General features: G+C 55.5%; 56 protein-coding genes and 3 pseudogenes (1 of these 59 cut by a window edge). 40 read left to right on the forward strand and 19 right to left on the reverse strand.

Annotated elements, in window-relative coordinates; all coding sequences use genetic code 11:
- On the reverse strand, positions 1-312 hold the 5' end (the start) of the coding sequence (locus ACZ1HJ_RS09650; protein ID WP_472722077.1) for a pyridoxal phosphate-dependent aminotransferase. Its footprint begins 891 nt before the window's first position; only the first 312 of its 1,203 coding nucleotides appear in the window; the start codon lies at positions 310-312; its stop codon lies beyond the left edge, outside the window.
- 87 nt (positions 313-399) lie between these two features.
- Between ACZ1HJ_RS09650 and ACZ1HJ_RS09655 the strand changes: the two genes are divergently transcribed.
- The 3 genes from ACZ1HJ_RS09655 (at position 400) to ACZ1HJ_RS09665 (ending at position 1,712) form a co-directional block, all read left to right on the forward strand.
- Positions 400-804: a helix-turn-helix domain-containing protein gene (locus ACZ1HJ_RS09655; protein WP_472722078.1), complete on the forward strand. Its 405-nt coding sequence runs from the start codon at positions 400-402 to the stop codon at positions 802-804.
- Entirely contained in the window at positions 797-1,075 is a 279-nt protein-coding gene (locus ACZ1HJ_RS09660) for a succinate dehydrogenase assembly factor 2 (protein WP_472722079.1), read from the forward strand. Before ACZ1HJ_RS09655 ends, ACZ1HJ_RS09660 begins: the two co-directional genes overlap by 8 nt.
- 136 nt (positions 1,076-1,211) lie before the next feature.
- Positions 1,212-1,712, forward strand: a complete 501-nt coding sequence (locus tag ACZ1HJ_RS09665; protein ID WP_472722080.1) for a MarR family winged helix-turn-helix transcriptional regulator — start codon at positions 1,212-1,214, stop codon at positions 1,710-1,712.
- A 2-nt stretch (positions 1,713-1,714) separates the two neighbouring features.
- On the opposite strand, the gene ACZ1HJ_RS09670 is transcribed toward ACZ1HJ_RS09665, so the two are convergent.
- The 3 genes from ACZ1HJ_RS09670 to ACZ1HJ_RS09680 are packed head-to-tail and all read right to left on the reverse strand — an operon-like array spanning position 1,715 to position 3,593.
- Positions 1,715-2,467, reverse strand: a complete 753-nt coding sequence (locus ACZ1HJ_RS09670) for a DUF1194 domain-containing protein (protein WP_472722081.1) — start codon at positions 2,465-2,467, stop codon at positions 1,715-1,717.
- Complete coding sequence (locus ACZ1HJ_RS09675; RefSeq protein ID WP_472722082.1) at positions 2,464-3,171, reverse strand: DUF1194 domain-containing protein; 708 nt, start codon at positions 3,169-3,171, stop codon at positions 2,464-2,466. The genes ACZ1HJ_RS09670 and ACZ1HJ_RS09675 overlap by 4 nt, the downstream gene beginning before the upstream one ends.
- The gene (locus tag ACZ1HJ_RS09680; protein WP_472722083.1) at positions 3,165-3,593 is read right to left on the reverse strand and encodes a VOC family protein; all 429 of its coding nucleotides are present in this window, start codon (positions 3,591-3,593) and stop codon (positions 3,165-3,167) included. Before ACZ1HJ_RS09680 ends, ACZ1HJ_RS09675 begins: the two co-directional genes overlap by 7 nt.
- Positions 3,594-3,789: 196 nt before the next feature.
- On the opposite strand from ACZ1HJ_RS09680, the gene thyX reads away from it, so the two are divergent.
- The 4 genes from thyX to ACZ1HJ_RS09700 all read left to right on the forward strand — a co-directional run bounded on the left by thyX (position 3,790) and on the right by ACZ1HJ_RS09700 (position 6,566).
- On the forward strand, positions 3,790-4,695 hold the full coding sequence (thyX, locus tag ACZ1HJ_RS09685; RefSeq protein ID WP_472722084.1) for an FAD-dependent thymidylate synthase: 906 nt from the start codon (positions 3,790-3,792) through the stop codon (positions 4,693-4,695).
- A complete protein-coding gene (locus tag ACZ1HJ_RS09690; RefSeq protein WP_472722085.1) occupies positions 4,692-5,357 on the forward strand; it encodes a hypothetical protein in 666 nt (221 codons plus the stop codon). The genes thyX and ACZ1HJ_RS09690 overlap by 4 nt, the downstream gene beginning before the upstream one ends.
- 277 nt (positions 5,358-5,634) lie before the next feature.
- The gene (locus ACZ1HJ_RS09695) at positions 5,635-6,081 is read left to right on the forward strand and encodes a CAP domain-containing protein (protein ID WP_472722086.1); all 447 of its coding nucleotides are present in this window, start codon (positions 5,635-5,637) and stop codon (positions 6,079-6,081) included.
- Between the two features lie 86 nt (positions 6,082-6,167).
- On the forward strand, positions 6,168-6,566 hold the full coding sequence (locus ACZ1HJ_RS09700) for a DUF2177 family protein (RefSeq protein WP_472722087.1): 399 nt from the start codon (positions 6,168-6,170) through the stop codon (positions 6,564-6,566).
- A gap of 49 nt (positions 6,567-6,615) precedes the next feature.
- On the opposite strand, the gene ACZ1HJ_RS09705 is transcribed toward ACZ1HJ_RS09700, so the two are convergent.
- Positions 6,616-6,822, reverse strand: coding sequence for a cold-shock protein (locus tag ACZ1HJ_RS09705; RefSeq protein ID WP_306113661.1), 207 nt, complete (start codon positions 6,820-6,822; stop codon positions 6,616-6,618).
- Between the two features lie 165 nt (positions 6,823-6,987).
- Between ACZ1HJ_RS09705 and ACZ1HJ_RS09710 the strand changes: the two genes are divergently transcribed.
- The gene (locus tag ACZ1HJ_RS09710; protein ID WP_472722088.1) at positions 6,988-7,302 is read left to right on the forward strand and encodes an arsenate reductase family protein; all 315 of its coding nucleotides are present in this window, start codon (positions 6,988-6,990) and stop codon (positions 7,300-7,302) included.
- Positions 7,303-7,346: 44 nt separating this feature from the next.
- Positions 7,347-7,715, forward strand: coding sequence for a hypothetical protein (locus tag ACZ1HJ_RS09715; protein WP_472722089.1), 369 nt, complete (start codon positions 7,347-7,349; stop codon positions 7,713-7,715).
- A gap of 68 nt (positions 7,716-7,783) precedes the next feature.
- Here the strand turns inward: ACZ1HJ_RS09715 and thrS are convergent, their stop codons facing one another.
- Entirely contained in the window at positions 7,784-9,730 is a 1,947-nt protein-coding gene (thrS, locus tag ACZ1HJ_RS09720; RefSeq protein ID WP_472722090.1) for a threonine--tRNA ligase, read from the reverse strand.
- A 360-nt stretch (positions 9,731-10,090) separates the two neighbouring features.
- Between thrS and ACZ1HJ_RS09725 the strand changes: the two genes are divergently transcribed.
- From ACZ1HJ_RS09725 to ACZ1HJ_RS09740, 4 genes are all read left to right on the forward strand, one after another.
- Entirely contained in the window at positions 10,091-10,336 is a 246-nt protein-coding gene (locus tag ACZ1HJ_RS09725) for a hypothetical protein (RefSeq protein ID WP_472722091.1), read from the forward strand.
- Between the two features lie 245 nt (positions 10,337-10,581).
- Entirely contained in the window at positions 10,582-10,776 is a 195-nt protein-coding gene (locus tag ACZ1HJ_RS09730) for a hypothetical protein (RefSeq protein WP_472722092.1), read from the forward strand.
- A 106-nt stretch (positions 10,777-10,882) separates the two neighbouring features.
- Positions 10,883-11,632 carry an alpha/beta fold hydrolase gene (locus ACZ1HJ_RS09735; protein WP_472722093.1) on the forward strand — a complete coding sequence of 250 codons (750 nt, stop codon included), beginning with the start codon at positions 10,883-10,885 and terminating at the stop codon, positions 11,630-11,632.
- 88 nt (positions 11,633-11,720) lie between these two features.
- Entirely contained in the window at positions 11,721-12,446 is a 726-nt protein-coding gene (locus tag ACZ1HJ_RS09740) for an alpha/beta fold hydrolase (protein WP_472722094.1), read from the forward strand.
- Between the two features lie 8 nt (positions 12,447-12,454).
- On the opposite strand, the gene phaZ is transcribed toward ACZ1HJ_RS09740, so the two are convergent.
- Entirely contained in the window at positions 12,455-13,768 is a 1,314-nt protein-coding gene (gene phaZ, locus ACZ1HJ_RS09745) for a polyhydroxyalkanoate depolymerase (protein ID WP_472722095.1), read from the reverse strand.
- Positions 13,769-13,871: 103 nt separating this feature from the next.
- On the opposite strand from phaZ, the gene phaC reads away from it, so the two are divergent.
- The 4 genes from phaC (at position 13,872) to ACZ1HJ_RS09765 (ending at position 17,930) form a co-directional block, all read left to right on the forward strand.
- Positions 13,872-15,677 carry a class I poly(R)-hydroxyalkanoic acid synthase gene (gene phaC / locus ACZ1HJ_RS09750; RefSeq protein ID WP_472722096.1) on the forward strand — a complete coding sequence of 602 codons (1,806 nt, stop codon included), beginning with the start codon at positions 13,872-13,874 and terminating at the stop codon, positions 15,675-15,677.
- A gap of 136 nt (positions 15,678-15,813) precedes the next feature.
- The gene (locus ACZ1HJ_RS09755) at positions 15,814-16,260 is read left to right on the forward strand and encodes a phasin family protein (protein WP_472722097.1); all 447 of its coding nucleotides are present in this window, start codon (positions 15,814-15,816) and stop codon (positions 16,258-16,260) included.
- A gap of 131 nt (positions 16,261-16,391) precedes the next feature.
- Positions 16,392-16,958 (forward strand): polyhydroxyalkanoate synthesis repressor PhaR, encoded by a 567-nt coding sequence (gene phaR / locus ACZ1HJ_RS09760; protein ID WP_472722098.1) that lies wholly within the window; start codon positions 16,392-16,394, stop codon positions 16,956-16,958.
- A gap of 6 nt (positions 16,959-16,964) precedes the next feature.
- A complete protein-coding gene (locus ACZ1HJ_RS09765) occupies positions 16,965-17,930 on the forward strand; it encodes a LysR family transcriptional regulator (protein ID WP_472722099.1) in 966 nt (321 codons plus the stop codon).
- Between the two features lie 3 nt (positions 17,931-17,933).
- Here the strand turns inward: ACZ1HJ_RS09765 and ACZ1HJ_RS09770 are convergent, their stop codons facing one another.
- Positions 17,934-20,135, reverse strand: coding sequence for a primosomal protein N' (locus ACZ1HJ_RS09770; protein ID WP_472722100.1), 2,202 nt, complete (start codon positions 20,133-20,135; stop codon positions 17,934-17,936).
- Between the two features lie 90 nt (positions 20,136-20,225).
- Between ACZ1HJ_RS09770 and fsa the strand changes: the two genes are divergently transcribed.
- The 5 genes from fsa (at position 20,226) to ACZ1HJ_RS09795 (ending at position 24,008) form a co-directional block, all read left to right on the forward strand.
- The gene (gene fsa, locus ACZ1HJ_RS09775) at positions 20,226-20,879 is read left to right on the forward strand and encodes a fructose-6-phosphate aldolase (protein ID WP_472722101.1); all 654 of its coding nucleotides are present in this window, start codon (positions 20,226-20,228) and stop codon (positions 20,877-20,879) included.
- 37 nt (positions 20,880-20,916) lie between these two features.
- Positions 20,917-21,624 (forward strand): DUF484 family protein, encoded by a 708-nt coding sequence (locus tag ACZ1HJ_RS09780; RefSeq protein WP_472722102.1) that lies wholly within the window; start codon positions 20,917-20,919, stop codon positions 21,622-21,624.
- Complete coding sequence (locus tag ACZ1HJ_RS09785; protein WP_472722103.1) at positions 21,621-22,541, forward strand: tyrosine recombinase XerC; 921 nt, start codon at positions 21,621-21,623, stop codon at positions 22,539-22,541. The genes ACZ1HJ_RS09780 and ACZ1HJ_RS09785 overlap by 4 nt, the downstream gene beginning before the upstream one ends.
- Positions 22,542-22,638: 97 nt before the next feature.
- A complete protein-coding gene (locus ACZ1HJ_RS09790; RefSeq protein WP_472722104.1) occupies positions 22,639-23,226 on the forward strand; it encodes a cytochrome P460 family protein in 588 nt (195 codons plus the stop codon).
- Between the two features lie 89 nt (positions 23,227-23,315).
- Positions 23,316-24,008 carry a CDP-alcohol phosphatidyltransferase family protein gene (locus tag ACZ1HJ_RS09795; RefSeq protein ID WP_472722105.1) on the forward strand — a complete coding sequence of 231 codons (693 nt, stop codon included), beginning with the start codon at positions 23,316-23,318 and terminating at the stop codon, positions 24,006-24,008.
- Between the two features lie 14 nt (positions 24,009-24,022).
- On the opposite strand, the gene ACZ1HJ_RS09800 is transcribed toward ACZ1HJ_RS09795, so the two are convergent.
- Positions 24,023-24,478, reverse strand: coding sequence for a methylated-DNA--[protein]-cysteine S-methyltransferase (locus ACZ1HJ_RS09800; protein WP_472722188.1), 456 nt, complete (start codon positions 24,476-24,478; stop codon positions 24,023-24,025).
- 765 nt (positions 24,479-25,243) lie between these two features.
- Positions 25,244-25,519, reverse strand: a complete 276-nt coding sequence (locus tag ACZ1HJ_RS09805) for a hypothetical protein (protein ID WP_472722106.1) — start codon at positions 25,517-25,519, stop codon at positions 25,244-25,246.
- Positions 25,520-25,579: 60 nt separating this feature from the next.
- On the opposite strand from ACZ1HJ_RS09805, the gene ACZ1HJ_RS09810 reads away from it, so the two are divergent.
- From ACZ1HJ_RS09810 to ACZ1HJ_RS09820, 3 genes are read left to right on the forward strand one after another with little or no spacing between them, the layout of a single operon-like run.
- Positions 25,580-25,858 (forward strand): hypothetical protein, encoded by a 279-nt coding sequence (locus tag ACZ1HJ_RS09810; protein WP_472722107.1) that lies wholly within the window; start codon positions 25,580-25,582, stop codon positions 25,856-25,858.
- Positions 25,821-26,990, forward strand: a complete 1,170-nt coding sequence (locus ACZ1HJ_RS09815) for a WD40 repeat domain-containing protein (RefSeq protein ID WP_472722108.1) — start codon at positions 25,821-25,823, stop codon at positions 26,988-26,990. The genes ACZ1HJ_RS09810 and ACZ1HJ_RS09815 overlap by 38 nt, the downstream gene beginning before the upstream one ends.
- A gap of 36 nt (positions 26,991-27,026) precedes the next feature.
- Positions 27,027-27,206 (forward strand): hypothetical protein, encoded by a 180-nt coding sequence (locus ACZ1HJ_RS09820; RefSeq protein WP_472722109.1) that lies wholly within the window; start codon positions 27,027-27,029, stop codon positions 27,204-27,206.
- Between the two features lie 41 nt (positions 27,207-27,247).
- On the opposite strand, the gene ACZ1HJ_RS09825 is transcribed toward ACZ1HJ_RS09820, so the two are convergent.
- Positions 27,248-28,204, reverse strand: coding sequence for a hypothetical protein (locus tag ACZ1HJ_RS09825; protein ID WP_472722110.1), 957 nt, complete (start codon positions 28,202-28,204; stop codon positions 27,248-27,250).
- Between the two features lie 56 nt (positions 28,205-28,260).
- Here ACZ1HJ_RS09825 and rpoN point away from each other — a divergent pair, with 56 nt between their 5' ends.
- From rpoN to ACZ1HJ_RS09875, 10 genes are all read left to right on the forward strand, one after another.
- Positions 28,261-29,688 (forward strand): RNA polymerase factor sigma-54, encoded by a 1,428-nt coding sequence (gene rpoN, locus ACZ1HJ_RS09830; protein WP_472722111.1) that lies wholly within the window; start codon positions 28,261-28,263, stop codon positions 29,686-29,688.
- Between the two features lie 102 nt (positions 29,689-29,790).
- Positions 29,791-30,333, forward strand: coding sequence for a GNAT family N-acetyltransferase (locus tag ACZ1HJ_RS09835; protein WP_472722112.1), 543 nt, complete (start codon positions 29,791-29,793; stop codon positions 30,331-30,333).
- Between the two features lie 538 nt (positions 30,334-30,871).
- Complete coding sequence (locus ACZ1HJ_RS09840; RefSeq protein WP_472722113.1) at positions 30,872-32,536, forward strand: aromatic/alkene/methane monooxygenase hydroxylase/oxygenase subunit alpha; 1,665 nt, start codon at positions 30,872-30,874, stop codon at positions 32,534-32,536.
- A gap of 87 nt (positions 32,537-32,623) precedes the next feature.
- The gene (locus tag ACZ1HJ_RS09845; protein WP_472722114.1) at positions 32,624-33,682 is read left to right on the forward strand and encodes a 2Fe-2S iron-sulfur cluster-binding protein; all 1,059 of its coding nucleotides are present in this window, start codon (positions 32,624-32,626) and stop codon (positions 33,680-33,682) included.
- Between the two features lie 52 nt (positions 33,683-33,734).
- The gene (locus ACZ1HJ_RS09850; RefSeq protein ID WP_472722115.1) at positions 33,735-34,799 is read left to right on the forward strand and encodes an aromatic/alkene monooxygenase hydroxylase subunit beta; all 1,065 of its coding nucleotides are present in this window, start codon (positions 33,735-33,737) and stop codon (positions 34,797-34,799) included.
- A gap of 18 nt (positions 34,800-34,817) precedes the next feature.
- Entirely contained in the window at positions 34,818-35,189 is a 372-nt protein-coding gene (locus tag ACZ1HJ_RS09855; protein WP_472722116.1) for an MmoB/DmpM family protein, read from the forward strand.
- 91 nt (positions 35,190-35,280) lie between these two features.
- Entirely contained in the window at positions 35,281-36,306 is a 1,026-nt protein-coding gene (locus tag ACZ1HJ_RS09860) for an amidohydrolase family protein (protein WP_472722117.1), read from the forward strand.
- Between the two features lie 4 nt (positions 36,307-36,310).
- Positions 36,311-37,126, forward strand: coding sequence for a metal-sulfur cluster assembly factor (locus ACZ1HJ_RS09865; protein WP_472722118.1), 816 nt, complete (start codon positions 36,311-36,313; stop codon positions 37,124-37,126).
- A 74-nt stretch (positions 37,127-37,200) separates the two neighbouring features.
- On the forward strand, positions 37,201-38,838 hold the full coding sequence (gene groEL, locus ACZ1HJ_RS09870) for a chaperonin GroEL (RefSeq protein ID WP_472722119.1): 1,638 nt from the start codon (positions 37,201-37,203) through the stop codon (positions 38,836-38,838).
- 39 nt (positions 38,839-38,877) lie between these two features.
- Complete coding sequence (locus ACZ1HJ_RS09875; RefSeq protein ID WP_472722120.1) at positions 38,878-39,921, forward strand: NAD(P)-dependent alcohol dehydrogenase; 1,044 nt, start codon at positions 38,878-38,880, stop codon at positions 39,919-39,921.
- 154 nt (positions 39,922-40,075) lie between these two features.
- Here ACZ1HJ_RS09875 and ACZ1HJ_RS09880 read toward each other — a convergent pair whose 3' ends face one another.
- From ACZ1HJ_RS09880 to ACZ1HJ_RS09915, 8 genes and pseudogenes are all read right to left on the reverse strand, one after another.
- The gene (locus ACZ1HJ_RS09880) at positions 40,076-41,854 is read right to left on the reverse strand and encodes a sigma-54-dependent Fis family transcriptional regulator (protein WP_472722121.1); all 1,779 of its coding nucleotides are present in this window, start codon (positions 41,852-41,854) and stop codon (positions 40,076-40,078) included.
- Between the two features lie 311 nt (positions 41,855-42,165).
- Complete coding sequence (locus ACZ1HJ_RS09885) at positions 42,166-42,648, reverse strand: hypothetical protein (protein ID WP_472722122.1); 483 nt, start codon at positions 42,646-42,648, stop codon at positions 42,166-42,168.
- A gap of 659 nt (positions 42,649-43,307) precedes the next feature.
- A pseudogene (gene acs, locus ACZ1HJ_RS09890) lies at positions 43,308-45,256 on the reverse strand (acetate--CoA ligase).
- A 101-nt stretch (positions 45,257-45,357) separates the two neighbouring features.
- Positions 45,358-46,113, reverse strand: coding sequence for an ABC transporter ATP-binding protein (locus ACZ1HJ_RS09895; RefSeq protein WP_472722189.1), 756 nt, complete (start codon positions 46,111-46,113; stop codon positions 45,358-45,360).
- A 27-nt stretch (positions 46,114-46,140) separates the two neighbouring features.
- A pseudogene (locus tag ACZ1HJ_RS09900) lies at positions 46,141-46,887 on the reverse strand (ABC transporter ATP-binding protein); the annotation flags it as partial.
- 12 nt (positions 46,888-46,899) lie between these two features.
- Positions 46,900-48,105, reverse strand: coding sequence for a branched-chain amino acid ABC transporter permease (locus tag ACZ1HJ_RS09905; protein ID WP_472722123.1), 1,206 nt, complete (start codon positions 48,103-48,105; stop codon positions 46,900-46,902).
- Positions 48,106-48,108: 3 nt separating this feature from the next.
- A complete protein-coding gene (locus ACZ1HJ_RS09910) occupies positions 48,109-49,140 on the reverse strand; it encodes a branched-chain amino acid ABC transporter permease (protein ID WP_472722124.1) in 1,032 nt (343 codons plus the stop codon).
- Between the two features lie 96 nt (positions 49,141-49,236).
- Positions 49,237-50,589 carry a substrate-binding protein gene (locus ACZ1HJ_RS09915; protein ID WP_472722125.1) on the reverse strand — a complete coding sequence of 451 codons (1,353 nt, stop codon included), beginning with the start codon at positions 50,587-50,589 and terminating at the stop codon, positions 49,237-49,239.
- 219 nt (positions 50,590-50,808) lie between these two features.
- Between ACZ1HJ_RS09915 and ACZ1HJ_RS09920 the strand changes: the two genes are divergently transcribed.
- The 5 genes and pseudogenes from ACZ1HJ_RS09920 to ACZ1HJ_RS09940 all read left to right on the forward strand — a co-directional run bounded on the left by ACZ1HJ_RS09920 (position 50,809) and on the right by ACZ1HJ_RS09940 (position 56,768).
- The gene (locus ACZ1HJ_RS09920; protein WP_472722126.1) at positions 50,809-52,116 is read left to right on the forward strand and encodes a helix-turn-helix domain-containing protein; all 1,308 of its coding nucleotides are present in this window, start codon (positions 50,809-50,811) and stop codon (positions 52,114-52,116) included.
- A gap of 73 nt (positions 52,117-52,189) precedes the next feature.
- Positions 52,190-52,558: a response regulator transcription factor gene (locus ACZ1HJ_RS09925; protein WP_472722127.1), complete on the forward strand. Its 369-nt coding sequence runs from the start codon at positions 52,190-52,192 to the stop codon at positions 52,556-52,558.
- A complete protein-coding gene (locus ACZ1HJ_RS09930; protein ID WP_472722128.1) occupies positions 52,555-52,839 on the forward strand; it encodes a hypothetical protein in 285 nt (94 codons plus the stop codon). Before ACZ1HJ_RS09925 ends, ACZ1HJ_RS09930 begins: the two co-directional genes overlap by 4 nt.
- Positions 52,840-55,522 (forward strand): annotated as a pseudogene (locus ACZ1HJ_RS09935) (ATP-binding protein).
- Between the two features lie 82 nt (positions 55,523-55,604).
- On the forward strand, positions 55,605-56,768 hold the full coding sequence (locus tag ACZ1HJ_RS09940) for a FliM/FliN family flagellar motor switch protein (RefSeq protein ID WP_472722129.1): 1,164 nt from the start codon (positions 55,605-55,607) through the stop codon (positions 56,766-56,768).
- The last annotated feature ends 7 nt before the right edge of the window (positions 56,769-56,775 follow it).

Raw genomic sequence — 56,775 nt, forward strand, 5'->3', positions numbered from 1 at the left:
AAGGATTTGTTTACCACCAGTCCCCACACTGACTTGAGACGGGGTATAATCCAGACCGTTTTCGCGTTTGAACTTGGCACAAATCGCCTTCTTTAGTTCGGGAATGCCATCTGGCGCCGTGTATTTGGTTTTGCCATCGTTGATGGCTTGAATAGCGGCGGCTTTGATGTTGTCGGGCGTGTCGAAATCCGGCTCCCCTGCACCCAAGCCGATAACGTCTTCTCCGGCGGCTTTCATCTCGGCGGCTTTTGTCGAGACGGCGATCGTTGGCGACGGTTTGACGCGTGATAGTGTCGCGGAAAGCAGGTTCATCGGAGACTCCGGTTTGTATTGTGTATGCGCATCTCATAAGTAGTGCGGGAAGTTGGATCAAGCACGTTTGCAGGAAAGGAATTTGTTATGAACGCCGAAACCATCGAACATTGGTTCGACCCAGAGGCCACGACCTTTGGAGACCGTGTGGCAGGCGCCCGCGAGCAGGCGGGCATGACACAGACAGAACTGTCCAAACGCATGGGCATCAAGGTCAAGACGCTGAAGTCCTGGGAAGATGATTTGTCCGAACCGCGCGCCAACAAGCTGTCGATGATGGCAGGATTGCTGAACGTCTCTCTACCCTGGCTTCTGACCGGTGAAGGCGATGGCCCGATGGCACCGGATGACCGGTCACGGTTGTCGCAGGACGCCGCTAGCGTGCTGACTGAGATCAACAATGTGCGCGCGCAATTAACCGCGTCGACCGGGCGTCTGGCCAAACTGGAAGACACTGTGCGCGATATGCTCAAGGCAGAACCGGTTGACTGAACCACGTTCGACGCGGCTGAAGCGCCTCCACATGCGCTCAATAAGGCGCGGCATCAAAGAGATGGATATCATCCTTGGACGCTACGCCGAAACACGCCTGCCGCAGTTGGATGGTGAGCTCTTGGATCAATACGACGCGCTTTTGTGGGAGAACGATCAGGACCTTTATCAATGGGTCACCGGTCAGGTCTCCGCGCCTGAAAATCTTTCTGTGATCGTTGGGGATATCATGGAAAAGGCCCTTTCCCCATCCGGCTCATCCCAAAGCTGAAACAGAGGTTTGTGCGCTAAAGCCACGAAAATGCGCAATTTAGATTGCATTTTATCTGCTATTGTCTCCGTTTAACTGAATATTGGGCATTTGCCGCATATGTCTGTTTCCGAGCAGTATGTCACGGAGACAAATAATGAGTGTGCAAACCCCGATCCCCACGCCAGCTGGCAACAAGGAATTTATGACTTGCTACCTGGATGCACTGGCGCTGGTAGAGCGCCTGCACCGGCTTTTGCTGGATGTCATCAAAGATGAATTTGAACGCGTCGGCGTTCTGGAAATTAACGCGGTGCAGGCCCTGTTGCTTTTCAATATCGGTGACCATGAGGTCACGGCCGGTGAATTGAAAACGCGCGGGTACTACCAAGGCAGCAATGTCAGCTACAACCTTAAGAAACTGGTCGAAATGGGCTACATGCACCACCAGCGTTGCGAAATTGACCGCCGCTCGGTTCGGGTGCGCCTGACCGAAAAAGGGCGTAACATCCGCGATGTGGTGGGTGGTCTTTTTGAACGTCATGCCGATGGTCTGAAAAACAAAGGCGTACTGGGCGAAGACGGGATCGATCAGATCACGACAGCCTTGCGCCGGGTCGAGCGCTACTGGGCGGACCAAATCCGTTACATCTACTGATACTAGGGCAGTGAAGCCTCTTTGGATGTGATGTCCGGAGAGGTCTGGGACACGGTTAGGCCCGCAAGCTCACGCAAGAGCTTGCGGGTCATGGCATTTTGGAAGTCTTCAAAATCTCCTGCCACTTCCACAAACGCTCCTGGCCCTCGGATCACTTGCGCTTCGTAATATTCAAAAAGCGTCTTCACGTTACGCAGGTTTTTCGTCGTGTTGGCGCGCGAATTCGGCACCACAACAAGCCCGTTGATTGTGATGCCGCCAACAGCCGCATCTGGGATCAGACCAGGTGCAGGACCGATATTCGCAGGCCCATCACCTGATATGTCCAAAGTGCGCTGCCAACAGTTTTCGCGCCGCTGCAGGAGGCCCGCGCCAAAAACCATCGCCGATCCAATAGCGGTCGAAGGATCCGTGTAGCTGCCAAAGGTCCCGCGCAACCGGGTCGAAATCAGTTTTAGGACAGTTTCATCCATGACCGGCGTCCAATCGACCAGTAGCCGCTGTTGGTTCAAACCGCTCCACTCATAGATTGCCAATTCGATTGGAGCCCGCGGCATGGCCAGAAAGGCCTCCCTGACACGCGGGTCCAACAGCGCGGCGGCGAGCCCGTCGAGTTGAAGACGATATTCATCCTCATCTACAGACCCGGAGACATCAAGACCCAATGCCAAGGCCTGGCGGCATTGCCTGTCTTGTGCGTGTGCGACGTTGCCTAAAGCGCTAAAAAATATCAGAAATGCCGCGCGCCAAATCATCCGCGAGGGTCCGGCGTAGCCGTCGTTTGCTTTGGTTCGCCCAAAATCAAATCGCTGATTTCGCGGTAGAGTTTCCGCGTCATGGCCGCTTCGAAATCATCAAACCCATTGGCAACTTCGACAAAGGCCGCGGGGCCATGTTTCACCTGACTGTGGTAAAACTCCAGCACGCCATCCGGCCCGCCGGTAATGACCAGCCCGTTAACAGTCACGCCTTCCATTGGAAAATGACGATATGCTGTGCGCGGCCCATACCCGTGGTTGTTGCGGCCGTCGCCGGAAACGTCGATCACGCGACGTATGCAATCCGGCGCCCGTTTCAAAAGCAGCGCGCCATAGGCCACGCCATGCCCGAGCGCAGTGGGAAATTCGTCATGGCTACGCGTCATTCCCGCCAGTGTCACAACGGCGCGATCGATATCCGCGCTGCTTCGCAAAGCCAGCCAATCCAAATGTAGCTTTTGCTGGGTGCGCCCGCTCCACTCATAAACCGCAAGTGCGACGTCACCCGAAGCACCGCGCAATATGGCGTGACGAACATCCGGTGAATCCAACGCAGCCGCCAGACCACGCCGCTGCAAGTCATATTCAGCGTCGTCGACCGATGATGATACATCCAATGCCAAGGCCAATGCCAAACGACATTGCGCCTGAACGCTGCCGGCGATCATAACAGCGAAAAATATGACCGCGGCTCTTACCAATGCCCGGTGCTCTCCATGCTGACCCAGGGCTCGGCCGGGGGAAGTGCGTCGCCTTCCTGCAGCAATTCGACAGAGATATTGTCAGGGCTGCGCACAAACGCCATTCGGCCATCCCGCGGGGGTCGATTAATGATCACGCCATTGTCCTGCAGATGCTGACACATCTCGTAAATGTTGCCGACGCTGTAGGCCAGATGACCGAAATGCCGGCTGTCACTGGGCAATGCATCATCTCCATCCCAGTTATACGTCAACTCAACCGGGCATTCTTCTTGCCCATCAGGTGCCAGAAAAACCAGCGTGAATCGCCCGGCTTCGTTGTCCCATCGCCGTGTTTCCTTGAGCCCCAACAGCTCAAAGAATTTAACCGACGCCTCAAGATCTTTGACCCGAACCATCGTGTGCAAATACCTGACTTTCATCACAGCGCTCCTTCGCGTTTACCGATCAAAGGATAGCCGCCTCAGCCCTCATGTCGACCCCAGACACCCATAGCTCGCGCAGAATTAACCAAACAATGGTTGCTCTGACCAAATCCCTTGATATTGTCTGTACCCTCAGCATCGCCCACCAGATATAGTGGTACCCGAGTCGCTCGCCAGAAAAAGGAAACTGCCCATGCCGCTTAGCCCCGAACAGCAGGCCGAAATCGACGACCTGCGCAGCGCACCCACACAGACACTTCGCGCCACCGCGCCCGGCATGGAACAGCACCTTTACACCGCATACCCCGTGCTGGATCACGGCTTTGTCCGGGTCATTGACTACATGGGCGACGACAACGCCATCACCCAGGCCGCGCGCGTGAGCTACGGCAAGGGCACAAAATCGGTGCAGAATGACGAAGGGCTCATTCGTTACCTGATGCGCCACTGGCATTCGACCCCTTTCGAGATGTGCGAAATCAAGCTGCACGTCAAACTGCCGGTATTCGTCGCCCGCCAGTGGATCCGCCACCGCACCGCCAACGTCAACGAATACTCCGCCCGCTATTCAATCCTGGACCGCGAGTTTTATATCCCCGCGCCGGACGCGCTGAACGCGCAATCAGTGATCAACAATCAGGGCCGGGGCGAGGCGTTGAGCGGGGCCGAGGCCGAACGCGTGTTGAAATACCTGACCGAAGACGCGATGCGCTGCTACGACCACTACGAGGAAATGATCTCGGATGACGGCCAGCAGGGCCTAGCCCGGGAACTCGCGCGCATGAACCTGCCTGCCAACGTCTATACGCAATGGTACTGGAAGGTGGACCTGCACAACCTCCTGCACTTCCTGCGCCTGCGCGCCGACGCCCATGCCCAATATGAAATCCGCGTCTATGCCGACGCCATCTGCAAGATCACAGCGGACTGGGTGCCATTTGCCTACAAGGCGTTCGAGGATTACCGCATGGGTGGGGCAACGCTCTCCTCCACCGCCCTCGACTGTGTCCGCCGGATGCTGAAAGGCGAAGCCGTCACACAGGAAAACTCCGGCATGAGCAAAGGCGAATGGCGGGAGTTTGAAGGGGTTATTGGGTGAAGGTCAGCGCCAACGATCTGATAAGTCGACAGACACAGTTTTCCGCGCGAACGTTAACCATAGTTTCGGCAGTTGTCGTTTTTATCGATAGTTATGACCTAAGGCCAATCAAGTGGCCTTTGTTACAAGGTGACTTGTCTCTAGAGGCCTATAGAGTAGCGGCTATAATAGTTGTCGGCTTTAGCATTGTTTCGTTGGCCGTAAGTTGGTGGGGAGACTACATTGCCTACACCAAGTGGTTTAAGTCCAATGAGGTAAGCCAAGGCACTCTTGGAGCTATGAGCGCTCCAAAATCTACAGAACCGACTATTGCCGGTTTAGAGCGTCGATTAAACAGATTGTTGGCTGAAAACACCCGATTAGAAGAAGTTGCGGAAAAGATTGGAGAAATAGAAGGGCAGCAAGTTCGCGAAAAAGATGTGGAGATGAGAAACCAGCTTTTACTAGAGCGTGTCAGAACTGCGCTGGATCGAGAACACAATGCATTGGAGTCGCTAAGAAGTGAAATGAGTGGGCTTACGCAAATCTTAGAAGAGATACCACAAAATTTCACAGAAACCGATCGTATGGCAAAGTTCACTATTTTCATCTGGTTTTTGGCAATACCGCTGCTGATTGGCTTTGCTGCGTTAGTTTTGCAAATGGTTTCTGAGAGAGTTTAGTTTCCACGAAAGAAAGCGATCAGGCTTTTCTCTTTCCCGGCCGGCATCGCCGGGCCGCGCCCGACCCGCCCCATGGGCGGGCGCGATTGCACCGTTAGCCTCCCAAACCGACATTGCTCTGAAACGCACTGACCCTGCCACAATATCCCATCCACGCGCCAGCCTCGGGTCGGGCGCGGCCCTCTGTTGCGTCAATGTGGTCTGGCACTCGCGCGGCTGTGTGTTGAACTGAACCCACAAATGCGAGAGGGTTCGTCAAACACTCCGGAGCCGCAAGATGCGTTTCATTCTTTGCTTGTCTCTCGCCCTGTTTCTTGCCCACCCCGCTTTGGCAAAAAAGGCGGTGGACAACGTCAGCGCGCCCGCCACCGCGGCCGTTAATGCCATCCGGGCCGAGCATGGCGTCCAAGCCATCAAACCGGATCGCAAATTGACCCGCGCGGCGGAGACCCATGCCAAGGACATGATCCGCAAGGGATTTTTCAGCCATACCGGTTCTGACGGATCAACCATCGGCACACGCGCCCGCGCACAGAATTACCGGTTTTGCGTGATCAGCGAGAATATCGCCCAGGGGCATCTTGATGTGCAGCAGGTGCTGGCGGCATGGATGGCATCCACCGGCCACCGCGCCAACTTGCTGAATGCCGAGGTCACGGAATTCGCGCTGGTACGGGGGCGGGGTGATATCTGGGTGATGATGCTGGGCCGCTCGGGCTGCTGAACCGCGCCGCGTCGGCCGCAATGATTGATCGGTATTCCACGCGCCAACGTATCAACTTCAGTGTTTTTGAATAAGGTCACTCACCCATGCAAATCCTGACGCTATACCTTACCACAGCTGTGGTTTTCCTGGGCCTTGACGCGATCATGTTGAAAAATGTGATCAAACCAGTCTTTGAACGGCACATATCGGACATGCTGGCCGACAGCCTCAATCTCCCAGCCGCTATCGTGTTTTACCTCTTCTATATCGGCGGTGTGGTCTGGTTTGCGTCGCTTCCGGCTCTGCGGGAGGGCGCGCCAGTCAACGCGTTGATTTCAGGGGCACTTCTGGGGGCGATGGCGTATGGCACCTACGAATTCACCAATCTGGCCACGCTCAAGGGCTGGAGCTGGCAGATGGTGCTTGTAGACCTGACCTGGGGGACTGTTCTGACGGGGGTGGCTGCCTGGGCGGGCGTTATGGTGGCCCGCGCCATAGGGTAAGTCCCTTGGCGAAGGCCTTGATTTTCAAAGCTAAAATAACCTTTCAGGCTTACAGCAACTTGAGGTCCCCTGCCATCTGGCGCCCGTCGCGTCCATCCTGCAGTTCAAAAGAGACCTTTTGATTGTCTGCCAGACCCGTCAGGCCTGAGCGTTCAACCGCTGAGATGTGCACAAACACATCCTTGCCGCCATCTTCCGGCTCAATAAACCCGAAGCCTTTTGTGGTATTGAACCATTTCACGGTGCCATTTGGCATGCCGCTTCTCCTTCTTCACTTTCAAGTCCCCGGGGAATATGCCGGGCCATGTAGCGCGCGTCGCCACACCCTTGATGATTGCACGGCGCTTGCAAAAAGCAAGGGAAACCCCGTGACGTTTACGTGTATGAACGGTAAAGAAACGGGAAAAGTTGGGGGGAATCCGTGGTTCTATATGGCCTGAAAAATTGTGATACGTGTCGTAAGGCATTGAAATTGCTTCCAGATGCGCAGCTCTGTGATGTCCGTGCCGATGGCGTTCCCGAACACGTGCTGAAATCCGCCTATGCTCAATTTGGCGACGCATTGGTTAATACGAGATCTACAACCTGGCGGGGATTGGACGAGACAGAGCGCACCCGCGACGCGCTTGACCTGTTGACAGACCACCCGACGCTCATGAAGCGGCCTTTGATTGCCAAAGGAGATGCGCTTTTTCTGGGATGGACAAAGGAAGTTCAGGCAGCATTAGTTGGATAAGTGCGTAAACATGGTTAACTGGGTTGGGTGAATCGGAGGGTTAGATGCGTAACGCGGCGTTGGTTTTGGGTATCATTGGGGGCGTTCTCGCCATCATTTTGGGGTTCTTCGGCTATGGCTACACGGAAGTCGTGGAACGCTATGGCGAAATCGAAGGTATTGCTGAACAAGTCGACAATGTCGGTTTGATCCGAACGGCCAGTTTCCTGTCACCGCTCCTGGCGATTGCAGGAGGGTCAATGGCCACATCGCGGGCGCTTTGGGGCGGTATCTTGATGCTGATCTCAGCCGGGCTGATGTACTATTCCTTCAGCTTCAACGTCTTCACGATGTTCCCAATCGGCTGCACGGTTCTCGGTGGCGTTCTCGCCATTGCTGCGGGCAAACCAGACGAGCCGAAGTCGCATTTCTAACGGACGCTGAACGTGTTTGCAGCCCGCACAAGGGCAGGCTGCAGATCCAGTTCGCAACGCAGATCGGGCTAAACGCGGTCCGGTGGCGTAGCTTCTTGCGCCAAGGTTGCGGTGAAGGCATCAAGCGGCTGCACGCTGGTTTGTTTTTCACCCAAGCGGCGTACCGAAACGGTGCATTCTTCAACCTCTTTCATGCCACAGGCCAGGATGACGGGCACTTTTCCAACCGAATGCTCGCGCACTTTGTAATTGATCTTTTCATTGCGCAAATCCGCCTCGGCGCGGATACCCACGGCACGTAGCGTTGCCACAACCTGATCCACGTATTCATTGGCGTCAGATATGATAGAGGCCACAACCACCTGGCGCGGCGCCAGCCAAAAGGGCAGTTTGCCTGCATGCTCTTCGATCAGGATACCGATGAACCGTTCGAAAGAACCAAGCGTTGCGCGGTGCAACATGACCGGGCGGTGCTTGGCCCCATCCTCGCCGATATAGCTTGCATCCAGCCGGTCGGGCACCACGAAATCAACCTGGTGCGTACCACATTGCCAATCGCGGCCAATTGCATCGGTCAGCACGAATTCCAGTTTCGGACCGTAAAACGCACCTTCGCCGGGGTTCAATTCCGGCTCGATTCCCGCTGCGCGTGTTGCAGACAAAAGCGCCTCTTCAGCCTTGTCCCAAACCTCATCCGATCCGGCACGAACGTCCGGGCGATCAGAGAATTTGACGCTGAAACTCTCAAACCCAAGATCCTTGTAAACCTGACTCAGAAAACGGATGAACTCGGCGGTTTCGCTCTCGATCTGGTCTTCGCGGCAGAAAATATGCCCATCGTCCTGCGTGAATCCCCGCACCCGCATGATGCCATGCAAGGCGCCTGAGGGCTCATACCGCGCGCAAGAGCCGAACTCCGCCATGCGAAGCGGCAGGTCACGATACGATTTGAGGCCCTGTTTGAAGATTTCCACATGGCAGGGGCAATTCATCGGCTTGAGCGCGTTGATCGCCTTTTCGCGGGCGTGTTCCTCGTCAACTTCGACGATAAACATGTTTTCCTGATATTTTTCCCAATGCCCGGAGGCTTCCCAGAGTTTCCGGTCCACAACCTGCGGCGTGTTGACCTCGACATATCCGCCAAGGTTTTGCATGCGCCGCATGTAGTCCTGCAACGTGGTATAGATACGCCAGCCATTCGGGTGCCAGAAAATCTGCCCCGGTGCCTCTTCCTGCATGTGAAAGAGGTCCATCTCACGTCCCAGCTTTCGGTGGTCGCGCTTGGCGGCTTCCTCAAGCATATGCAGGTGCTTTTTCAGCAAATCCTTATTGGTAAAGGCCACGCCGTAGATGCGTTGCAGCATCTGGCGATTGCTGTCCCCGCGCCAATAGGCACCGGCGACGCTCATCAGTTTGAAGGCATCTGCGGGCACCTGACCTGTATGTTGCAGATGGGGGCCACGGCACAGGTCCTGCCAGTCCCCGTGCCAATACATCCGCAGGGGTTCGTCACCGGGAATCGCTTCGATCAGCTCGACCTTGAACGGCTCTCCGTTGTCTTCGTAGTGTTTGACCGCACGGGCCCGTTCCCAAATTTCGGTTTTGACAGGATCGCGAAGATTGATGATCTCCTTCATCTTCTTTTCGATCAGACCCAGGTCTTCGGGTGTGAACGGCTCAGACCGGTCAAAATCATAGTACCAGCCGTTTTCGATGACCGGCCCAATTGTGACCTTCACATCAGGCCAAATATCCTGCACGGCGCGTGCCATGATATGTGCCAGATCGTGACGGATCAGCTCATTGGCTTGTGCCTCGTCCTTCATCGTATGAAGCGCGATGTTTGCATCTTGCGTGATCGGCCATTGCAAATCCCAGTGCTGTCCATCAACGGTCGCTGAGATCGCTTTCTTTGCCAGCGAATTCGAAATATCGGCGGCAACCTCGGCCGGTGTGACACCAGCGTCATAGGAACGGGCATTGCCATCGGGAAGGGTAAGGGAAATCTGGGTCATCGGTGTGACTCTCCTCGTCAGTTTGGCGCCCACGGAACGCCCGATTGCGGGTATTTTCGGTGTGGCGTGTGTGGCGCGACTGCGAAAACAAGTCAAGCAGGCCCGATTACAACGCGCGGAACTGTGACGCCTGAGGCATTCCGGCACTACCACCTAAATCCGCCAAGAGGCTGATATAACATGAGGACTCCCGTTGGGTGTGCAATGGCATCCAAACTCGGTGTGCAATTGTACACGGTATGAAGCGTAACATATTGACGCACAACGATAAAATTGGTGGACATCTGTCGGATCGTGCCTATCTTACTTGCATATCAGCGCCAAAGATGAGGCCATTCGAAAAGCAGTAGGGAGCTTGAAATGACCGCTTATAATGTGAATTTTGAATTGTCAGTTGAAGATATGGAATTGATCGAAGATGCTTTGCGCTCTTCAAAAAAAGAGCTGTCCAGCCAACTGATTTCAAGCGCAGCAAATGACAACAATGCCGTTCACTGTGAGCAGGACATGGATGAAACAGTGCGGCAAATCCACGAGTTGCTTGGCCGCCTGCACAACCAAAAGGTCTTCTACCGCCCCCGTGCTGGCGCATATATCGGCGGATAAAAACTAAAAAGTTTTGACGAGGGTCGGATTTTTTCCGGCCCTTTTTTGTTGCGGAAAGGGATTTACCCAAATGCAATCTGGCTTTGATGACATGGTATGCCTTTGTGCGCATAAGTATGCGATTGTTCACTGTAACATCCTGAAAGAAAAAGATATTTCCAAATAAAATTTTTGTGGTTAACGTGATTTACAGCGCGGCATAAAGAGGCGCGGGTGAAGCGTTATGAGGCATCAGGAGCCACAAAATGGGTAGCATGGTCCAATTTGGTGAACCGGCAAAAGGCGAGCAGGTAAGCCAGGGCGAAAGCGATGATAGTTCTTCCCGTCAGATAACCTGGCAGGAAACCAGCATGACAGAGCGTCCTTACTGGGCGGGCGTCACCAAAGGACGCGATGGATTGCTTGGGCGTATCGAATCCACGCTTGGGTCGATCAGTTAAAGACTTTCCCGACATTTGATCGTTTTTTGCCACTATGACGGCTTGAAACTCCACGTGTGATGCGGCCAACTCGCTGGAACACAATCCAGCAAGAAGGGCGCTCTACATGACCCGGACAGAATTTCTAACGACGCCGCAAGGGCGGGAAATCGCCTACCACAAAACACCGGGGCAAAACCCGGGTGTGGTGTTCTTGGGCGGGTTCAAGTCTGACATGCAGGGCACGAAGGCACTGCACCTGCAAGAATGGTCAGCCCGCAACAACCGCGCCTTCCTGCGGTTCGATTATTCAGGCCACGGTCAGTCATCCGGCGCATTTACCGATGGGGCGATCGGCGATTGGGCCGAAGATGCGGTAAGTGCAATCGAGGCGTTGACCGAAGGTCGGCAAATTCTTGTTGGCTCCTCTATGGGTGGGTGGATTTCGTTGCTCTGTGCACGCCGGATACCTGAACGTGTGGCGGGTCTCGTCACCATTGCCGCCGCCCCGGATTTCACTGAAGATTCAATGTGGTCGGGCTTCAATGCGGACCAAAGGAAAGCGTTGGAGGCCGAGGGGCAGGTGGCCCTACCAAGTGACTATGGTGAGCCTTACATCATCACCAAGCGTTTGATCGAAGAAGGGCGGAGGAAACTGGTTCTGCGCGATCCGCTTGCTTTGCCTTTCCCGACACGTTTCTTGCAGGGCACTGCGGATGCGGATGTAGATATGTCGGTGGCATTGCGCCTGTTGGATCATGCCGAGGGTCCTGATATGCGCCTGACGCTTGTGGATGGCGCGGACCACCGGTTTTCGGATGCAGACTGCCTTGCGCTTATTGAACGGTCTGTCGAAGACGTTTTGGCGCGCACCTAAAACACCGAGTGTTGACCTCTGTCGCGTCTGTGGCAAGTTGGCGTGAGGCAAATCAGGCGCTACGCCAAAAAATTGAGGACGCTAGAAGATGGAAAACCCAGTGGTGTTCTTGCCGGGCATGATGTGCGATCTGCGCCTTTTTGCAATGCAACTGCTGGAGTTTGGCCGCAGCCGCACGGTCACCGTGGCGCCGATTACCATGGGAGAGCGTATCGAGGAAATTGCGTCAAATATTCTGGATCGTGTCCCGCCGAAATTTGCCTTGGTGGGCGCGTCGATGGGCGGCATCGTGGCAATGGAAATGCTGCGCCGCGCACCGGACCGGATCACTCGGATTGCATTGATCAATGCAAATTCGCTGGCTGAAACACCGCAAAGCGCGGCCGAATACGAACCAATGATCATCAAATTGCGCGCCGGTCGCCTGGAAGAGGCGGTCAACGCCTTGCTGCCGCCAGAACGGATCGGGGCAGGGCCGGGACGCAGTCAGGTCCTCTCGGAAGTATTGGATATGGCGCGCGACATGGGTCCTGAAGCGATCATTCGCCAGATACGGGCGCTGCAGCGTCGCCGCGATTACCAATCCGTTTTACGACGTTGCAAGGCGCCAGCGCTGGTCATGTGCGGTGATCAGGATGCCACAACACCGGTAAAGCGCCACAGTTTGATGGCTGAACTGGTGCCCTATGCCGAGCTGTCGGTCATCGAAGGCGCCGGCCATATGCCAACGCTTGAACATCCCCGTGGCACAAACGATGCACTGCACAGCTGGCTGAAGCAGCCTTTTGTCCTGCACACGCGCGCAGACACGTAGATCTGCGATTAGGCCGCGTTTTTATTGGCTGCTTTTGACGTCTTGGTCTTGTTCTTCTTGCGCGGCGATGTGCGGTTACGCGGTTCCGGCGCGTCGCTGTTGGCATCGATGAAGTCGAGCACCAACGGCCGGATATTGTTGCGCCAGCTGCGGCCCGCAAAGATGCCATAGTGACCTGCGTCAGGCTCAACATAGCTGGCCTTTTTGTTGTCAGGCAGGCTTGTGCACAGATCAAGTGCTGCAATGCACTGGCCGGGCGCGGAAATGTCATCCTTGCCGCCTTCGACGGTTTTAACCGCAACGCGGGTGATCTTTCCCATATCTACTCTGTGGCCGTTCACCGTGAAACGGTTGCGTGCCACTTCGAGGCCTTTGAAAATGCGCTCTACTGTTGAGAGGTAAAACTCGGCAGGCATGTCCATGACCGCCAGATATTCATCGTAGAACTTGTTATGCGCGTCATGGTCACTGGCATGGCCTTGCGCCACGCGCGAGATTTGATCCGTGAACGCCTTCATGTGGCGTTCGCTGTTCATCGACATGAACGACGCCAGTTGCAAAAGCCCCGGATACACCATCCGCCCCACGCCCGGATATTTGAATCCGACCCGTTGGATCATGGTTTCCTCAAGCTGACCCATTGTGACGCGGCGCCCAAAATCAGTGACGTCTGTGGGCGTGGCATCAGGATCGATAGGTCCTCCGATCAGGGTCATCGACCGGGGTTGCGCATCAGGGTCCTGTTCGGCCAGATATGCCGTAGCTGCCAATGCAAGCGGCGCAGGCTGGCACACCGCAATCACGTGCAGGTCTGATCCGAGCTCCTTCATAAAATCGACAAGATAGAGCGTATAATCTTCGACATCAAACTTACCCGCCGAGACCGGAATATCACGGGCATTGTGCCAATCGGTCACGAAAACCTCGCAATCTGGCAACAGTGACCGGACCGTTGATCGCAGGAGGGTCGCATAGTGGCCAGACATCGGAGCAACCAGCAAAACCCGGCGCGCCATCTCGGCACGGCCCGCCACATTGAAATGGATCAGGTCCCCAAAGGGCCGACTTACGACAGTCTCAACATTGATCAGATGGTCGCGCCCATCCTCACCGGTGATGCTTTCAATGCCCCAGTCGGGTTTGGTCACCATACGCTGGAAGGTGCGCTCCGTCACTTCACCCCATGCGGCCATCCATTGCATGGCCGGATTTGGCGCAAGGCTGAAAACCGGATAAGATGCCAAGGATAGGGCCGTCGCCCCCCACCATTGATTTGAATTCCGGAGGGTTTCCATCAGGTCGTACGTGGCCATATAGCGCATCTTGTTCTCCTTGGGGCAGCTACCCGGTTTAATTCGTCGCACTGCCCCTCCCGCAATGCTACGCTATGCTGCATAGCAGAAATTCTAGAAGGATTCTTTCAATATGGCAACGCAAGAGGATGTCGCAGCCGTGGATATCGACAAATTGAACGAAAACCTTGCCAAAGTTGAAATGCTTTCGAAGCGGTTGGTTAACGCTTTTTCTGACCGTAATCCGGCGAACCCGTCACTAGGCGGCCCGGCCCCTGATTTATTTGCCAAAGCGGCGACGTCCTATTGGTCGGAAATGTTTGAGAACCCCGGAAAACTGTTTGAGAACCAGTTGGAGTTCTGGGGCAAATCCGTGCGTCACTACATTGATGCGCAACAATTATTGCTGCAAGGCGGCATGGATGCGGACGCAGGTGCAGAAAAAACGCCTGTTACCGACAAACGCTTTGCCAACCCGCTTTGGGAAACCAACCCGTATTTCAAATACGTCAAAGAACAATACCTGCTGAACGCGGATGCGATCGCGAAGGCGGTCGAAGAGGCCGATGACCTCGATGCCCGTGACCAGCAACGATTGGCTTATTTTTCGCGCCAGATCATCGATATGATGTCGCCAACGAATTTTCTGGGCACGAACCCTGATGCTTTGGAACGGGCCGTGGAGACGGAAGGTGAGTCGCTGGTCAAAGGTCTGGAGAACCTCGTGGCGGATCTGGAAGCGAACCGTGGCGAACTGGTCGTGCGCCTGGCCGATGAAAAGGCCTTTGAACTGGGCGAAAACATTGCGACCGCGCCCGGAGAGGTGGTTTTTCGCAATAAGATGATGGAGCTGATCCAGTACACCCCAAGCACCGAAAAGGTACATGCCATTCCTCTGGTGATCTTCCCGCCATGGATCAACAAATTCTATATTCTGGATATGAAAGAGCAAAACAGCATGATCCGGTGGATCACCGATCAGGGATACACGCTCTTTGTCGTTTCCTGGGTCAATCCGGACCCGACCTATGCCGATGTCGACATGGAAGATTACATTGAAGACGGGTTTTTAAAGGCCATCAGCGTTGCCAAAGACATCACCAAACAAAAGCAGGTGAATGCAGTTGGCTATTGTATTGCCGGCACAACATTGCATTTGACCTTGGCGTTGATGGCCAAGCGTGGAGACAAGAGTGTCAAATCAGCGACGTTCTTCACGTCACTGACAGATTTTTCGGAGCAGGGAGAGTTTTTACCGTTTTTGCAGAACGATTTTGTCGATGGCATCGAAGAAGAAGTGAAAGAACAGGGCATCCTGCGGTCTTTCATCATGGGGCGCACGATGTCCTTCCTGCGCTCTAATGACCTGATCTACAATCCCGCGATCAAAAGCTACATGATGGGGGAGACACCGCCCGCGTTTGACCTGCTCTATTGGAATGGCGATGGGGCGAACCTGCCCGCCAAAATGACGATGGATTACCTGCGGGGCCTGTGCCAGAGCAATGAGTTTGTCACAGACGGCATAGAGCTGATGGGAGAAAAGCTTCACATTTCAGATGTGAAAGTGCCGCTTATGTCGGTCACATGCCAGTCGGATCATATCGCCCCATGGAAGGATTGTTATCGCGGCTTTCAGATGACAGGTGCGAAAGACAAAACGTTTGTGGTCTCGGAATCCGGTCATATTGCTGGCATTGTGAACCCCCCGTCGAAAAAGAAATACGGCCATTACACAAACACGGATCTGAGCACGTCTGCAGACGAGTGGCTGGAGAATGCCAAATACAGTGAAGGCTCATGGTGGCCGCAGTGGGAAACATGGCTGCGAAAGCGTTCAGGCGCCCAAGTTAAGGCAAGAGAACCTGGCGATTCGACCTATCAACCACTGAGTCCTGCGCCGGGAACCTATGTGAGACGCAAAGCAAACGATTTATAATCAATGCCTTAGGTGCTTTTTCAAATTATTTTGCTGCAGTGCAGAAAAAATACTTGAAATGCTGCGCTGCAGCATGCATATTGTTTGCAGACGCAGAAAAGGTGGGATGACCCACCAAGGCACAAGGAACAATACAATGGCTAAAGCACAAGACATTAACACCGTAATGAAAGACATCATGGGCGCATTCCCCGTTGACACAAAAGCAATGGAAGACGCGTTCAAGAACCAAGCCGCTCTGAACGAAAAACTGTCCGGCGTTGCCCTGACAGCTGCTGAGCAGTCGGCTGAGATTTCGAACAAATGGACCAAAGACACATTGGCCAAACTGAACGACATGACCAAAGCGAAATCGGAGCCTGCCGACTACGCCAAAGCCATGACAGACTTCGCTTCTGCAAGCGCCGAAGTTGCCGCCGAAAACATGGCCGCCTTCGCTGAAGTTGCGAAAAAAGTTCAGATGGAAACTGTTGAGTTGCTGATGTCTGCTGGCAAAGACCTGCAAGAAGACGCAGCCAAAGCCGTCAAAAAAGCGACAGACGAAGTAACAGCCGCTGCCAAGAAAGCCGCAACTGTTAAGTAAGACAGCTTTTCGTACCGCCTCCTCCCTGGCGTGTACATCTAGTGAGAGCGAGCCAGATCGGCTCGCTCTTTCTTTTGTGCTGCACTAGCATAAGCTATGCTGCAGCGCTGCATTTCGGGGAGGTACCCATCTTGGCTGACACCAATAAACCGTTGCTGATAAAGCGGTATGCCAGTCGACGGCTGTACAACACCGAGACGTCCGACTACGTGACGCTCGAAGACATTGCCGAGTTCATACGCGACGGCCGCGAAGTCCAGATCATCGATCTGAAATCGGGCGATGACCTGACCCGCCAGTATCTGTTGCAAATCATCGCAGAGCACGAAAGCAGGGGCGAAAATGTACTGCCCATAAATGTGCTGAACGATCTGGTACGCAGTTACACAAGCCATGCCACAAGCATGGTGCCGGAATTCCTCCAAAACAGTTTCGAGATGTTGCGCGAAGGCCAATCCAAGATGATGGAGAACATGACAAAGGCAAACCCGCTGGCGGGGATGCCGGGCATGGAAGCGATGCGCGCGCAGCAAGAAGCGTTTTTGAAGGCGATGACCAGCGGTCTTGGCGGCATGGGCACGCAGCCTGAAACAGCTGCCACCGAAGAGCCAGAAGCTGACGCGGATGACGACAACCTCGATGAGATCAAAAAGCAGCTGGCGGATCTGCAGAATAAGCTGTCGAAACTAAGCAAATAGGCACCAATGGTTGATAGCCCTGGCCGGATAACCCTTTGGGGAATCGAAGTGTTCATGGCCGCGGCGGATGAGCGCTCTATTTCAGCGGCGGCACGCAGGCTTGGCGCCAGCCCGTCGGCGGTCAGTCAACAACTCACAAATCTTGAATCCGCTGTGGGTGCCACGTTGTTACAACGCAACGCGCGGCCCATTCGTCTGACCCCGGCCGGGGAGATCATGCACCGGCGCGCACAGGCCATCTTGAACGAAGCCGCACAGGCGCGGGCCGAGCTGGCCATGTCCGATCTGTCGATGTTAACGCGATTTCGGTTGGGGATGATCGAAGACCTCGAAGCTGACGTGACGCCGCGATTGCTAACTCATATGGCCGGTGAGTTAAAAGGCTGCCAGTTTTTGCTCGAAACCGGGGCAAGTCACTATCTCTATGACCAGCTGGACGCCAGATCGCTGGACGTGATTGTTGCCGCCGAATTGGGCATTGAGGCCGATTGGATCGAAGTGCACCCGTTGCTACGGGAAGGATTTGTAGTGGCCGCACCACGCGGTGTGATCAACCCGGAGAAGGATGTCTTGCGGCAACTCAAACGCTTGCCGCTCATTCAATACACACAGCGCCACTATATGGGCCGGCTGATCACATCGCATCTGGCACGCCAAAACATCTCACTGCCGCACCGCTTTGAACTGGACAGCTATCACGCGATTTTGGCTCTGGTGGGCCAGGGCACAGGCTGGTCGATCCTGACACCGCTGGCCCTGATGCGGGCGCGTCGCTTTGAAGACCAGATCGACGTGTTTGACTTGCCGTTTGAGCCGTTGTCGCGCACCATTTCTCTGACAGCGCGCAAGGATATCCTTCAGGACATGCCGGAAAAGGTTGCCGCCGCACTGCGCCCAATTCTGTCTGACAGCATCGTAGCTCCGGCGATCCGGCAGCATCCGTTCTTGCAAGAAACGCTGACGGTTTTCTGACCGTCAGTAAAAGCTCTGCGGATCGATATCGACACTCAAGCGCAACTGGTTCGATGGTTTGACCTGCGCGATCCAATCCGCAACGGCGCCTTGTAAGGCAACGCCCTTGGGCGCTTTTACCAAAAGGCGCACACGGTGCCTTCCTCGGATGCGCGCAATGGGGGCGGGGGCAGGGCCGTAGACTTGCGCGCCAATCCTTCGCAAGGGCGCGTCGCGCCGTGCCAGATCATTGCCCAGATCAAACACCTCCTGCATGTCCGGAGATGATAGGATGATACCGGCCATCCGGCCAAAGGGCGGCACTCCCGCGTGTTGCCGCTCGCTGGCCTCGGCGCGCCAGAACCCTTCTTCATCGCCCGACAGAATGGCGCGGATGACGGGGTGTTCAGGTTGAAACGTCTGCAACAGGGCCGTGCCCTTGGTTTCACCCCGTCCAGCGCGCCCGGCCACCTGGCGCATCAATTGAAACGTCCGTTCAGCGGCGCGCAGATCTGAACCCTGCAATCCGAGATCCGCATCGATCACACCGACCAACGTAAGAGACGGAAAATTATGGCCTTTTGCCACCAGTTGCGTGCCGATGATGATATCCGCTGCACCCTCTGCGATCTCTTCAATTTGCGCCTTTAATGCGCGGGCGGATCCGAACATGTCCGACGATAGTGTTGCGATCCGCGCTTCCGGAAAGAGGGCCGCTGCCTCCTCGGTCAGGCGTTCAACGCCCGGACCCACAGCGGCCAGTTTGTCTTCGACTTCGCAGGACGGACATGCCTGAGGCATGGGTTTTGTCTCGCCACATTGATGGCAGACCAATCGCTTGAGGAAACGGTGTTCGACCATACGCGCATCGCAATGGTCACACCCCACCTGATGCCCGCAAGCCCGACAGAGCGTGATCGGCGCATACCCACGGCGGTTGATGAACAAAAGCGCTTGTTCCCCCTTCGCGATCCGCGCGGTGACGGCCTGTTGCAAGGTCGGCGAAATCCAACGGGAGGCGGGCAAGGCCTCAGAGCGCATGTCGATGGGCCGGATATCGGGCATCACCGCCTTGCCAAATCGGGATGCCAGCTCCAGCCGCGTGTATTTGCCCGCCTCGGCATTGGTCCATGTCTCAAGGCTGGGCGTGGCGGAGGCCAAAACGACCTGCGCACCGCAGATCGATGCGCGCAAAACGGCCATGTCACGCGCATTATACAGCACGCCATCCTCTTGCTTGTAGGATGTGTCGTGTTCTTCATCGACAACGATCAGACCCAGATTCTGGAAGGGCAGAAACAACGCGGACCGCGCGCCGACCACCACCTGGGCCGCGCCTTGGCCGACCATTTTCCACGCCCGACGTCTTTCCGTCATGGTCACGCCCGAATGCCATTCGGCAGGAGGCGCGCCGAACCGTGCGGCGAACCGGGTCAAAAACTCGGCGGTCAGCGCGATTTCAGGTAGTAAAACCAATGCCTGACGGCCCTGCCGGAGTGTTTCTGCAACGGCTTCCAGATAGACTTCGGTCTTGCCAGAACCGGTCACGCCACGCAAAAGAGTTGTACCGTAATCGCCTGATTTTACGCTTGATATCAATGTATTGGCCGCAGTGCTCTGATCTTCGGTCAGATCCTTGCTGGCCAGTGTCGGATCAAGCCGTGGGTAAGGTGCATCACGTGGCGTCGCTTCTTCCCGGACAACGCCTTGCTTGACCAGCCCCTTTATGACCGAACTGGACACACCCGCCTGTTCCGCCAATTCCTTGAGCGTGAACGATAGCCCGCCAATCCCTTCCAGCGTCTCAATCACCCGTCGGCGCGCATCCGTGGCACGGTCCGGTTGACCGTGGCCAAGACGGTAGATTTTCTGCATCGAAGGCGGGTTGCTCAACCCCGGGGCACGCGTGGCCAGCCGCAGCATCGCGGGCATCGGTGTGAGCGTATAATCCGCCGCGCGGCGCAGAAACTCCTGCATCTCGAACCGCATCGGGGCCACGTCCAGCACCTGCAGAATGCTACGTGCCTTCGAGAGGTCGAACCCACCAATCCCCGGCCCCCAGACAACCCCGGGCAATTTCCGCGGCCCAAGCGGGACTTCGACAAACGCGCCCAGGTGACAGCCGCCTTCGGGCGCCTTGTAGTCCAGAGTGCCGCCCAACGGTTGCGTGGTCAGCACGGCCACCAGCGTACCGGGGTCAAAAAAGCTGGGCAGATCAGCGGACAACAGACGCTCCGGTTCAGGGGTTTCGGCACTTCTCAGTATGAGGTAAACGCTAGAGAATGAAACTCCAACCCGCGCATATGGATCCCTGACATGAAATTTTTCGTAGATACCGCCGAAGTCGATGAAATTGCCGAACTGAATGACCTTGGCATGGTCGACGGTGTGACCACCAACCCGTCGCTGATCATGAAATCAGGTCGCGATATTCTGGAGGTGACCAGGGAAATCGCCGATATGGTCGAAGGCCCGGTAAGTGCCGAAGTTGTGGCAACGGACGCGGATGCGATGATCGCCGAAGGGCGCAAACTGGCCAAGATTGCGGATAATATCGCGGTCAAAGTGCCGCTCACGTGGGCGGGCCTCAAGGCGTGTAATGTGCTCTCGAACGAAGGCAATATGGTGAATGTCACGCTGTGCTTCTCGGCCAATCAGGCGCTTTTGGCCGCCAAGGCGGGGGCCACGTTTATCAGCCCCTTCATCGGCCGTTTGGATGACATCAATCTGGATGGCATGGAGCTAATCTCGGACATTCGCCAGATCTATGACAATTACGGCTACGAGACGCAGATCCTTGCCGCCTCAATCCGCACGGTGAACCACGCGTACCAATCCGCCATGATCGGCGCCGATGTGATGACCGCGCCCCCCAAGGTGATCAAGCAGATGGCGAACCATGTGCTGACCGACAAAGGATTGGATGCATTTTTGGCAGATTGGGAAAAAACAGGGCAGCAAATCCTGTAATCTCATGGTATAAGGGCAAAAAAGACCGAGGCATTTAATGAGTAGCAAGCCCGAGATTGAAGAATCTCTGCGCGAACATATCATCGCGCAGCCTGATGTTATTTTGGAAGATCAAGACCTTATGCGTGTCCTGATCTCGGCGAATGAACGCGCAATGGGCGATAATATCGTCGATCTGCGCGGCATCGCGATGAAACGTCTCGAAGCGCGTCTGGACCGCCTTGAAGACACCCATCGCAGTGTCATCGCAGCCGCCTATGAAAACCTTGCCGGGACCAACCAAGTGCACCGCGCTGTGCTGCGGATGCTTGATCCTGTGGAATTCGAATCCTTTCTGATGGACCTCGGTGGTGAAGTTGCCAACATTCTGCGGGTCGATACGATCCGCCTCGTGCTGGAAACTGTTCAGGATGAGAGCGACCCGGCTGTCAAAAAGCTCGGTGATGTCTTGACCGTGGCGGAGCCGGGCTTTGTGGACGAGTATCTCAACCACGGACGCTCGGCTGCAACGCGGCAGGTCACGTTGCGGCAAATCCATGAGGGTGACATGCGCATCTATGGCCGTGATGCTGAATTCGTGCGCTCAGAGGCCTGTCTACTTCTGGATTTTGGCGAAGGCCGGTTGCCTGGCATGCTGGCGCTTGGTTCGGAAGACCCGCATCAGTTCACACCTCAGCATGGCACGGACCTGTTGGCGTTTTTTGCGGGTGTTTTTGAACGGGCAATGCGCCGCTGGCTTTCATGATCTCCCCGGCCGCCCGTGATGCGTTGCAGGGCTGGCTGGACGCGCGCAAAGCACTTGGCGGTGCTGCTGAGAACACGATTGAGGCCTATGGGCGCGACGTGGCCGGTTTCCTGACTTTCATGACCGCACACAAGGGCGAAACCCAAGGGCTGCGCGCGCTGGCGCGGGTGACGGTGAGTGATATGCGCAGTTGGATGGCCTCGGTGCGCGGTCAGGACGTGGGGCCACGATCATTGGCGCGCAAACTATCGGCCGTCAAAAGTTTCTACCGGTGGCTTTCAGAGCGCGAAGGGTTTGAACCCACCGCTGTGCTGGCCACTCGATCACCAAAGTTTCAACGTAAGCTGCCCCGTCCATTGTCTGCGGACGCCGCTCAAGATGTGCTCGAAACTGTTGAATATCAAAGTGATAACCCCTGGGTGGGTGCCCGTGATCAGGCAGTTGTCACGTTGCTGTATGGCTGCGGGCTGCGCATTTCCGAAGCATTGGGGCTAAAAGGCAGCGACCTGCCGCTGACAGAGACACTCCGGATTGTGGGTAAGGGGGGCAAGGAACGTGTCGTCCCCGTCATTCCGGCGGTTAGGGATGCAATGGTGCAATATCTAAAGCTTTGCCCGCATCCGCAAGCCGACGATGCCCCGGTTTTTCGCGGCATACGCGGGGGTGCGCTGAACGCACGTGCGGTACAAAAATTGATTGAAAACGTGCGGCTGCAACTGGGCCTTCCGGCGACCGCGACACCCCACGCGATGCGCCACAGCTTTGCGACCCATCTGTTGAATGCGGGTGGTGATCTGCGGGCCATTCAGGAGCTTCTGGGCCATGCATCCCTGTCGACAACACAGGCCTACACGGCGGTCGATACGGCCCGGTTGCTTGAGGTTTACGAGCGCAGCCACCCCCGCAGCGGCCGCTAGACCGACTTGAAATCACGCATAGTTTACTGCGCCTTTCTGTCCAAACGTGCCAGCATGTATCTGACAACAGGGTTTCCGTAGCCAAAAGGAAAAAGCGATGAAACGCCAGCTACTCTCGATTGCAGCTTTTGCAGTAACACTTTCAATGTCTTCTACAGCATATGCCGCTGACTGCGCGGTTGATGTTGAGGATCCGTTCGATCTGGATGAGGCGGGCGTGAACACGCTGTACGAATGCATCAAGGACAAGATGATCACCGGTTACACGAAAGGCGACAACGAAGTGGCCGCAGCGTATCGGGATTGGGCCGTGACCGCGACACGTCCCGCGGTTGCCGGTGCCCATGGCAATCGCCTTCTTTTCACGTTTGCCAATGACATTGCCGCCGAGGAATACCTGAAATTTGCCGAAGAAGGCGTGGAAATGCCTGTTGGTTCTGTTCTGGCCAAAGAAAGCATCAAGGTCAGCACCAAGAAGAAAAAAGGCATCGTGGGCCCTCTCTTTATCATGACCAAGCTGGAAGCTGGCGGCGCGCCGGACACGGATGATTGGCTTTATAGCGGTGTGCAGCCGAACGGTAAGCCAATGAAGTTCAAACAGAGTTTCTGTCACAACTGCCACTCAGCGTGGGAAGATCAAGACAGCATGGCATACCCTCTGGAAGACGTCCGCCTGTCGCAATAATAGCGGTAAATCTGTAAAACTGCCCGGCATTAAGAGGTGCCGGGCTTTTTCTTTTTGCATCTCCGGCCGCCATCCTGCATGTACTTGGGATGACACCAGAAATCCGCGCATTATCCGTTCATCTGTTCACGGCCACAGGCGCAGTCTTTGCCATGCTGGCCATGCTGGCAGCCGTCGACGGTAAGTGGAGCCTGATGTTCCTCTGGCTGGTGGTTGCCTTCATCGTGGATGGCATAGACGGACCCTTGGCGCGGAAATACGAGGTCAAGAAATACGCGGCCCAGTTCGATGGCAATATCCTCGATATGATCATCGATTACCTCACCTACATCTTCATTCCGGCCTTTGCGCTCTTCAAATCGGGGCTGTTGCCGGGGTGGACCGGGTGGTTCGCGATTATCGTCATCACCTTTTCCAGCGCGCTTTACCTTGTCGATACACGCATGAAAACAAAGGATAATTCCTTTTCCGGTTTTCCGGCGTGCTGGAACATGCTGGTGCTCGTTCTCTTTGCGGTCGAACCCAATTTCTGGATCAGCCTGGTGCTGGTGGCGGTATTGGCTGCGGCCATGTTCACGCCTCTCAAATTTGTACACCCGGTGCGCACGGAGCGTTGGCGGGTGTTGACCTTACCGATTGCATTGGCCTGGACGTTTTTTGCGGCATGGGCGGCGTGGGTGGATTTTCACCCGGAAAGTTGGGCGCATTGGGGTTTGGTAAGCACGTCAATTTACCTGATGTTTGCGGGCATCGCGCAACAGATCATCCCGGCCCGCACTTAACGGCACGTCGCGTGTCAGATCAACAGCCCACCGGCTTTTTCATGCTTCAGAAGCCAGACCTTGGTCTCCACCCCGCCCATGCCGGAAAACCCGCCAAGAGTTGAGGCACCAAGTACCCGGTGGCAGGGAATGATCACCGGGATCGGATTGCCGCCACAGGCCCCGCCAATGGCCTGCGCGGGCACGCCAAGCGCTGCGGCCAGATCGCCATAGGTTTTTGTCTCGCCCAGAGGGATCGTGGACATCGCGTCACAGACATCACGCTGGAAATCTGAGCCGTCGACATGGAGCGGCAGGTCAAATTCGGTGAGGGAACCGTCGAAATAGGCTTTGAGCTGGACAAGTGCGGCCTCGAGCTCGGGCGTAAGATCGCCCGACGGGTCGTCGACCCACCGAACACGAATGATCTTGCCGTCACGGGCGTCAACGGTCAGAGGACCAACGGGGGTATCAAGGCTTGCAGATGGCATGAGGGCAATGTGATGCCATAGCCACCGTCCTGCAACCCGGATCATGCGGAACGCCTATGGGCGGTGTGTTCAGAAGCGCCGGAGAATTCCGTTTTCGGTTAGTAGAGGAAAACTTTGAAAGTCAGGTCTTCTCGAATTCTGCTAAGAGGACATCACTGCCTTTTGCATATGCAAGCTATTGCCCGCGCAGAAATCCTTTGCGGTTGCATCAAGGCAATTGTGGCGCCGCGGCTAATTTTGTTGGAGCAGTCATTCAACTTACCCTGGCAGGTGACTTCCAAATCAATATTTCGCAGTCGTCTGGTTTAACGAGCGACGCGAGCATTTTGCGCACTTCCGCTGGCGCAAAAAACTGATCGCGTTGAATGTCTGTGCGGCTGTGGCAGGCATGTCTGATTCGATTTAGCGATTCTCACTTTGAAGCAAAAACGCTTGATTTGTAAAACTATGAAACCATCCCATTTTACACCTTCGTAACGTTTGTTGCCAAACTTCCGTGCGGCCCGCGGGAAAACGCAAAAAATGTTGTATTTTAAACGTTTAACTTTTGCCCGGAGTGGTGAAATGTTAATCATTTGACCCTGTTTCGGCATGCACAGACCGCGAGCCGAACGTAGTCAAAGGGGCGAACCCGACTTGGAAAACGGACGCGACGCGTTCTTGGGAAAATCGGTCCGACCAGCATTTCGCCCCGGGGGAGTATAAATGGAGAAACCGCGTCGGGACAGATTCCCATCGGCCGCTCTTGCGGGGCTTGCCGGGCGGTCAGTTGGGTCTACCCGAAGCCGGGGCATTGGGGAGGTTTTCCCAAATCAGGCCGATGTCATTTCGCATGTTCATATGTACGTCGCTCAAAATCTGGTCGCGCAGATCATCGGACAAACGGGCCAGTTCTTCCTGGGTTCGAACAAACGCAGTGGGGCAGGGATTGTTGGTTGCCTCTTGGGCGGCGAGCGTGAGCACACTGTTTGGTCCGGTGACGTCGAAACTGACCTGCGCCAGCTTGGAAAAGAAAACCTGGGTCGCGTCATTTTTCATCATTTGGCGATCCTCCTGCCAGTGCAAAAACAGTCCGCCAGCAATTTCATAGAGGATTGTTGAATGCCCGGTCAATCCGACGAAATCTCCATGTTGTTTGAGCGCCGGATGCAGGTGATCAACGAGCTTTCCAAAGAAAACGCTGGCTATTTGCGCCTGCTGCAACTGCGCAGCGGACAGGAAGTGCTCATGATGAAAGACCCGGATTCAAAGGAAACAACCGAAAGCCAAGTTGCTACAGAAGTCGAATTTGAGGGGTGTCAGGCCCGGATAGACGATTTGCAACTCATACTTTCCCGGATCGATGAACAGATCGAAGCGGCTGCGAAGAAGGAGAGATAGAATGGTGGAGAACAGCGCAGCAGGGCTATCTCTATTTGAATTACTTGCGCGTTACTGGAGCGTCGACGGAAAGGTTGTAGAGGTTGTCTTCAACCACGATGATACAGCCGCGATCTTCAGGCTGGGTACGGGTCAAGTAAGTCTGGCGTCGATCAAGGATGCCGAAAGCCCGAAAATTCGGACGCGCATGGATCTCGAAACCGGACGAACCACAATCCGACCGAGGGAAAATCCCGTAACTCCTCTCATAACACCGCAAACCAAGGCCCGGACGGATCTCCCTGTCGCGCGCTTTGGGTCGCAAGGCTTTGCGATTGTCGATCTGAACGGTGCTGTGCAGCAAGTCACCGCCGGGGGAAACGTGGTGGACCGTCTTAAACCAGAGAGCATCGATATTACGTCGATGTGCAGCAGCAATGCCGGCGAGACGCTGACTCTGGCGCGGCAAAACCAGATTACACTCCATGACACGAGCGACATGGACGTTGTGGCGAAGCTGGCGTTGGATCATCCGGTAAACTGCAAGGCAATTTCATCAGATGCCCGCACGCTTGCGGCATGGGGCGACAAAAAACTGAGTTTGATTGACCTTCGAAACCCGACCGCCAGCCCACGCGAGATCGAATGTGATGGCGATATCACCGAAATCAGTTGGCGAAAATCGGGAAGCCACCTGTCATGCGCGTCGGCTGACAACAGCTTTTACATCGTGGACTGCACCACCGGAGCCTCTCAACGGGTCGAAGGCTATCCAATGGCGGTCCGCAACACCGCCTTTAGTGAGCCGAGCAATGCTCTTGTGACGTCCGGGGCCTTTCGGCTGGCTGGTTGGGACAGCAACGACCTACCTGCGAATGATTTGCCCGGCACCCCATTGACGACGGGAAAGCCAGGTTTTGTTGCGATCAACACAATTTCGGCGCACCCCGACCGTCCGCTGGTGGCGAGCGGGTATACCAACGGCTTGCTGACGATCGCCAGCATCGGGAGTGAGCAGGAAATGATGTTGCACCAGGAAAACGCAACCGAGGTGAGCTGCCTGTGTTGGTCAAAAACCGGTGAGCATCTTGCAGTTGGCTATGCCTCGGGAAAGGCCGCACTCATCACGTTCCCGGCACAAATGTTCAAATGACCAGAACCAGAACAAACGACAAAAAGGAGAGGAACCATGACCGAAAAACTGTCATCCGAAGAACAGAGCAAAGACAAGTATTTTGCCCGGTTATCAACCATTTCGACCGAAATGATCGAAGAACATGGCAAGGATTTTGCAACTGGTGCGTTGATCATGGCCGCACAATGGATCGCGCAGGGCCGGATGGGCGCAGATACCCAAACCGAACACTAAGGCGTTGCACGGGTTTTTGTGCAGGTGGGTTTCGGGACGCGTTAGTGAATGTGATGCGACAATGGCGCATCCTGCAACTCGCTGTTTGTGAGCGTCCAGCGCAGTTGATCGACAGTGATTTCGGATATGCGCGCCGTCAAGCGCCCCAACTCATCGTCGGATACTGACGGGGCACTCTGATTGATCGCTTTCAGATCCTCGCCAAAATTTTTCGTCAAGCCATGGGAATAGGCACACATTTCTTGAAGACGCAGGGTCACATAATAAAGGCAGTCTTGGGTTGCGCGGAATTTTCCCGCGTTCATTCCCTTGCCTTTTGCGCCGGGCGCACGAAACGACGAATGAACCGCCGTGCCCAGGATCGCTTTCACCTTTTTGCACCACGCCGCGTATTCCCCGCTTTGGTCGAATTCCAGACCCGCGCGATAGAGCTGCTCGCTCACGGCCTTAAACGCACGTCCGCCCGCAATATGGCGCCGCCAGAATTCATTAGCCTCTTCAATCGTTGCGCATTCGGTAAATCGCGCAGCCAGTTTCGGGCGCGAAATAAACGCCAATGCCATGTCGATGTCTTCGGAAATGCTGCGGGCTATTTGCATGGATGGCGTTGGCAGTTCGACGAGGAAAAGCAACCTGATTGCATCGAGTTGTTCGATCATCCGAAATGTCAGCGCATGCAAGGCGCGCCATTGCGGGGTGGTCAATCTGGTATCAGTCATTTTGATCGCCAGCTCGGCACTGGCATTGAGCGAGGCCACCCAGATCGCGGCCTGTTCGAACATGAAAAACTGATCGACCGGGCCGCTGTCTACTTCAGAGCTTTGGCATCCAATACTGTCAGCCCCTCTGAAACGGCCGATCGTGTTGCGCCAGATTTTGTCGAGGTCCAACCCGCGGGACGACCACATTTGACGGGTGCGGGCCATCAATTGCGGAGATACGCCCGGATAGTTTGCCTCAAAAGGCACGAAGGTCGAAGAGTTGAAACGGGCTGGCATCGTAAGTTCGATCCTATTGGGGTGACCCAAGACTATCAGCGATCAGAGACGCGACAATGCCTGAAATGCCGGGCGAGTCTTACCGCGCATGCAGCTGCAACACTTCAGCCGCCAGATTCTTTTGCATGGGTAACGTGATGCGATCAGGGTATGTCTATGCGACGCGGCAGAGCAAGATGCTCAATCATACCATGATGCAAGCCGTGAAGATCATGCGGATGAGTCAGGTCGATCTGTATGAGTTTCTGGCGGAAACCATTGAACGTAACCCCTTTTTGGAAGTTGAAGACGGTACACTGGCCATCTTGCAGCGATCGGAAAACGGAGACCTGCCGGAGATTGCCAGCGAAACCCGGACCAGTCTTTATCGCCATCTTGCCGATCAATTTTGGCGGATAGCGCCGCCAGAGGATGAATTACGGGTTGCCTTCGCCTTCCTACATGAGATCGACCCAAATGGATGGTTAACAGTGCCTGTTGAACACATCGCTAGGATCAACGGTTTTGATCTTGAGATGTGCAACACTATGTTGGCGCGCCTGCAAACGTTGGAACCTGCGGGGGTTTTCGCGCGCAATCTGGCAGAATGTCTGCGACTTCAGGCGATTGACCAGGAATTGTTCGATGACGTCATGGCAAGCGTGATCGCAAATCTTGACACGTTGGCGGATCAGGGTTTGGAAAGTCTGGCAAGACGGCTGCAAGTAGACGTTAAGAATGTGGCGCTGCGTCTGGACCAAATTCGCCGCATGAACCCCAAGCCCGGCGCGATCTTCGGGTTCGATGATGCTCAACTCACTGAGAGTGATATTGTGTTGAATGTCACAGATCAGGGTGTGACTTGTGAGTTGCCTATATCCAGCTATCCAACAGTTCACGCGTCATCCGGGATCGAATTTGGAGTGCATGACAAGGGTACGTGTCTGGGCGAGTTGAAAGCACTGCTAGCCGAAGCCAAAGCGGTGCAAGGCGCCGTTGAGATGCGAAAGGCCACCACATTGGCGGTCGTCGCGGCGGTCTTTGCCCGCCAGCGTAAGTTTCTCCGTCATGGTTACGGCGCCCTAACGCCCATGCAAATGAGTGACATAGCCGACGATATTGATGTGAGTGAAGCCACCGTAAGCCGCATCGTATCTGGCGTGACCATTCAATGCCCACAGGGGCGCATCATATTGAAATCTCTTTTTTGCAGTTCAGTGTCCTATAGCAGCCAACCCCGTACCAAGCACGTGGTGTTGAACATTATTAAGACCCTGATCGCCAGTGAGGATAAGGCATCACCCCTCAGTGATTGTCGGATCACCTATTTGGTACAGGCTTCCGGCCTGGAAGTCTCACGGCGCACGGTGTCCAAATACCGCCAGTCGCTGGGATTTGCGCCACCGGCCATTCGACGAAAAAATGCCAGGTTGTCTCAACTGTTGGGACACGCACGATCTGCTGGTGGTCCAAAGCATTTGCATGGCCATAACAACGCCGAATGAGGTCAATCTGGAAGCGCCGTGGATGTTGGGTTTGATGTTTGATCCAAATGCCACCGGTTGACAGTCATACCGAGAATTAGAAACCGCGGAGGTGCTGTTTGAATGGTTGAAAAACATGTCACTCTGAGGCCCTACACAAACGCGGATGCCAAGGCGCTCGCTCAGGCCCTTGAGGACCCCGAACTGCTGAGCTGGCTTGCGGCATTGCCGATCCCTTTGGATTCGGAGGCATGTGAAAAGTACATGAATTTCCTCGGTGACCCGGACGTGCGTGCCTGCGTCATATGTCTGGATGATGCGCCGGTGGGATCGGTCAGTTTAGGGGCTGAGCTATCCTTCTGGATGAAGCGCGAATGTCACGGGCAGGGTTTGGGCTTATGGGCTGTGCGACGTTTTCTCGAGCAGCAGCCAGCTGTGACTGAAACTTTGACGGCCTGCTGTATGCGCGAAAACCTATCTGCGATCGCGATTTTAAAGAGACTTGGGTTTGAGGCTACGGACCTTCCTTTCAGAAGGTTTTCGTTTGCGCACGGGCACGCGGTCGATTTCCTGCGTTATCACTTACACCGTTCTCAAAAAGGTTCTGCGCGGCCCAAAAAACTGGACCAAGGTTTGAAGCAGATGTCGCCATCTGACCAATCGTGAAACTGCCCGCCAAACGGGGCCGGGAAATTGGTGTAACGCTGGGGAAGGTGTTGGCTTGTAACAGCTCCCGCACTGTAAAATGTGTAAAGAAATGGAACGGTTTTTCGTGCAACGCGCGGCACTGGATTGACCCATTTTGAACAGATGCACGCTCGGGCGATCACCAAAAATTAAAAAAATATATTCTAAACAATTACTTGAAAGATTTTTTGATCTTTTTTTAAGTTTTTCCTTCTCGCACCCCCGTTTTGGCACGGCACTTGCAACTACCCCAGCATAACGCCGTGTTTCCGACGACAAAGGAAACCACCAAGAACGAAGGAACAGGGAGGAGACGACCGCGGATAAACCGGGGCTTGCAAAATTGTCGCTCTGCACGTGGGTCGTCACACTCTCAAACCTTTGCCGTGACCCGAACGACCGGGTCCCGTGACCGCAGCGATAGAGCTGGGTTTCGGGACTTCGGTCGACCCAAATGACAGCATCCGCTGTCGCCAACAGACCGATAGACCGGTCAAAGCTAAAGGAGTCTCATGGCATGGCGATTACGCTAAACAAAATAACATCCCAACGGGGAATCTCGGTGGGGGAGGCCACCAAGAAGATCTCAGATCTGGGCTGGAACCCCAGCTATGTGCAGGAAGCCAGTACATTCCCGACGGACTATAAAATTACCAAAGCCCCGCGCGACCCGATGAAGCAGGTTCTGCGCTCCTACTTTCCGATGGAAGAGGAAAAGGACAACCGGGTTTATGGCGCATTGGATGCCGCCCTTCGCGGGGACATGTTCCGCAATGTTGAACCGCGCTGGATCGAATGGATGAAGCTGTTCCTGGCGATCATCCCGTTCCCAGAAATTTCGGCTGCCCGCTCGATGGCGATGGTAGCGCGTCTGGCACCGGGCGAAGACCTGCGCACCGGCTTTACAATGCAGATGGTCGATGAATTCCGTCACTCCACGATTCAGATGAACCTGAAGAAATGGTACATGGAAAACTATATCGACCCGGCGGGGTTCGACATCACCGAAGAAGCGTTCGGTAAGTGCTACGCGACAACCATTGGCCGTCAGTTTGGCGAAGGGTTCCTGACCGGCGACACGATGACCGCAGCGTGCATGTATCTGACCGTTGTGGCCGAAACCGCGTTCACCAATACGCTGTTTGTTGCGATGCCTTCGGAGGCCGCCCGGAATGGTGACTATGCGCTTCCAACGGTGTTCTTGTCGGTTCAATCGGACGAAAGCCGTCATATTGGCAATGGGCATTCGCTGCTGATGGCTGCGCTGAAAGAGCCAGAGAACCATTTGCTGCTTGAACGCGATCTGCGGTATGCCTTCTGGCAGAACCACGCCATTGTTGACGCCGCAATTGGTACGTTCATCGAATACGGCACCACCAACCGCGACAAGGAGAAGGAATCCTACGCGGAAATGTGGCATCGCTGGATCTTCGAAGATTACTACCGGACGTACATGCTGCCGCTTGAGAAGTATGGCGTGAAAGTACATCACGACGATGTACAGGAAGCCTGGAAGCGGATTACCGAAAAGAACTATGTGCACAAGGTGGCGCAGTTCTTCGCGGTCGGCTGGCCGGTCAACTTCTGGCGGATTGAAGCCCAGACCGAGAAAGACTTTGAATGGTTTGAGCACAAATATCCGGGTTGGTACGCTGAATTCGGCGACTTCTGGAAATGGTATGCCAAGCTGAGCGTTCCCGGACAGAAGGTCATCACCTTCAACGAAGAGGTCGGATATGTCTATCCGCACCGGTGCTGGTCATGCCTGGTGCCATGCCTGATCCGTGAGGACATGGTGGTCGATGAAATCGACGGGCAGTTGCACACCTTTGCGCATGAACTGGATCGGTGGACTGCTGTCGAGGCATTTGCTGACGAATATCAGGGCCGCCCAACACCGGCCATGGGCAAATTCTCGGGCAAGCGGGAGTGGGAAACCGTTTATGACGGTTGGGATCTGGCAGATGCCATTACGGATCTCAACTTTGTTCGTGATGACGGCAAAACCCTGGTGCCGCAACCGCATCTGCGTTTCGACGACAAGGACATGTGGACACTGGACGATGTACGTGGCCACACCCTTGGGTCGCCACTGAACGCCCTGCGCGGGATGTCGGAAACCGATCGCGAGGCCCATCTGGCCGAGTATCGCGCTGGTTTCACCATCAATCCTTGCAACTAAACCAACTGCAGGGGCCTGAACTGGCCCCTGCCACCCACTGAATTGACGCAAGCCGAAGCGGAGCTGGGGCATGGGGGAACTCGATACATGAGCGACGTATACAACGTCAGGCTGGAGCCGGTAGGCGTCGAGTTTGAGGTGGAAGAAGATGAAACCATCCTGGACGCAGCATTCCGACAAGGCATCGCTTTGCCGCATGGCTGCAAGGAAGGACAGTGTTCCGCCTGCAAATGCGTCCGGCTTGATGGCGAAACGGAGATGCTGAAATACTCCACATTTGCGCTCAACGATTTTGAGAAAGATAGCGGGCACATCCTGATGTGCCGAACGCTTGCCTATAGTGATGTCGAAATCGAGCTTCTGAATTACGACGAAGAGGTTTTGTCGAAATCCATTCCGGTCAAGTCGTTTGACGGTCAGATTGTTGATTTCCAAAAACTAACCCATGACATCCGCGGTGTTGAAATTGAAATTGATACACCGCTCAAATTTTGGGCGGGTCAATATGTCGACATCACGGTTACCCCCGAAAATGGGGAGGAGATTACACGCTCGTTCTCCATGGCAAATTCGCCGGGCGAAGCCCAAAAACTCTCGTTCATCATCAAAAAATACCCGGACGGACGGTTCTCGAACGAGCTCGACGCAGGAGGCATCCAAAAAGGCGCCAAAGTCAGCCTCAGAGGACCCTACGGAATGTGTTTCCGACGCGAAGACCGAGAAGGACCCGTAATTCTGGTCGGCGCCGGATCGGGGATGTCGCCGGTATGGTCGATCCTGCATGACCAACTGGCCTGTGGAGAAGGCCGTCCGATCCTGTTTTTCTACGGTGCGCGTACTCAGGACGATCTCTTCAAGCTTGAGGAAATTGATGAACTGATCAAGGCGAACCCTTCGGTCGAATTCATCCCGGTACTTAGCCACGCAGATGATGACGCAAGCTGGAGTGGGGAGCGCGGCTTTGTGCATGAATGCGTGGATAGCCGTCTCAAGGAGATGGACCTCGAAGGCGAAGGTGACGTTTACGCCTGCGGCCCGCCGCCAATGATTGATGCTCTGACGCCTGTACTTTTTATGAACGACTTCGAAATGGAGCGCATTTTCTTCGACAAGTTCACACCGACTTCCGGTTCATCGGCTCACTGATGTTTGGGCTGATCGCTAGTCATGTGAATGAAATCAACCAAGGGAGGCTACAATGGTAGCTACATCAAGTTCCGTCGGTTCCGGTGCAGCGGGTGCTGCGACATTCGTTGGATCGAACAGCCGCAAATACAACTACTACGAACCCAGGGGCAAACGCGCGACGCATTACGAAGACGTCACTGTGGACGTGCAACCGGATCCCGAACGCTACCTGATTCAGAACTGGATTATCGAGTTCGATGGTGGCAAGGGCGGCGGCGCATACCAAAAAGAATTTACCCAGGCACGCAGTTCCAACTGGCATGCTTTCCGTGCGCCGGATCAGGAATGGGAACGCACCCATTACCAGCGTCAGTCGAAGATTTGCACGATGGTTCAAACCGTCATTGCAAACGCCCGTAAAGCAGGGGCGCACGCCGCTTTTGACAAAACCTGGAATCGTATTTTGCAAGCCCATCTTGGTGCGTGGAAACATGCCGAATTCGGTCTCGGTACATCGCTGATGCAAGCGCAGCGCTATGGCTACACCCAGATGATCAACAACGCGACGTTGACCAACTCTTCCTACAAGCTGCGTCTGGCGCAGGACATCACGCTCTATCTTGCCGAAATCGGGATGGATATCGACGGATGGGATGACGAACTGGGCAAAAAGTTCTGGCTGGAAGATCCCATTTGGCAACCGACCCGGGAAGCCATTGAATCGATCATGGGGTCCGAAGATTATCTGGAGCAATATTTCGCGATCAACCTCGTCTTTGAACCACTGGTCGGTGAATTGTTCCGTTCGGGTTTCCTGATGCAAGCCGCCGCGGCAAATAACGACTTTGTCACGCCACCGGTGATTTCAGCCGCCGAGGCGGACTACGAGCGGAATTTGGCGAACACAATCGACCTGATGTACCTGTTGGCCAGTGACGAAGAACATGGCGCACATAACAAGACGCTGTTCCAGTCATGGGTCAAGAAACACGGTGCTCTGGCTGACAAAGCCGCGCTGGCGCTTCAGCCGATCTGGTCGCAACCGCATTCCAAGCCTGTCTCATTCGAAGATGTCAAAGCCGTCTCGAACGAACGTGTTGGTCAAATTCTGACCGAACTCGGCCTGAGCCGCTAATTCAAAGGAGTACCGTAAATGTCAAATGTAGCGCGTGACGCGACAAACACGAACATCTTCAAATCCATGAAGGATATCAGGTTCGAACAAACCATTTCGCACCAGTGCGGCGTGACCATGAACGACTCGGTTGAGGCGCGGGCGATCGCTGAATTCATGAATGAAGACCCCAAGGTGACGATCACCCATAACCCGGCGACGATCCGCATCGACGGAGAGGGAAAACTGGTCTTCAAAATGGATGAAATCAGTGACTTTCTGGGCCGTGAGATGACGGCTGAAACCTTCGAAGTGAACACATCTACTCACTATGGGCGGATGGTCCGGGTTGATGACAACACCGTCGTTCTCTTTGGCAACATGGATGACGTGCTCGAATACGTCGAGTAACGGCGCCCGTTGGCGCGCTTCCGGGCTCGACCCTGGGCGCGCGCCAGATCTTACAACGCCCGAATTCCCTACACGATCTTTGGAGGACAAAATGTTCAAAACGAAATCCGGCAAGGAAATTTTCATCGTCGACGGCCACACCCATTTCTGGGACGGAAGCCCGGAAAACCAAAGCAATGTTCATGGCAAGCAATTCATTGATTGCTTTTACGCCTATCACACAAACCTGAGCCCGCCCGAGCAGTTGTGGGAGAAATCCCGGTTCGAGAAATATTCCGAGGATGATGTTTACCGCGATCTGTTTATCGATGGCCCCGACGATGTGGCGATCATTCAGTCAACATATCTGAAAGACTTCTACAAGAATGGGTTTTCCAGCATTGAACGCAGCACCACGATGGCCGCCCGCCATCCCGAACGCTTTATCGTGAACGGTTCCTTCGACCCGCGCGACGGAAACAAGGCGTTGGAATACATCCACTACATGAAGGAAAACTTCGATATCCAGGGCGTGAAAATGTACACCGCCGAATGGAACGGAGACAGCAAAGGCTGGGCGTTGAACGATCCGGAGGCTTACAAGTGTTTTGAGCTTTGTGACAAACTGGGCATCAAGAACATTCATGTTCACAAGGGGCCGACGATCATCCCGCTCAACAAGGATGCATTTGATGTCCACGACGTGGATCATGCCGCCACCGATTTCCAGAACCTCAACTGGATCATCGAACATTGCGGATTGCCGCGGCTGGATGACTTCTGCTGGATCGCGACGCAGGAAACCAATGTCTATGCCGGCCTCGCTGTCGCCATGCCGTTCATCCACACCCGGCCGCGCTACTTCGCCGAAGTGATGGCGGAACTCCTTTTCTGGATTGGTGAAGACAAGATCCTGTTCGGGTCGGACTATGCGATCTGGACGCCACAATGGCTGGTCGAAAAGTTCTGGGATTTCCAAATTCACGAGGACATTTCAGCTGAACGCGTCGGCGTGCAATTGACGGATGAGGTCAAGGAAAAAATCCTCGGTCTCAACGCGGCAGCACTTTACGACATAGATGTTGAGGCCAAGAAAAAGGAACTGAGCAGCGCCCCGGTTCAGATCGCGGCGGAATAGTCGGATGTTTCTGAAGTTTCAGGAAACTGAGTTGGTTGCCGAGATCTGGGAATGCCTTGAGCATGTCACAGACCCCGAACTCGACGAGCCCGTCACGGATATGGGCTTCGTCGAGAAGATCTCGGTTGATCAACAAGACAATAGGGTGGAAGTCGAGTTTCGGCTTCCTACCTACTGGTGCTCGCCAAACTTCGCGTTCCTCATGGCGTTCGACATCCACAATGCCGTCTCGGTGCTACCTTGGGTTACGGGGGTTGGGGTGACGCTCAATGACCATTGCTTTGCTGACCGGGTTAATGACGGCGTGAATGGTGGTAGGGATTTCGCAAACGTCTTCTCGGAGTTTTGCGACGGCGAAAATCTGGAAGCGGTACGCCTCAAGTTTCTGGAAAAAGCTTACATGCGGCGTCAGGAAACCATTCTGCTGGCGTTGAATGCCGGAGGATTTCCCGCGTCTGATATTGTCGGCATGACGCTGGAGACCTTTGACGCAATCCCATTCAGCGGCCACGACGAAGCCAAGCAGAAACCCCGATACCGGTCACTTTTGATGTCGCGGCGATTGGCAGAAAACCCAGGAGATCTGGCATTTCCCACCTGGAACGGTGAGCCACTGACCGAAACTGGACTGCGCGATTACATGGCCCGGCTGCGCGGTGTCCGGATCAATATGGAATTTAACGGAGCCCTTTGCCGAGGGCTGCAATCAACCCGCTACAAAGAGGTCGAGATTGGCAAAGATGGGCCAGGATTGATCGATTTTATCCAGAACCGTGTCCCGCCTCGGGATAGCGACAAGAACCCATTGGCAACCAATTAGTCGAACCGAAAACCACGTGCCAGACATAGAAAATCAACAAATCGGGCCTGTGCGCCTGTCAGGGAGATTACACAATGGCCAAACTTCTTACTCATAACGGAACCGCACGGCAGGCGCTGGCCCAAGGCGTGTTGAAACTAGCGGCAGCGGTAGAGCCCACCCTTGGCCCCAAGGGGCTGAACGCAATGATCGACCGGCCAGTCGGAACGCCGCTCGTTACTCGGGATGGCGTTACGATTGCGTCCGAAATCGAATTGAAGGACCGCTTTGAAAATATGGGTGCGCAAGTCGTGCGTGAAGTGTCCATGCAGACCAACGAAGTGGCCGGGGATGGAACGACCACAGCGATAGTGCTGGCCAATGCGCTGGTTCAGCAAGGCGTCAAAATCACCGAGCAGGGCGTGAAGCCGGTTGATCTTTGCAGGGGTATCGAAATTGCCGTTGAACGGATCATCGAGGGGCTGGATGAGACCTCGCGATCCTGTGACGACAATCCCGATTACCTCGCGGCGGTCGCGCGGGTTTCTGCGACGGATCCTGAATTGGGTTCACTCGTGGCCGAAGCCTATCGGCGTGTCGGCAAAGAGGGTGTGATCAGCGCCGATTTTTCGGTCACCATCGACACCACACTCGAAGTTGTCGAGGGCATGTCATTTGATCGTGGCTATATCTCGCATCACATGGTGACTGATCAGGACAACATGGAAGCGATTTTGGACAATCCGCTGATCCTGATGACGGATCAGAAAATCCTGCATCCGGATATCCTGCAAAATGCGCGCGGGATAGCCGATGAGAAAAACCGCCCCTTGCTGATCATCGCAGAAGAAATAGCGCCCGAAGTCGTGATTAGCCTGATGGACAGCGGCGGAGCTGGAAAATACCTGATTGTTCACCCCCCGGAATATGGCCATTGGCGGTCGGCAATGATGGACGATCTGGCCATTCTGACCGGAGGCCAGGTTTTGGCCCGCGACCTTGGTAAGAAGATCGAAAACGTGACACCCGACCAATTGGGTGGCGCGCTGAAGGTCAAGGTCAGCTCGTCCCAGACCAGCATCATCCGGGGTGAAGGTGATCCGGCAAATATCAAAGCGCGCCGCGATCAGGTGCAACGCCAGTACGATGTGGCCCCACCCAACATCGAACAAGACAAGTTGCGCGAACGGATCTCGAAATTGTCTGGCGGCACCGCTGTGATTTATGCAGGCGGTTTCACACCGGTGGAGCAAAAGCGCAAAATCCAGTTGATCGAAGACGCGCTCTGCGCAGTTCAGGCCGCCGCAGAAGACGGCGTAGTGGCCGGCGGTGGTACGGCGCTGGCCCAGATCGGAGCGGTTTTAGATGATCTGACCCTGGCCAACGAAGGCGACGTTAGCAAGGGCGTTGATCTGGTGCGGTCGGTTCTGACCCGGCCGGTGGAACGGATCGCCAGCAATGCCGGCGCCGATCCATGCGCCGTTGTGGCTTCGGTGATCTCGGCGCAGGCCGGGCACGGGTATGACGCCAATAGTGGCGAATTTCGCGACATGTTCCAATCAGGGATCATCGACCCTGCACGGGTCACAGCCAGCGCATTGGTGAACGCAACCTCGGTCGCAACGCTTATCCTGACAACGGAAACTCTGGTTGGTGATCTCGAAGAAGGTGAAGCCGATCCCACGGCGGGGGCGGCTTTGGGCGGCGGTGCTGAGTTGCTTGGTCGGGCTTGACCCAATCTTTAGCCCAACAGGAATAGGAGGAAGCCTCTCATGAAAGCGGCAAGGCTATACGAATACGATCCCGCAATGAACGTCGAACTCAAGATCGAAGACGTCGCGGAACCCACGGTCAATTCTGCAGATCAGGTGATTGTGAAAGTGGGTGCGGCAGGGCTGTGCCGCACGGACCTGCATATTATCGAAGGTGTCTGGAAGGATATCATGGACGTTGAGGGCAGCCTTTTGCCCTATGTCATGGGTCACGAAAACGCAGGTTGGGTGGAGGATGTTGGTAGTAATGTGACCTCCGTCAAGCCGGGAGATGCCGTCATTTGCCACCCGCATCGGAGTTGCGGTATCTGCCTCAATTGCCGCTATGGACATGATATGTATTGCGATCATGGCCTATTCCCGGGGCTGGGGCTGGATGGTGGTTTTGCTGAGTATTTCATCACCAATGAAAGCTCTTTGATCAAGCTGAACACCAATATAACCCCGCTTGATGTGGCCCCGATGGCCGATGCGGGTATCACCGCCTACCGCGCTGCAAAACGCGCGGCGGGACTTGTGTATCCGGGAGCTTATGTCACGGTTCTCGGCGTCGGTGGTCTGGGACATATCGCACTTCAATGTCTCAAACACTTATGCGGTGCGCGCGTTATTGCGGTGGACCGTGAGCCAGGCGCACAGGCCCTGGCCAAGGAATTGGGCGCGGACATTGTTCTGGACGGCGGACCCGACCTGATCGAACAGATTAAAGATGCCACCGGTGGCGGAAGTCATGTGGTCATCGATTTTGTCGGCGAACTGGGTGTCGAAAATATCTGTTGGAAACTTCTGCGGCAGGGTGGTGAGTTGATTGTTGTCGGCTACGGCGGAACGATCGAAGTGCCGACCGTGGAACTGGTGGTCAATGAGATCAAAATCGGCGGCAGTCTGGTTGGTGACTATACAGAGCTTGTAGAATTGATGGAGCTGAATGCCGACGGGTTGGTGAAGATGCATTACACCGAGTATTCACTTGCGAATATCAACACAGCCATCGATGACTTCAAGAACCGTCGCTTTACCGGTCGCGGGGTCATAGTCCCCTGAAGTGACCTGGTGGCGTTGATCTGGCTGGCCACTTTCCCACCAGCCAGATCAACAATTTATCTCTGAAATCGCTAACGCAAACGCCAGATGGGTGTGCGCGCACGTCCTGAAAACCCCAACCAAACTCTGTTGTACCGCCAAGCAATTCAGTGGCTTACTTCCCGCGGCTCAGACCGTACTGCCGAATTTTCCGATAAAGAGTGGGGCGGGAAATTCCCAACTGCGCCGCCGCTTTGGTCAGATTGCCGTGTTGCTGGTCAATCGTGCGTTGGATCGCCAGTGACTCGACCTCGTTGAGATCAAGATTTGTATTTGCTCTGGGCCTGACATCCCCAGAAAGGAAAACACTGCTCTCGGGCTGCGATATTTCGTCCGGTAGATCAGACAAAGCAACCGTATCGCCACTGTGCAACAGACACATACGTTCGATTGTGTTCCGAAGCTCCCTGACATTCCCCGGCCAAGAATATTCGCGAAACGCCTTGATGACGTCCATGTCAAAGATCAGCGGTGCTCGGCCAAACTTTTCCGAAAGCGTCAAATTGAAATGGTCCATCAGGATGTTGATATCCCTGCCGCGCTCACGCAGTGGCGGCACATCAATAACGATTGTGCCGATACGGTAGAATAGATCACGGCGGAATTGACCGGATTCGATATCCTGGCGCAAATTCCGGTTGGTCATGGCGATCAGCTGAACACTGATCGGGCGACGTCTGTCACAGCCGATCCGATAGACCGCGCGCTGTTCCAGCGTTCGCAACAGGTAGGTCTGCAATTCCGGGGGCATGTCGCCAATTTCATCCAGACACAGAACGCCACCATTAGCCTGTTCGAATTTACCAGACTTGCCTTCACGCAATGCCCCGGTAAACGCGCCAGCAACATGACCAAAAAGTTCTCCGCCGATCAACTCACCGGAAATCGCCGCGCAGTTCACAGCGACATAGGGCGAGTTTTCTTTGGCATGATGACTATGGATCAACCGCGCAAACAGTTCTTTGCCGACACCGGTTTCACCCTGCACAAGAACCGTCACATTGGCCAAGGCCGCCCGGCGTGCAAATTCGATTGCTTCCAGCATTTTGGGGCATTCGCCGAGAATGGCAATTTCATCCTCCTGAATACCAGCACGCGGTTTGATCGTAATGCCTCTGGGTCTGGCAGGTAACGGTGGGGCGAATTTGTTCGGTAGGATCAACGCTGCGCCCTGAACTTCGCCGCCAGATTTCAGGAGGTCAATTGCCGTCGCGGTTAGGTTCGCCGGAAGAGCCGCAGCCAGTTCGCCGTCGGTCATATTGGGTTTGAAGTTCAGCAATTGCCGACCGATGGGCAAATCAACCTTGCTATCGTCCGGCGCCTTATCGGTATTCCGGCTGAATACGATCCGTCCGGATCCATTCAAAATCACAATTGCCTCATCAGCATCATGGGTCTTGGGCAAGTCTATGTAGGCTTCCAATAGTTTTGTGCGTTCTTCGCGCTGTTGTTCAGCCAAAGCGATCTCGATTTCCCGCGCCGCTGCGACGACAAGCGCGACGTTATGCGGTTGGAAAATGTCAGGTGGCCCCGAGAGATCAACAACCCCGATGATGGATCTGTCCAATGGGTCGAATACGGGAACGCCGGCACATGTCCAGGATTGAATGCCCTGGCAGAAATGTTCGCTTGCATGGACATAAGTGGGTTTGCCGGTTCGTAACGCCGTGCCAATGCCGTTTGTCCCGATGACATCCTCGTTCCAGACGCCACCAATTTCCAGTTGGATTTCCCGGCCGGCATCTAGTGTCTTGTGGTCGCCCGTGGCGTCGATGATCGTTCCTGTGTGATCCGTTAGGATCAGAATTGCACCAGATTCTGCCAGATGCGGTGCCAAACGCAAAAAGGCCGCGTTGGCGGCCTGGCAGAGTGATCGGTTTTTTCGGCGGAGCACAAAAACATCGTCTTTGTCGACCTTTTCCGGAGTGGCAACAGCCAGTGCGCTAATGCCGGAATCCGTGCAGCGCGCCCAAGATTCAAGGATTTCTGAGCGAACCGCTTTCTCTATTTCTGCGGTGGCATGCCCTCGTTCAACAAATTTTTCCCATGCGTTGGTCGTTTTGTGCTGAGATTGTCGAACCTCTGGCGTGGCAATTTCTGCCTGCAAGCGTCTTTTCGTGTCAAAGTAGGTTGTTCGCATACGTCACCTTTAGTTGAGTGACCATAGCTTCGCCTATCGCGAGACAGCAAAACCGTGGCCTCTGTTCAAAGATCGAGGCGCTCCGAAATCACGCAAACGAACTTCTTCTCAATGTCGTCGGACTCAATGATGACCCCATTGAGGTCACCAAGAAGTCTTTCGGTTTCTTCGTCCAACGGCGAGACGAAACCATTCTCCTTTGTGGCAAGAGCAAAGAATTTTTGACCACTTTTCGTGCGCATCTGTCCAAGAAATCGCATTTGTTTGCTGGTATTGTTGTCCACCACGATCACGCGTCCATTCAGGGTGACCCGAGCGACAGGATCTGGCGCCGAGGGCTCACGTGTGTCGCCCATAATGTGTATATGCAATCCATCGGGCTTCGGGCCTTCCTTTGCTTTTGCATTGGCGGCGCGAGATCGCGAAAACTGACCTCCGCTGATCTGATCGGCAAGTTTGTGAATAGTTGCTTTGTTTTCATCAATGATCCGCTTGCACGCGACATCTTCGCGCCTTGGCCCATCACTCTTCGAGAAAATATCAACCAATTTAGCCTCCCGCAAATTCGTTGCTACAATGCGTTCCGTTGCTGGTCCTGGGGACGGGATAAATCAAATCAAAGTTTTAAACAGGCGAGACTCTAGGTCCGGCATTGTTTCATCCAGTTCACAGGTTAACCTAGCGTCAACCAACGTATCCTGTCTAGAAATTTCGGCTCAAACATCAATAAAATATGACTCTAGGCGGCCTCAGTCATAGCGAAATTTTGCCGAAAGCTGGTGATCGACCCCTAGCGGCCAACAGCAATTTTATGACCAATCTCGCCCAAACTTTTTCTGGTAACAAAGTCAGATTACTAGATTTTTTACTGTGAATTTCATGACCTACCAAAGCTGACTGACAAGAAAAACAACGGTGACCGCTCGGGTGCAAAGCGAATATGGCGCCGTTAGCGCTCGCAGCGCGTTTGGACGCGTTTTGGGGCGCTTTCCCAGGTCGGAAGGGTCTGTATCGTTCCCTTTGGACGTCATTTTACATGCATTCACTTCGCATTATCGTTGACCCAAACCACGTACTCAAACAGTTCTTTAAAGCCAAATTAGGGGCAGTCCCGTCCTCCTGTGCCTGTTGGCTCGAAGTAGAAATTCACCGTAAAAAAGCCCCGCCGAAATCGACGGGGCTTTCTAATTTAACCAGATAAACTTGACTAGTCGCGGTTCATTCGGTTTTCGATCAGGTCATCCACGACGGACGGATCGGCCAAAGTGGATGTATCCCCAAGTGCGCCATAGTCATCCTCGGCGATCTTGCGCAGGATGCGGCGCATGATTTTGCCTGAGCGGGTTTTGGGCAGGCCTGGGGCCCATTGGATCAGGTCGGGCGATGCAATGGGGCCGATTTCCTGGCGGACCCAGTTGCGCAGCTCGGTCTTGAGTTCATCGGTGTATTCCTCACCGCCCATCAGGGTGACGTAGCAATAGATGCCCTGGCCCTTGACCTTGTGCGGATAGCCCACCACGGCGCTTTCCGACACTTTCGGATGCGCGACCAGGGCGCTTTCCACCTCGGCCGTGCCCATGCGGTGGCCCGAAACGTTGATGACGTCATCGACTCGGCCGGTGATCCAATAGTCGCCATCGGCATCGCGTTTGCAGCCATCACCGGTGAAATAGTAGCCCTTGTAGTCCGAGAAATAGGTCTTCTCGAACCGCTCATGATCGCCCCAAACGGTGCGCATCTGACCGGGCCAGCTGTCGCGGATGCAGAGCACGCCTTCGACGTCATTGCCGCTTACCTCTTCACCGGAGGTCGGCTCCAGCACGACGGGTTCGATACCGAAAAATGGCTTCATGGCCGAGCCGGGCTTGGTCGCATGCGCGCCGGGCAGGGGGTCATCAGGTGGCCACCGGTTTCGGTCTGCCACCAGGTGTCGACGATGGGGCAACGCCCGCCGCCGACAACTTCGTTATACCAGTTCCAGGCCTCGGGGTTGATCGGCTCACCCACGGTGCCCAGCACTTTGAGGCTGCTCAGGTCACACCCTTCGACAAAGGAATTGCCCTGACCCATCAGCGCCCGAATGGCGGTGGGGGCGGTGTAGAACTGGTTGACCTTGTGTTTTTCACAGACTTGCCAGAAACGGCTGGCATCGGGATAGGTCGGCACGCCTTCGAACATCAGCGTGGTCGCACCATTCGCCAGCGGACCATAGACGATATAGCTGTGGCCGGTGACCCAGCCCACGTCCGCCGTGCACCAATAGATGTCGCCATCGTGGTAATCGAAGGTTATCTCATGCGTCATCGAGGCATAGACCAGATAGCCGCCCGTGGTGTGCACCACGCCCTTTGGCGCGCCGGTGGAGCCGGATGTGTAGAGGATAAAGAGCGGGTCTTCGGCATCCATCGGCTCGGGCGGGCAATCGGCGCTGACGCTGGCCTGCACCTCATGCAGCCAGTGATCGCGACCTTCCTGCATGGCCACATCGCCACCGGTGCGCTGGACCACCAGCATCTTGCAATCATGGTCCACATTGGCCAGCGCCTTGTCGGCATTGACCTTGAGGGCCGTGTTGCGACCGCCGCGCGGGGCCTCATCGGCAGTGATCAGTAGCTTGGCCTCTGATCCGCCCACGCGGGCGGCCAGGGCATCGGGCGAAAACCCGGCGAAAACAATGGAATGGATGGCACCGATCCGGGCACAGGCCAGCATGGCATAGGCGGCCTCGGGGATCATCGGCATATAGAGCACCACGCGGTCGCCTTTGCCCACGCCGAGCGCCTTATAGGCATTGGCCATCTTGCAGACGTTTTCATGCAGCTGGCTATAGGTGATGTGCTGCGCGGCCTCATCGGGGCTGTCGGGCTCCCAGATGATGGCGGTTTGGTCACCGCGCGTGGCCAGATGGCGATCCACACAGTTGGCCGCGATGTTCAACTGGCCGTCTTCGAACCATTTGATCGAGACATTGCCAAACTCATAGCTGACGTCTTTGACCTTGGTGAAAGGTTTGATCCAGTCAACGCGTTTGGCCTGCTCGGCCCAAAAGGCATCGGGGTCTTTGATCGATGCAGCATACATCGCGTCGTATTTGGCGGTGTCGATCAGGGCGTTTTTTGCGAAATCGGCGGAGGGCGGATTTATAGTGTCGGTCATCTCTGTCCCTTAATTTTCTTTTTTGCAGGTGTCGGCCGCGTGGCCGTATATGCACGCGCCCCGAACCCGTCGGTCAACAATCCGGGGCGACGTTAAATGTTTTAGATCGCCAGATATTCGGCGCGCAACTCTTCGTTCTCGAGAACTTCTGAGGCGGTACCGTCAAAGGCGATGCCTCCTGTATCCAGAATGATGCAGCGATCTGCAAGTTCCAGCGCGCGCACGGCGTTCTGTTCCACGAGGATTGTTGTGATGCCCTGTTCTTTGATGATGCGCAGGGTTTTTTCGATCTCATCCACGATCACCGGTGCAAGCCCTTCATAGGGTTCATCCAGCAACAAAACCTTGATGTCACGTGCCAAGGCCCGCGCCACGGCCAGCATCTGCTGCTCACCGCCCGAAAGGGTCACACCCTCTTGCTTGCGGCGTTCCTTGAGGCGCGGGAAAAGTTCGTACAGACGCTCAATCGACCAGCCAATAGGGGGTGCGATCTGGGCCAGTTGCAGATTTTCTTCAACCGTGAGGCCCGGAATGATCCGGCGATCTTCGGGCACAAGACCGATACCCGCGGTGGATGCCTCGTGGCTTTTCATCTTGTGCAGCGGCTGATGGTCCAGCCAGATTTCGCCGTGGTTCAACTGAGGGTCATCCATCCGCGCGATGGACCGCAGCGTCGTGGTTTTGCCCGCACCGTTCCGGCCAAGCAAAGCCAGGATTTCGCCTTCGTGCACGTTGAAGCTGATATCCTGAACAATATAGCTCTCGCCATAATAGGACTGCATGCCCCAGACCGACAGAAAGGCTGGGGCCGTTTGTGCCGCATTCTGGCCTTTGGAGAATTCAGGTTTAGCGTTCATCTCTTCACTCCCCATGATCAAGCCGAACTCACCAAGATACGCTTCGCGCACCTTGGGATGGCCCTTGATGTTGTCTGGTGTGTCTTCAACCAATGGCGACCCCTGAGCCAGAACGGTGATCCGTTGCGCCAGGCTGAACACAACATGCATGTCGTGTTCAATGATCGCGATTGTGATATCGCGCTCGTCGCTGATCTGTTGCAGCAGATCAATCGTGTTGTTGGTGTCCGCCCGCGCCATACCGGCGGTTGGCTCGTCCAGCAACAACAGACGCGGGTTCTGGCTGAGACACATACCGATTTCCAACCGACGCTTGTCGCCCCGGCTCATCGAGGCGGCGTGCATATGCCGCTTGTCGGCCATGTTCAGGCTTTCGAGCATATCTTCGGCCTGATCGATGATCGACTTTTCGTTCGACGAGTTTTCAATCGCATGCATACGGAACGCGCCATCCCGTTTGGCAAAGATCGGGATCATCATGTTTTCCAACACGCTCAGATCACCGAAGATTTCGGGTGTCTGAAACACGCGGGAAATGCCCATCTGGCAAATCTCGTAGGGCTTACGCCCCAGAACCGATTGACCGTCAAAGCTGACGCTGCCCGTATCCGGGATCAGTTTGCCGATCAGGACGTTCAGCAGCGTGGATTTACCCGCGCCATTGGGGCCGATGATCGCGTGCACACTGTTTTCCGCGACACTCAGGTTGACGTCGCCGAGCGCCTGCAGACCGCCGAAACGCTTGTTGACGTTTTTGACTTCAAGGATGCCCATGGTTCAGTCTCCTTATTCCGCAGGGGTGGATTGAGTGGCTTCTTCGTCCGACTGCGACTTCTTTTTGCCGCCGAACATCCGTTTGATGCGTTGGCCGCCTTCGACAAGTCCGCCGGGCAGGAAGATCACGATCATCATGAACAGCACGCCCAATGTCAGGTGCCAGCCTTTGCCCACGAAGGGGTGGATCAGCGTGACCATCAGGTTTTCCATGCCTTCGGGCAGGAACGAGAACCAGCTGTGCAGGACGTTGTCGTTGATCTTGGAGAAGATGTTCTCAAAATACTTGATCAATCCGGAGCCCAGAACGGGCCCGATAAGTGTACCGGCCCCGCCAAGAATGGTCATCAGAACCACCTCACCCGAGGCTGTCCACTGCATCCGCTCGGCACCCGCCAGCGGATCGACCGCTGACAACAGGCCACCGGCCAGACCGGCATACATACCCGAGATCACAAAGGCCGCCAGCGTGTAAGGACGCGCATTCAGTCCGGTGTAATTCATCCGCGTGTTGTTGGATTTAATCGCCCGCAACATCATGCCAAAGGGTGAACGGAAAATCCGGATCGACAGATAGAACATCAGGATCATGATCAATGCACAGACATAATAGCCCGCGTTGAACTGGAATTCCCAAGCCCCCATTTGCACCTTTTCGGTGGCGCGCATGCTGAGGCCAAAGAGATGCGGCAGGTCCGGCATGTTGGCCGAGTGGAAGATTTGCGGATCATCCGCATAAACCTGCAGCCCGGTCTCACCATTGGTCAGGTTGAACTTGGGGTTCGACAGGACGGAGTAGGCCAGAGCGAAAGACATCTGCGCGAACGCCAGTGTCAGGATCGAAAAGTAGATGCCCGAGCGGCGCAGGCTGATGATGCCGATCAACCAGGCAAAGATGCCGGATGTGATGACCGACAGGAAGATGCCCGGCAGGACGTTGTATCCCAGCAGCTTAAACATCCAGACGCAAGAGTAAGAGCCCACGCCCAGAAACGCTGCGTGGCCGAAGCTGAGATATCCGGTCAGGCCAAAGAGGATGTTGAACCCGATGGCGAAGATGCCGAAGATCACAAACTTCTGCATCAGATCGGGGTAGCCCGCGTTGAACTGCGCCATGGCTGACCCTTCCGGGAACGGATTCAGGATGAAGGGTGCGAACATCGCCAGCACGGCAACGAGCAAGAAAAGGTTGAAGTCTTTTTTGGTCAGTCCGAGCATGGTTTATTCCTCCATCACGCCTTTTTTGCCCATCAGGCCGCGTGGACGCGTGAGCAGGATGACAATGGCGACGAGGTAGATGATGATCTGGTTGATCCCGGGGATCGTTGTCGTGGCCCAGGTGGTCGAGGCGAAGCTTTCGAGGATCCCCAGAAGGAACCCCGCCGCAACCGCGCCTGGCAGTGAGCCCATGCCGCCGACAACCACCACCACGAAGCTCAGGACCAGGAAGTCCATGCCCATATGGTAGTTTGGTGGGTTGATCGGCGTGTACATCACCCCGGCAAGCCCCGCGACCGCCGCCGCGATGCCGAACATGATGGTGAAGCGTTTGTCGATGTTGATACCGAGCAGACCCACGGTTTCGCGGTCTGCCATGCCGGCACGTACAACCATGCCAAAGGTCGTGAACTGAAGGAACGCAAACACCGCGCCCACGATCAGCATCGCAAAGAAGAAGTAGATCATCCGCCAGTAGGGATAGATGATGATGTTCGGGTCAAACCCGAACAAGACGCCCAGATCCACAGCCCCGGAGAGCGCATCGGGCGCAGGTGTCGGGATAGGGTTGGCCCCGTAGAAATACTTGACGATCTCCTGCAGCACGATGGCGAGGCCGAACGTCACCAGGATCTGGTCCGCATGAGGGCGCTTGTAAAAATGCTTGATCAGCCCGCGTTCCATGATGAAGCCGACGGCAATCATCACGGGGATGGCGAAGAAAATCGCGAGTGGGACAGACCAGTCTATGATCGCGTTGCCCGTTTCCGGTCCGAACCAGCTATGGACATAAGGCGTTTCAACCTTCAGCGGGTTGCCGAGGAAGTCCTTTTGCGTCTCATCGATTGTGACCGTGCTGAGGCTGAGAAGCCGCTGCAGGAACACCGCGCAGAATGCGCCGATCATGAAGAGGGCACCGTGGGCGAAGTTCACAACGCCAAGTGTGCCGAAAATCAAGGTCAGACCAAGGGCGATCAGCGCATATGCCGAGCCTTTGTCGAGACCGTTGAGTGTTTGTAGAATGATTGCGTCCATCGTTCCCACCCGTGGGTTAAGAAATGTAGCGATTGTACCGGAAAAAGGCGTTACTACCCGGCCGCGTGCAGAACACGCGGCCGAGGAACAGAGAGCTTAGGCGCCTGCGTTGCATGACCCCAGAGTTGCTTCGTCGCCACCAAACATTGGGTGGTTCGGAGCATAGGTGACCTGCTCAACCGGCGTGATTTCGACGATCTCCAGCGTGTCGTAGGCAGATGTCGGGTTCTGCGCACCGCGCACAACAAGCACATCTTTGAAGCATTGGTGATCTTCGGCACGGTAGAGCGTCTTGCCGTTGCCCAGACCGTCGAACTCGAAGCCTTCGAGCGCTTCAACAACACCACATGGGTTGAACGTGCCAGCACGCTCACAGGCATCCGCGTAAAGCAGGACCTGCGCGTAGCATGTCTGCGCCGAGTTGGATGGTGGCTTGCCGTACTTTTCACCGAACGATTTCACGAACGCTTTGGAGCCTTCGTTTTCAAGCTGCCAGTTGTAGTTCATGGAACCCAACACGCCCTTGATGTTTTCGCCCGCACCAGCGGCCATCAGCTCGGAGTAGAGCGGCACGACGATCTTGAAGTCTTTGCCGTTGACCTGCTTAGCCAGCAGATCGAACTGAATGGCGTTCGACAGCGAGTTCACCATGTTGCCGCCGTAGTGGTTCAGAACCAACACGTCAGCACCGGAGTTCAGAACCGGCGTGATGTAGGACGAGAAGTCGGTCGATGCGAGCGGAGTTTTGACCGTGTTCACGGTTTCCCAGCCCAGAGCCTCGGTGGAGGCAACGATCGATTCTTCCTGTGTCCAGCCCCAGTTGTAGTCGGCTGTCAGGTGATACGCGCGGCGATCCTTGCCCATTTCATTTGCCAGCACCGGCGCCAGAGCGGCACCCGACATGTAGGCGTTGAAGAAGTGGCGGAAGCCGTTCGCTTTACGGTCTTTACCGGTGGTGTCATTGGCGTGGGTCAGACCCGCCATGAAGATGACGCCAGCCTCTTGGCAGAGACCCTGAACAGCCACGGCCACGCCCGAAGACGAACCGCCGTTGATCATGATCGCACCGTCTTTTTCGATCATCGACTTGGCCGAAGCACGGGCCGCATCCGATTTCGTCTGCGTGTCGCCGGTGACAAATTCGACTTTCTTGCCCAGGATGCCGTTGCCTTTGAGCGCCTTCGACGTGAAGGTGTTCAGGCAGCCGCCATCGCCTTCGCCGTTCAGGTGTTCAACCGCCAGCTGCTGCGCCAGCAGTTCGTCGCTGCCTTCGTCCGCATATGGTCCGGTCTGCGGCACGTTGAAGCCCAGAGTGACAGAGCCACCAGTTGGTTCGTTTGTATAGGCTGCAGCCGATGACGCTGTGAAGATTGTCGGCAGTGCAAGACCGGCGCCCGCAACGGCGCTGTTTCTCAGCAGCCCACGGCGCGTCAGGTTCGATTTGGACATTGATATCCTCCCTTAAAGATTTTCTGGGGAGGGGCTCCTCTGCGCCTCCCCAAATGGCACAGTTGTGCAAATCAATTATCGCCCGGAGTAAGAAAATTTCGCAACAAATGCTTTTGGTAAAACAATTTTTTTGTAAATAAATGAACAAACGGACGTGGTATTTTGTAAAAAAATTTATTAACACTGGGGGAAGTGGCGTAAATTGCTGGAAAATTTTCGATGTCGGAAAGCTCGATCATTGGCACGCGCATTCGCGAAAGGCGGGTTCAGCAGGGAATCCGGCAATCGGATTTGGCAATGCGTGCTGGAATTTCACCATCATACCTCAACCTGATTGAACATAACCGTCGCAGAATCGGCGGCAAGATCCTGAATCGTTTGGCTGAGGTGCTGGACGTCGAGCCATCGCTTTTGTCAGACGGGGCCGAAGCAGCTTTGATCGCCAGTCTGAACGAGGCTGCCGCCGGTCGATCCGGTCAGAAAGGAGCGGCGCCAACCCGTGCAGAAGAATTCGCAGGTCGCTTTCCAGCCTGGGCACATTTGCTGGTCGAGCTGCATCAGGAAACGGCTACGCTGGAACAAAGTGTCCGCACTCTGACGGACCGGCTTGCGCATGACCCACATCTGGCGGCCTCCTTGCATGACGTAATTTCAACCGTGACGGCGATCCGGTCTACATCATCCATTCTGGTCGAAACCGAGGCGTTGGAACCTGAATGGCAGGGGCGGTTTCATCGCAACATTAACGAAGACAGCAAGCGTCTGGCGGAAGGCGCAGAAGATCTGGTGCGGTATCTCGAGGCTGCACCAGATACGGACGCCGAAATCAAATCACCGCAAGATGAACTGCATGTGTTTCTGGCCGACAAAGGATACCATTTCCCCGCTCTTGAAGGTGAAACGTCAGCTTCGATGGTTGAGACTGTTGTGAACGCGGCAGACACGTTGCAGTCCGACGCCGCGCGCCACCTGGCCCGCGACGTGTTGGTGCAATACCTCGAGGATGCGCGGCAATTGCCACTGGAGCAGATCTTGCGCGCCACTGGCAGGTTGGGATTGGATCCGGCAGAACTTTCAGCGGCGCTTGGCGTAGACATGCCGCGGCTCTTTCGCCGGTTGGCCTTTTTGCCAGAAAGCGAGGTGGGCCCGGTTGGTCTGGCCATGTGCGACGGATCGGGTGCCTTGATCCTGCGAAAACCTTTGCCGGAATTTTCCATGCCGCCGGTTACAGGGGCCTGTACGCTCTGGCCGCTTTATCAGGTTTTGGCGCAACCACAGGCGCCGGTGCGTGCCAGTCTCAGGCAGGTTGGTCGGGATGCACAGGCTGTGATCGTCTTCGCAGCATCGCAGGAGGTTCGCCCGGCAAGTTTTGCACAGCCCGGGTTGCAGCGTGCACATATGTTGGTCTTGCCCGCGCCTGTAGCGCCGCCCGAAATGCCGCGCGATGTCGGGGTCAGCTGCCGTATTTGCCCTTTGGCCGAATGTGACGCTCGACGTGAGCCGTCGCTGATATCCGGAGTGTTTTGACAGCGCCCCCAACAATGCAGATAGTTACGCCAGCGGGGGAGCCGCTGTTTGATCGGAGAGGGAGGCCGGTTGAATGGGCAAACGAGTTTTACTGATTGAAGACGAGCCGAACATCATCGAAGCGATCCGGTTCATTTTATCGCGCGATGGCTGGGAGGTCAGAACGCATGCGAATGGTCTGGATGCTGTGGATGCCGTGCGTACGCGGATGCCGGATGTGATCATTCTGGATGTCATGCTACCGGGCAAAAGCGGTTTTGATATCCTGACTGAAATTCGTGCCGATGCGACATTGGCAGATATGCCGGTGTTGATGCTGACCGCGCGCGGTCAGACCAAGGACCGCGAAATGGCAGAACGGGCCGGGGCCAGCCACTACATGACCAAACCGTTTTCCAACGCGGAAATTCTGGAAACGGTACGCCGTCTGGTGCCATCATGAGCCAAGAGCCGGGCCCTGTATTTGTCGAACGTCACGCCTATCGTCGGCGCAGGCTTGTCGATGCGGCCCGGCTTTTGCCCATTCTTGGCGTGGCGTTGGTGTGCCTGCCACTATTGTGGACCGGGCCGCGGGAGGTCCCGGCCTCCACCACCTACACCATGATCTATTTCTTCACCATTTGGGTGGCCTTGGTCATTGCCGCTGCCTTTTTGTCCCGTTACCTCAGCGCGGTGAACATGGATGACGACGCGGACGCCAAAGAGGCGGATGAGGCGACATAGATGGCGACGCTCAACATCCTCGTCCTGGTTTGCCTGGTCTATGTGGCGCTGCTCTTTGTTGTGGCGTTTGCGGCAGATCGGGCAGCACTGCGCGGACAGGGTAAATGGCTGCGCTCGCCACTGATCTACACGCTTTCACTTTCTATCTACTGCACAGCCTGGACGTTTTATGGCGCGGTGGGATTTGCTGCGCGGTCCGGTCTGGAATTCGTGACGATTTATCTGGGTCCTACGCTCGTGATGATCGGCTGGTGGTGGGCGCTGCGCAAAATGGTGCGCGTGGGGCGCAGCCAGCGGATCACCTCGATCGCTGACCTGATCAGCTCGCGGTATGGCAAATCCAATTCGCTGGCCATCTTCGTGACACTGATGGCCGTTGTCGGAACCACGCCTTATATCGCGCTACAATTGCAATCGGTTACCTTGTCGTTTGCGGCTTTTGCCGAGACGGATCCAAGCGGCGGACCGGCGTTGAACCGTCAGGCCACGGCCTTCTGGCTGGCTTTGGGCCTGGCGCTCTTCACAATCCTTTTCGGCACGCGAAATCTCGACGCGAATGAACGGCACCACGGTGTTGTCATGGCGATTGCTCTCGAGGCCGTCGTAAAACTGTTTGCTCTGCTGGCGGTCGGCGTTTTTGTGGTGTGGGGCCTGTCAGGCGGTATCGCCGAAACTTTGGCGCGGATTGATGCGTCCGAAATCGCGCAATGGGAGGTATCAGGCAGTCGCTGGATCGGTTTGACGGCCTTGTCGGCAGCGGCCTTCTTGTGCCTGCCCCGGATGTTTCAGGTAATGGTTGTCGAGAACGAGGATGAAGACCACATCCGCACCGCCGCCTGGGCGTTTCCGGCCTATCTGATGTTGATGAGCCTCTTTGTGCTGCCCATTGCCGCCGTTGGTCTAGATCTGCTGCCTGATGGCACCAACCCTGATCTCTTTGTCCTCAGCCTGCCCCTCGCGCAGGGACAGGATGGGCTGGCCATTCTGTCGTTCCTGGGTGGGTTTTCATCGGCGACCTCCATGGTGATCGTCGCGGCCATCGCGCTCAGTACAATGGTCTCCAACCATATCGTGATGCCCATCTGGCTGAACATGACCGGTGGCAGCGCGGTGATATCCGGCGATGTGCGTCAGGTGGCATTGCTGGCACGGCGCCTTTCCATCGCGGGCATCGTTCTGTTGGGGTATTTTTATTACCAGATATCCGGTGGCGGCACGGCGCTGGCCAAAATTGGCTTGGTTTCGTTCGCCGGCGTGGCTCAGTTTCTGCCCGCGCTTCTGGGGGGGTTGTTCTGGCGGGGCGCCACGCGGGCCGGGGCGATGACCGGATTGGTCACGGGATCTCTGGTCTGGCTTTATTGCCTCTTTCTGCCCAGCTTTGGCGCGTCGACCGTGTTGTCAGATGCGGTGATGAATGAGGGCCTCTGGGGGCTGAGCTGGTTACGACCCCAAGCCCTATTTGGCGCCGAAGGCATGGACCCTCTGGTGCATGCGGTGATGTGGTCGATGTTGTTGAACACCGGCAGCTTTGTGATCGTGTCCCTGCTCAGCTTTCCCAAGCCGATCGAACGCCTTCAGGCGGCGCAATTCGTCAATGTGTATGATCACTCCCCCACGCCCGGTGGATGGACGGGGGGCTGGCCCAAACCGAAGACTTGCTCGTCATGGCGCAGCGGATCATGGGGGCATCGCAAGCTCAGTCTTTCTTTGCGCGCGCTGCTGGTCGGCAAGGGATCGTTGGGTATCTGCCGGAACCGTCGCCTGATTTCCTGCAGGAATTGGAACGCGAGCTTTCAGGGTCTGTGGGCGGGGCGGCTGCCCACGCCATGGTGGGGCAGATCGTGGGCGGCGCATCTGTCTCCGTCGAAGACCTGATGGCCGTTGCCGATGAAACGGCGCAGATCATGGAGTATTCGAGCAAGCTGGAGGCGAAATCGGCCGAACTGACGCGAACGGCGCGACAATTGCGTGAAGCAAATGAGAAACTGACCCAATTGTCGCTGCAAAAAGATGCGTTTTTGAGCCAGGTCAGCCACGAATTGCGCACACCGATGACGTCGATCCGTGCCTTTTCGGAAATCCTGCGCGACTCACAGGGGCTGAAGGCCAAGGAGGCGGGAAAATACGCGTCTGTTATTCATGATGAGGCGATCCGTCTGACCCGTCTTCTGGACGATCTGCTGGATCTAAGTGTTCTGGAAAACGGGCAGGTGAACCTGAACACGCAAACCGGGCTGTTGGTGGATCTTTTGGACCGCGCACAAGCCGTGGCGATCAGCACGCCGGATGGCCTGAAGATCGAACGAAAGCGAGAGAATGAGAATATTCAACTTTCAACCGATCTGGACCGGTTGGCCCAAGTTTTCATCAACCTGATCGCCAATGCCAGCAAATATTGTGACGCATCTGATCCGGTGTTGACCATTGAGACGCGCATGTCCGGCGACATGTTACTGGTCGATTTCATCGATAATGGCGCAGGCATTCCAACCGAAAAACAGAATGTGATCTTCGAGAAGTTTTCACGCATTGGCGATACAAAGGCGGGCGGCGCTGGTTTGGGCCTTGCGATTTGCCGCGAAATCACGGCGCGATTGGGTGGTGCGATCACGTATCTGCCGGGGCAGGGGGTGCGGCCTTCCGCGTGAGTTTGCCCGTCGCGCAGCGGGTAGCCGCGCAATAAATCTGCAAATTAAAGATATTCGTAACCATCTGTCTTGTACCTTGCGGTTTCACGGCCTCTTTCTCGTGCAGCGGCGGAACGGATGAGCACAGACGCAAAAACATCAGTCATTCATCGTAAGGCGATTGACGCACGCAATGAATTTGACGCGCGGGTCATGTCGCCGGCTAAGGCATTGCGTTTATCTCTGGCAAAAACCGCGGATAAAATGTTTGGCATGGCGCTCACGGTCACCACGGTGGAACAGCTGGTGATACCGCACGCCAGAATTCAGTCGGAAGCGGGCAATGACGGGCTATTGTTGTTACTCGACGGATTGGCCGGTGCACGCGGGGCCGCCAAAGTAGATCAGCAGTTTCTGGCCGCCCTTATCGAAGTGCAGACAACCGGAAAAGTGCGCTCCGCGGCGGCTGAGGGCCGCCCGGTGACGCGCACGGATGCCGCAATCGTGGCGCCACTTCTAGATGCAATTTTGCGGCGCTACGATACGCAACTGGGTGAAGCCGATCCAAATTACGTGAACCAGAGTTATCGTTTCGGTGACATGATCGACGACGCGCGTACATTGTCACTCAATCTGGACGCGCCTGAATTCGATCTTTTTCGTTTGTCTTTGGATATTGAAGAAGGGGCAAAAAACGGTGTTTTGACATTGCTTTTGCCCAAACGGGCGGAAACCGTTCATGCCAAAGATACCGATGGAATGGATGCCAAAGGTATCAATAGCCTTGAAAACAGCGCACTTGCTGCGCAGGCGGTATTGGATGCGGTTCTGCCGCGGATCAAAATGCCATTGAAAAAAGTGTGCGCGCTGGAGCCCGGAATGCACATACCGCTGGACCCGGAATGCCTGTCCAAGGCGTTGGTTCTCGGGCCGGGTGGCCAGGTCATCTCAAAGGTGCGTTTGGGCCAGATGAACGGCATGCGCGCACTGCGGTTTATCCCGTTGTCTTCCCCTGACAGAGGCGTCCATAAAGAGGAGGCTGCTGGAGCCAATGCCGCTCCTCGCGCTATTGGAGTTCAACCCGAAACACCCACCCAAGATTTTGATGATGTTGTTGATGGTGTGGTCTATTCAGTACCCGACGAAACTGTCTCCAACGAGCTTGCGTCCTTGGATGAGGATGCTGCAAGCGCTCCGCCTGCCGCGGGCAACGAGGTTCCGGAAACGCTCAGCGCAGCAGATTTGTTGTTGGCAACGTCGGCGTCAGATTCTTCTGACCAAAGCCAACGTGAAGATGCCTGAGATCGCT

It is taken from the genome of Roseovarius sp. JB2-10 (assembly GCF_055693585.1).

Coding starts and splice junctions, on each gene's coding strand:
- ACZ1HJ_RS09655 (WP_472722078.1), top strand. CDS start 400: ATGAACGCCGAAACCATCGAACATTGGTTCGACCCAGAGGCCACGACC.
- ACZ1HJ_RS09665 (WP_472722080.1), top strand. CDS start 1,212: ATGAGTGTGCAAACCCCGATCCCCACGCCAGCTGGCAACAAGGAATTT.
- ACZ1HJ_RS09670 (WP_472722081.1), bottom strand. CDS start 2,467: ATGATTTGGCGCGCGGCATTTCTGATATTTTTTAGCGCTTTAGGCAAC.
- ACZ1HJ_RS09680 (WP_472722083.1), bottom strand. CDS start 3,593: ATGAAAGTCAGGTATTTGCACACGATGGTTCGGGTCAAAGATCTTGAG.
- thyX (WP_472722084.1), top strand. CDS start 3,790: ATGCCGCTTAGCCCCGAACAGCAGGCCGAAATCGACGACCTGCGCAGC.
- ACZ1HJ_RS09695 (WP_472722086.1), top strand. CDS start 5,635: ATGCGTTTCATTCTTTGCTTGTCTCTCGCCCTGTTTCTTGCCCACCCC.
- ACZ1HJ_RS09700 (WP_472722087.1), top strand. CDS start 6,168: ATGCAAATCCTGACGCTATACCTTACCACAGCTGTGGTTTTCCTGGGC.
- ACZ1HJ_RS09705 (WP_306113661.1), bottom strand. CDS start 6,822: ATGCCAAATGGCACCGTGAAATGGTTCAATACCACAAAAGGCTTCGGG.
- ACZ1HJ_RS09715 (WP_472722089.1), top strand. CDS start 7,347: ATGCGTAACGCGGCGTTGGTTTTGGGTATCATTGGGGGCGTTCTCGCC.
- thrS (WP_472722090.1), bottom strand. CDS start 9,730: ATGACCCAGATTTCCCTTACCCTTCCCGATGGCAATGCCCGTTCCTAT.
- ACZ1HJ_RS09725 (WP_472722091.1), top strand. CDS start 10,091: ATGACCGCTTATAATGTGAATTTTGAATTGTCAGTTGAAGATATGGAA.
- ACZ1HJ_RS09730 (WP_472722092.1), top strand. CDS start 10,582: ATGGGTAGCATGGTCCAATTTGGTGAACCGGCAAAAGGCGAGCAGGTA.
- ACZ1HJ_RS09735 (WP_472722093.1), top strand. CDS start 10,883: ATGACCCGGACAGAATTTCTAACGACGCCGCAAGGGCGGGAAATCGCC.
- ACZ1HJ_RS09740 (WP_472722094.1), top strand. CDS start 11,721: ATGGAAAACCCAGTGGTGTTCTTGCCGGGCATGATGTGCGATCTGCGC.
- phaZ (WP_472722095.1), bottom strand. CDS start 13,768: ATGCGCTATATGGCCACGTACGACCTGATGGAAACCCTCCGGAATTCA.
- phaC (WP_472722096.1), top strand. CDS start 13,872: ATGGCAACGCAAGAGGATGTCGCAGCCGTGGATATCGACAAATTGAAC.
- ACZ1HJ_RS09755 (WP_472722097.1), top strand. CDS start 15,814: ATGGCTAAAGCACAAGACATTAACACCGTAATGAAAGACATCATGGGC.
- ACZ1HJ_RS09765 (WP_472722099.1), top strand. CDS start 16,965: ATGGTTGATAGCCCTGGCCGGATAACCCTTTGGGGAATCGAAGTGTTC.
- fsa (WP_472722101.1), top strand. CDS start 20,226: ATGAAATTTTTCGTAGATACCGCCGAAGTCGATGAAATTGCCGAACTG.
- ACZ1HJ_RS09780 (WP_472722102.1), top strand. CDS start 20,917: ATGAGTAGCAAGCCCGAGATTGAAGAATCTCTGCGCGAACATATCATC.
- ACZ1HJ_RS09785 (WP_472722103.1), top strand. CDS start 21,621: ATGATCTCCCCGGCCGCCCGTGATGCGTTGCAGGGCTGGCTGGACGCG.
- ACZ1HJ_RS09790 (WP_472722104.1), top strand. CDS start 22,639: ATGAAACGCCAGCTACTCTCGATTGCAGCTTTTGCAGTAACACTTTCA.
- ACZ1HJ_RS09795 (WP_472722105.1), top strand. CDS start 23,316: ATGACACCAGAAATCCGCGCATTATCCGTTCATCTGTTCACGGCCACA.
- ACZ1HJ_RS09800 (WP_472722188.1), bottom strand. CDS start 24,478: ATGCCATCTGCAAGCCTTGATACCCCCGTTGGTCCTCTGACCGTTGAC.
- ACZ1HJ_RS09805 (WP_472722106.1), bottom strand. CDS start 25,519: ATGATGAAAAATGACGCGACCCAGGTTTTCTTTTCCAAGCTGGCGCAG.
- ACZ1HJ_RS09810 (WP_472722107.1), top strand. CDS start 25,580: ATGCCCGGTCAATCCGACGAAATCTCCATGTTGTTTGAGCGCCGGATG.
- ACZ1HJ_RS09815 (WP_472722108.1), top strand. CDS start 25,821: ATGAACAGATCGAAGCGGCTGCGAAGAAGGAGAGATAGAATGGTGGAG.
- ACZ1HJ_RS09820 (WP_472722109.1), top strand. CDS start 27,027: ATGACCGAAAAACTGTCATCCGAAGAACAGAGCAAAGACAAGTATTTT.
- ACZ1HJ_RS09825 (WP_472722110.1), bottom strand. CDS start 28,204: ATGCCAGCCCGTTTCAACTCTTCGACCTTCGTGCCTTTTGAGGCAAAC.
- rpoN (WP_472722111.1), top strand. CDS start 28,261: ATGCCTGAAATGCCGGGCGAGTCTTACCGCGCATGCAGCTGCAACACT.
- ACZ1HJ_RS09835 (WP_472722112.1), top strand. CDS start 29,791: ATGGTTGAAAAACATGTCACTCTGAGGCCCTACACAAACGCGGATGCC.
- ACZ1HJ_RS09840 (WP_472722113.1), top strand. CDS start 30,872: ATGGCGATTACGCTAAACAAAATAACATCCCAACGGGGAATCTCGGTG.
- ACZ1HJ_RS09845 (WP_472722114.1), top strand. CDS start 32,624: ATGAGCGACGTATACAACGTCAGGCTGGAGCCGGTAGGCGTCGAGTTT.
- ACZ1HJ_RS09850 (WP_472722115.1), top strand. CDS start 33,735: ATGGTAGCTACATCAAGTTCCGTCGGTTCCGGTGCAGCGGGTGCTGCG.
- ACZ1HJ_RS09855 (WP_472722116.1), top strand. CDS start 34,818: ATGTCAAATGTAGCGCGTGACGCGACAAACACGAACATCTTCAAATCC.
- ACZ1HJ_RS09860 (WP_472722117.1), top strand. CDS start 35,281: ATGTTCAAAACGAAATCCGGCAAGGAAATTTTCATCGTCGACGGCCAC.
- ACZ1HJ_RS09865 (WP_472722118.1), top strand. CDS start 36,311: ATGTTTCTGAAGTTTCAGGAAACTGAGTTGGTTGCCGAGATCTGGGAA.
- groEL (WP_472722119.1), top strand. CDS start 37,201: ATGGCCAAACTTCTTACTCATAACGGAACCGCACGGCAGGCGCTGGCC.
- ACZ1HJ_RS09875 (WP_472722120.1), top strand. CDS start 38,878: ATGAAAGCGGCAAGGCTATACGAATACGATCCCGCAATGAACGTCGAA.
- ACZ1HJ_RS09895 (WP_472722189.1), bottom strand. CDS start 46,113: ATGAACGCTAAACCTGAATTCTCCAAAGGCCAGAATGCGGCACAAACG.
- ACZ1HJ_RS09905 (WP_472722123.1), bottom strand. CDS start 48,105: ATGCTCGGACTGACCAAAAAAGACTTCAACCTTTTCTTGCTCGTTGCC.
- ACZ1HJ_RS09910 (WP_472722124.1), bottom strand. CDS start 49,140: ATGGACGCAATCATTCTACAAACACTCAACGGTCTCGACAAAGGCTCG.
- ACZ1HJ_RS09915 (WP_472722125.1), bottom strand. CDS start 50,589: ATGTCCAAATCGAACCTGACGCGCCGTGGGCTGCTGAGAAACAGCGCC.
- ACZ1HJ_RS09920 (WP_472722126.1), top strand. CDS start 50,809: ATGTCGGAAAGCTCGATCATTGGCACGCGCATTCGCGAAAGGCGGGTT.
- ACZ1HJ_RS09925 (WP_472722127.1), top strand. CDS start 52,190: ATGGGCAAACGAGTTTTACTGATTGAAGACGAGCCGAACATCATCGAA.
- ACZ1HJ_RS09930 (WP_472722128.1), top strand. CDS start 52,555: ATGAGCCAAGAGCCGGGCCCTGTATTTGTCGAACGTCACGCCTATCGT.
- ACZ1HJ_RS09940 (WP_472722129.1), top strand. CDS start 55,605: ATGAGCACAGACGCAAAAACATCAGTCATTCATCGTAAGGCGATTGAC.